We start from the raw sequence: 57671 nt of genomic DNA, 5'->3' as shown, positions 1-57671 counted from the left end.
AGCCGGAGTACCATTGATACAAGCAGGAGATTTAACATCTATTAAAAATGGTAACGGTAAAAACCTATTCGGTTACTCAGCTTTTGTGAGTATTGATAAAGCAATTACTCATGCTTTTGGTATTAATTTACAGTACGACAGAGGAGAAACAAGACAAGGTTGGTTTAATACTAAAGATTCAGCGCCTGCAAATGCTACTTATCAGCAAGTTGGTGCAAGAACACAATATGATGCAATCTCTGTTTTGGGAGACATCAATTTCTCAAATTTATTGAGAAGAGTTGATAACAAATCCACTTACAGATGGGCATTACACGGTTATGCTGGTGTTGGTACTTTAGCATACAGAGCATATCAAAAAGATGCTACAGGACAAAGATTAATGACTGAAATTAAGCCTTTCAAATTTGGTTCTTTCTTCGGTCAAGCTGGAGCAGGTCTTAAATTTAAAGTAAACAGAAGATTAGATCTTGAAACAAGACTAATGTATGTTTACACTGGTGATGATGAATTTGACGGAGGTGGTGCTCAATACAGCGAGATTAACAAAAGAGAAGATCAGATTTCTGATAACTTCTTCAACGCTACAGTTGGTTTATCTTTAAAATTAGGAAAACACGAATCTCACCTAATGTGGCACGATCCTTTGCAAGAAATTTATTACAAGCTTGATGTTTTGGCTAACAAAAACCAAGATATTGAAGTTTGTAAAAAAGGAGATGCTGATAACGACGGAGTTTGTGACGATTGGGACAGACAACTTGATACTCCTGCAGGAGCAAGAGTTGATGGTGCAGGTGTAGCTTTAGACACAGATTTAGATGGAGTAATTGATCTATACGATAAATGCGTAACAGTTCCAGGACCGGTTGAAAACCAAGGTTGTCCTTTAGAACCAACACCAACTGCTCCAGTAGGAAAAATAGACGACATCACTACTAACATGGAAGGAATTGAGTTTGATTTAAATTCTGACAGAATCTTGTCTACAAACACCCCAATTCTTAACAATGCTGTAAACTATATCAACTCTTCAAATGGTACTTATACTGTAATCGGAGCAACTGATACAAGAGCTTCTGACGAATATAACCAAAAGTTATCTGAAAGAAGAGCAAACAGTGTGAAAAACTATTTGATTAAAAATGGTGTAGATTCTTCTAAATTAAACGCTGTAGGTAGAGGTGAAAAAGACCTTAAATACCCTGAGTGTGATCCTGCTACTAAATGTCCTGAATGGAAAAACAGAGCAAACAGAAGAGTTTACTTCGAAGCTAAATAATAAAATTTCTTATTATAAATTTAAAGTCACGCATTGCGTGGCTTTTTTTGTCTCAATACTTTTATTACATTTACTTTATGATTTCTCCGCAAGATTTTACCGAATTAAAAAGTAAAACCCTAAAACATTTTTGGGGTTATAATCATTTTAGAGACTCACAGGAACAAATTATTGATTCTGTAATCAATCGAAAAGACACCCTAGTTTTACTTCCTACAGGAGCCGGAAAATCATTATGCTACCAACTTCCATCTTTGTTGCAGGAAGGAACCTGTCTTGTAATTTCGCCGCTTTTGGCTTTAATGAAAGATCAGGTGAATCAATTAAAATTCAGAGGAATTGAAGCAGAATATTTAAGTTCGGAATTGGATGAATTTGATGCTGAAGTTATCTATAACCGATGCAAAGATGGTTTAACTAAATTATTATATGTTTCTCCCGAAAGACTGACGAATAAACTATTTCTTCAACAAATGGAGGAAATTCAGCTATCATTTATTGCAGTGGATGAAGCGCATTGCATTTCAGAATGGGGACAGGATTTTAGACCAAGTTATCAGAATATTAAAGATTTCAGAAAAAATAATCCTGAAATTCCATGTCTTGCATTAACAGCTACGGCAACGCCAAAAGTTTTAGATGAAATAAAATCTAAACTTGAACTTAAAAATCCTCAGATTTTTCAGAAAAGCTTTAAAAGAGAAAACATTAAAATATTTTCGGAAGAAGTTTCAGATAAGTATCAAAAGGTTTTTAATATCCTTAAATATGCTAAAGAATCTGGAATAATCTATGTAAGAACCCGAAAAGATGCTGAGTTATTGACTGAATTTCTTCACAGAAAAAAGATTGAGAATGTTGATTATTACCATGCCGGATTATCAACCAAAGAAAAAAATGAAAGACAGAATTTCTGGAATAACAGTGATCAAAACGTTTTGATTTCCACAAATGCTTTTGGGATGGGAATTGATAAAGACAATGTACGATTTGTCATACACTTCTCTCCTTCCCAATCGATTGAGAATTATTACCAGGAAATAGGTCGTGCCGGAAGAGACGGCAAAAAAAGTTATGCTTTTATGCTTTGGAATCAGCAGGAAATTTCAAATTTTGATCAAATTTTAAGAAATCAGATTCCAAGCAAAACAGAGTTTTTAAAAATCATAAGTTATCTCTATTCTAAGTTTCAGGTGGCAGAATTTGAGCTTCCAGAAAAGGTTTTTCAGCTAAATACGTCAGGAATACAGAGTTTTACAAAGCTTTCAACTGCAAAAATTAAAAATGTTCTGAATTTTCTTCATACCCAAGAAATTATTTTTCACAACAGCAATAAAAGTCTGTCTTCGCTTGAACTTCTCATTAAACCCGATGAAATTGACCAACTTCCAGCAAAAGATGCTTATTTTATAGAATTAATGCTGAGATCCATTTCAGGAATTACCACTCATAAAGTAATGTTCAGCGAACAAAAAGTCAGCGATAAAATTGGAGTAAGCGTTCATCTCATCAAAGAAAGACTGAAAGAACTTCAACAGAAAAATTATCTGGAATATATTGATGGTGCATTAGCTTCAATAAAATTTTTAAAACCGCGTGACGAAAGATCGAATGGTGGGATTTATTGGAATATTTTTGAGCATATTCAAAAAAACAAAATCCAGAAATGGGAAGAAATGAAATTTTTTATTGAAGACAATCAATATTGCAAAATGAAACTAATTCTCTCTTATTTTGGTGAAAAAAATGCGAAGAATTGTGGACAATGTACCGTGTGCGAAAAAAACAAGCAGTCAATTTTTGGTAAAAATGTTTCTTCAGAAATTATAAAAGTTTTAAATAAAAAACCTGCAACAATTGAAGAAATTTCTATTCAATTACAATTTCAAACAAAAGAAAATATCTTAGAAAATCTGATTTTCTTATTAGATTCAGGCAAGGTGAAAATGCTGAATTTCCGAACGTACGCTTTAACATAAGTAATCAATAATTGATATTAAGTAATGGAAGTTCATAATTCATAACTCTTAATTTTTAACTTATAACTCAAGAGTTTTATCTTTGTACCATGAAATCATTGAAAGTCGTTTTTTTAGGCACTCCGGAGTTTGCAAAGACTTCGTTGGAAGCCATCCATCAATCGCATCACGAAGTTGTAGGGGTTGTCACCGTTGCCGATAAAGCAAGCGGTCGCGGACAAAAAATCAATCAGTCCCCCGTTAAAGTTTTTGCTGTCGAAAATAATATTCCTGTTTTTCAACCTGAAAAATTGAGAAATCCTGAATTTTTAGAGGAATTAAAAAAATTAAATGCTGATGTTTTTGTTGTTGTTGCTTTCAGAATGATGCCTAAAGTTCTTTTTGAAATGCCAAAAATGGGAACTTTCAATCTCCATGCTTCCCTGCTTCCAGATTACAGAGGTGCTGCTCCAATTAATTATGCAGTCATTAATGGTGAAGAAAAAACAGGCGCAACCACATTCTTTATCAATGAAAAAATAGATGAAGGAAATATTTTATTACAGGAAGAGATTCCGGTTTTGGAAAATGAAAATGCAGGAAGTCTTCACGACAGATTGATGGAAATGGGTTCAAAATTGGTGGTAAAAACATTGAATGAATTAGCTGAAAATTCAATCATTGAAAAACCTCAGCCCGAAGTAGAACATCCAAAAAATGCGTATAAAATCTTTAAAGAAGACACCAGAATCAACTGGGCAAGAAACTCAAAAGAAGTTCATCAGTTTATCTTAGGGATGTCACCTTATCCTACAGCTTTTACCACTTTAAAAATTGGAGAAGAGGAAAAAGGATTAAAAATATACAGTGGAAAATTCGAACGATCAGATCACGTAAAGTCTGTTGGAAGTTTAGAGATTTCGAAAAATGATTTTAAAATCTACACCAAAGACGGAATGTATTTTCCTTTAGAATTGCAATTGGAAGGTAAAAAAAGAATGAATATCAAAGATTTTCTAAATGGATTTAGGAATTTCGACGAAATAAAAATGGCTTGATTTACTCAAGCCATTTTTTATCATGAATGGTGAAAAGTCAATTTTGCTTCGCAAGTGAATTGAAAACGCAATCAAAAAATTGACAACGAAGTGAATTCACAATTAACATTTCACTTTTAAAGTTGAACCATCTCTGTCACCTCAACATCATAACCTCCAACCTGAGGTTTTACATTAGGGTTTTGAGTGATTACTTTAAATTTATTGATTCCTAAATTTTTCAGAATCTGAGTACCAATTCCATAATCTCTGTAATTGAATGCAACAGTCGGATGTTTTTGTTGTCCGTCCTGATAATTTAAAAACTGTTGCAATTTTCTCAATGTATTTTCAGAATTTGAAACATTATTGATGAAAATAATTGCTCCTTTTCCAGCTTCATTCACCATTGATGTTACTTTTTCCAATAATGGTTTTTCACCGTTATTTAATCTCGTCAACACATCAAAATAAGAATCAGAAGACTGAACTCTTACCAAGACAGGTTCGTCAACCGTCCAAGATCCTTTTGTTAAAGCAAAGTGAATCTGATCGTTAGACGTTTCTCTGAAAGCACAGAAATCATATTCACCATAAGCTGTTTGTACTTTTCTTTCTTCAATTCTTTCGATTAAGTTTCCTTTTTTAAGCTGATAATGGATCAAATCTTCAATAGAAACGATTTTCATATCATGTTTCTGAGCAAAAATCTGTAAATCCGGCAAACGCGACATAGAACCGTCTTCGTTCATAATCTCACAGATGACCCCACCTTCTTTTAAACCAGCCAAGCTCGTTAAGTCAATTGCAGCTTCAGTATGTCCAGCTCTTTTCAAAACACCACCTTTTCTTGCACGAAGCGGGAAAATGTGACCTGGACGCATAAAATCTGTTGGTTTAGATTTTTCATCCATCAAAGCTAAAATGGTTTTTGCTCTGTCTCCTGCGGAAATTCCTGTAGAAGTTCCGTCACCCAAAAGGTCAACAGAAACGGTAAAAGCAGTTTCTTTAGGATCGCTGCTTCGGCTTACCATTACATCTAATCCTAATTCATCACATCTTTTCTCAGGAAGCGGCATACAGATCAAGCCCCTTCCGTGAACTGCCATAAAATTAATTAATGCAGGTGTCGTTAATTCAGCAGCGCAAAGAAAATCACCTTCATTTTCTCTGTCTTCATCGTCTACCACTATAATTATTTTACCATTTTTAAGGTCTTCAATCGCCTCTGGAATAGTATTTAGTTTAATATCTGACATTTTTACTTTAAATTTTCGCAAAGATACTCAATAAAATAAGCATCAACAATTAATATGAACGGTTTGTTACGCTTCAAATAATGAGTCGGTTGCCTGTTTGATAATCTCATATGATTTCAGTCTTTTCTGATGATCGTATATGTGAGAATTAATCATCAATTCATCCACCTGATATTTTTCCTGAAAGTTTTTAATCTGTTCAGCAATTTCTTCCCGATTTCCAATAAAACTGAATTTCAACTTCTGTAAAACCATCGATTTTTCCATTGCTGACCAAACTGTATCCATATCTTCAATCGGTGCAGGAAAAGGTTTCCTGTCGTTTCTGATAATATTGATGAATGCCTGAAACAAAGTGGTAGAAAGAAAATGTGCTTCCTCAGAAGTTTCTGCAGCTATTCCGTTCACACAAGCCAAAACAAAAGGTTTATCTAAATATTTTGAAGGCTCAAAATGCTCTCTGTAAATTTTAAAAGCCATTTCCATCTGTTCGGGAGCGAAATGTCCCGCAAAAGCATACGGAAGCCCCAATTCTGCAGCTAACCAAGCACTATCTGTACTCGAACCGAGAATATACATCGGAATATCTAAACCTTCACCAGGAATTGCACGAACCAAAGCGTTTGAATTCTCCTTTGAAAAATATTTTTGCAATTCTAAGATCTGTCTCGGAAACTGTTCATTGATGATGGCTGGATTTCTTCCCAAAGCTTGAGCCGTCAAACCATCCGTTCCGGGAGCTCTTCCCAAACCAAGATCAATCCTTCCCGGAAAAAGTGATTCTAAAGTTCCGAATTGTTCAGCAATAACGAGCGAACTGTGATTTGGAAGCATAATTCCTCCTGAACCCACTCTTATTTTTTTTGTTCCGTTGGCGATGAAACCAATCAGAACTGAAGTTGCAGAACTTGCAATACTTTCCATATTGTGATGTTCTGCAAGCCAGAATCTTTTATAATCTAAATTTTCAGTGTAACCTGCTAAAGACAAACTGTCTTGAAAAGTATCGTGAATGGTTTTCCCCTGTTTTACGGGAGCCAAATCAAGCACGGATATATTAAAATTTTTCATTTATTAAATTTAACCAAGCAAAGTTAAGGCTAATAAATTGCATTAGTTACTTTTTGTAATTGATGGAATTGATTGGTGTGTTGTGGGAAAAACTATTGGAAAATGAGTTTTGATATTTTAGCTTTTGTCTATGCGGAATTCTTATTTTATATTTGTTGAAACTTATACTGATGAAAAAATTTCTATTAATTCTTGCTCTTTTAATTCTTACCAATATTTTATTTTCTCAAAATAAAATGAACATTCCAACTGAATTTCCTACGGATTAATGTCATCAAAATAATTTAAGCAATATTTAAATAAAAAAAGGATTCAGTTTTTACCGAACCCTTATATTTTAATTATTTTTTTCTTTCTGATACGTAAAATGGTTAATCAAGATCCTGATTTCATTAAATTCAAAATCATTTGGAAGTGCAGTTTTCCATTCGTTTAAAGTTTCTTTTGGATCGGTTTTAAATGTTTTTTCGAAAGTTTTAATTTTATCGGAAGTAATCACTCTCGCAATATCCAACAAACCCTGTTCTGCAAATTTTGCTAAATGACCGATCACCGTTTCTTTTACCAAACCTCTTTCCATGGCAATTTCTGAAATTGTTTTTCCTTCTTCAAACAACTGAAAAGTAAGAACCTGAGACGGAACTTTTGCAATTTTCATGCTGACTTCTTTATCATTTTTCTCATCCAAAAGTTTGGTTTCCAACAAATGAATTTCCTTTAAACTGTTCAGGTATTCTTCAATATCTTCCAACCAGTTTTTGAGTTCTTCATTATACTGTTTTAAACCTTTTGCGCCTTTTATTTCAGCATAAAAATCTTTCAGCGGATTAAAAACCTTATCTCTGATTTCTGTAAAAAAGAAATTAACAGCTCCTTTTGATTTACCCTCAATTTCTGACCAATCTTCTTTCTTTTCAATAAATAAATTTACTTTTTGAAAAATAATACGCTCCAATTTTTCAAAAATCTTGCCTAAATTTAAAACATCTCGCTTCAACTGAAGATACAGCTGATTAGATTTTGAACGGTCAATACTTTTGGTAACAATCGAAAGGTTATTCCACTGCTCTACTTCTTTTAAAAACCACTGACAATCTAACGTACGAAGCAGTTTTCTGATGCTGTAATCGTATTTTTCCTGATTTAAAATCGTTTCAACGTTGTCATTTGCCTGAGTTTCACCCTGAAATTTAAGAATTCGGTTGTCTTTAAAAATAACTTCGGGCGTAATTTTAGATTTTAAAACAATCCCCTCCAAAGTACGACAACGGGACAAAGCAACATAAACCTGACCTGCCGTAAAACTTTTTCCGGCATCAATAATTACTTTATCAAATGTTAAACCTTGACTTTTGTGAATCGTCACTGCCCAAGCTAATTTTACAGGAAACTGCTCAAAGCTTCCTAAAACTTCTTCCTTAATATTTTTATCAGTGTCGAGAGAATATTTTTTCTGTTCCCAAACTTCTCTTTTTACGGTAATTTCTCTTTCGCTTCCTTCAAGAACGACCTTGATTTCATTTTCATCTAAAGAAGAAATTTCACCCAGTTTACCGTTGAAGTATTTCTTTTCACCCGTAATATCATTTCTGATAAACATGACTTGAGCTCCGATTTTTAATTCTAAAAACTGCTCATTCGGAAACTGATTTTCTTTAAACTCACCAAATAGCTTCGCTTCGTAAGACTTGGGACTTACTTTTATATCCTTCAGTTTTTCCTGGTTGATATCGTCTGCCATTTTGTTGTGCGAACAGAGATAAACGTAAGGTTCTTCTCCGGCTTCAAAGCTTGGATCATATCTTTCGTTCAGATGATTAAAATTGATATTGGCAACATCACCGTCACGAATCGCATTTAGAATTTCTAAAAATTCCTGATCGGTTTGACGGTAAACTTTAGTCAATTCAATTGTCAATAAAGGAATATCTTTAATCGCCAAACTATCAAAAAAGAAAGGCGAATTGTAAAACATTTTCAAGACATGCTCATCTCTCACAACAGGCGGAAGCTGATACAAATCTCCAATAAACAACATCTGAACACCACCAAAACGCTGATTATTTCTACGGATAAACCTCAAAGAAAAATCCATCATATCCAAAACATCAGCACGAAGCATCGAAACCTCATCAATAATCAAAACCTCAACTTCTCTTAAAAGTTTAAGCTTATCTTTTCGGTATTTAAAATGCTGCTGAAGGTCGATAATATTATTGGCAATACTGCTGTCAATACGGTCTGTTGTTGGCAAAAACGTACGCAAAGGCAAACCAAACATTGAGTGAATGGTAACTCCGCCTGCATTGATTGCAGCAATTCCCGTGGGCGCTACAACAATGTGCTTTTTTTTCGTTTTTTTTACAAATTCGTTTAGAAATGTAGTTTTCCCCGTTCCTGCTTTTCCTGTAAGAAAAACGCTTCGGCTCGTATATTCTATTAAGTCAAAAAAATGATTGTTCATCGTTTGCAAATTTACGGAAAATGTTAGTAGGGCATAAACTTTGATGCGTTTTAGAAAAAATAAATTATGAAAAACTCACTTATTAAATCATCAATAATTGCTTTAATCACCGCATTTACAATAAGTTCTTGCGCTTCTTCAAGTTCTGGAGATCCTTCAACTTTACCAAAGGATATTTCGGAAAGACCGGCAGATGAAAACAGTCAAAAATACGAATTAGCTGCTTTAGACAAAATAAAAATTGCCCTTGAGTCTGAAATTGCAAAAGAAAAATGCACAAAAAATGCAGACTGGACTTTCGCTCCAATCGGTTCTAAAGCTTGTGGCGGACCAACCGGTTACATCGCTTATCCTAAAAAAATAGAAACTGAAATTCTTCCTAAAATAGAAAGTTACACTCAAAAAATGTCGGAATACAACAAAAAGTACAATATTACTTCTGATTGTATGATGGCTCCGGAACCAACTTCTGTAAAATGTGAAAACGGAAAAGGAGTTTTGATATTTTAATAATAGCTGAAAGGCTACAAGAAAAAGGTTCTGATTTAAGTTAATCAGAACCTTTTTTTTTAAAATCTGCGAAAAAACAATAATTAAACTTTAGCTAAAGCTTATTACATTTTAAGCCTAGTCCTTATACCAAGAAGAATACTTCACATAATTATCTGCAATTCTATTGACTTCACCTTCCAGAAGCGCTGCAGAAATATCTTTGATTTTCCTTGCAGGAACTCCGCCCCAAACTTCTCCTGATTTTATATGCGTTCCCTGAGTTACTACAGAACCTGCTCCAACAATAGAATTTTCTTCAATTGTGCAGTCATCCATTACGATAGAACCCATTCCGATCAAAACATTATCGTGAATTCTGCAGCCATGAACAATCGCATTGTGACCGATGGAAACATTATTTCCAATCTCTAAAGGAAATTTTTCATACGTACAATGTAGCATTGCATTATCCTGCACATTTACTTTATTTCCCATTTTGATGTAATGTACATCGCCTCTGATTACTGCATTATACCAAATACTACAGTCTTTCCCCATCGTTACATTTCCGATAATCGTTGCCGTTTCTGCCAAAAATGTATTTTCACCAATTTGCGGTGTCTTTCCTAAAAGTTCTTTTATAAGTGCCATTTAAATTAATTTGAAAATTTATAATGAGCCAATTTGAAAATATAAATTATTGAAATCACAAATTGCAAATTACAGTGATAGCAAAAATCTAACTTCCAACACCCAGCTTCTAAGTTCTTATCCGTATTTTTGTACTCTCAAATTTAACGAAAAAATGCGTACAATACTTATAGAGCCAACAGAAAACCCAAAAGTGATGAAATTTGTAGCTGATTACAATTTGATTCCGGGTTCTTTGGAATTGGACAGAGATTCAGATATATCAGAAATTCCTATGGCACAGGAGCTTTTCAATTATCCTTTTGTGGAAAGAATTTTCATTACGGCTAATTTTGTTGCGGTTGCAAAACAAGATACTGTAGAATGGGAACACGTAGCAGAAAGCCTTAAAAATGTAATCGAGGATGAACTTTTAGCCAACCCAAGAATTTATTTACAGAAGAAAAAAGAGATGATTGAGATTTATGCGGAAATGACTCCTAATCCTAATGTGATGAAATTTGTTTCAAGCAAAATGCTAATGGACGGTTTTGTGGAAGTAAAGTCAAGAAATGAAGCAGAAGGTGTTCCTTTAGCACAGGCAGTTTTTACAGAATTTGATTTCGCCAACGAAGTTTTTATTTCTGATAATTTCGTAGCCGTTACAAGAGATAATTCTGTGGAATGGCATCAGGTAATGATGGCAGTTCGTGGATACATTGCAGAATACCTTCAAAGCGGAGGTGAAATTTCGACAATTGAAGCTCAGAAGCACGAAAATCCAGTAGAAAAAATCATCAACAGAGATTATACAGATGACGAGCAGAAAATTTCAGATATTTTAAATGAATATGTTGCTCCTGCGGTAGAGAACGACGGTGGAAAAATTTCTTTATTGGAATATGATGCAGACAACAAAACGGCAAAGATGTTGCTACAAGGTGCTTGTTCAGGCTGTCCAAGTTCAACTGCTACATTAAAGGGCGGAATTGAAAATATTTTAAAACAATTCGTTCCGGAATTGGTGCAAAGAGTGGAAGCCGTAAACGGATAAAAATATAAGCAATAAGTAATGGGTAATAAGTAATTGGCATTCAGATTATTTATTACTCATTATTCATTACCCATTACATATATATGAAAGGAATATTATTAGTCAATCTAGGTTCGCCAAGATCAACCTCTGTACCTGATGTACGAGAATATCTTGATGAATTTTTGATGGACGAGAAAGTGATTGATTACCGATGGTTTTTCCGTGCACTTTTGGTTCAGGGAATTATTCTTAATACAAGACCTGCAAAATCTGCTGAAGCCTACAAAACAGTCTGGACAGATGAAGGTTCGCCTTTGATTGTCATTACTCAGAAAATTCAGAAAAAACTTCAGAAATTGGTTGACGTTCCGGTAGAAATCGGGATGCGATATGCACAACCAAGCATTGAAGCCGGAATTCAGAAATTAGTTGAGCAAGGCGTGACGGAAATTGTTTTATTTCCATTGTACCCGCAATATGCGATGAGCACGACTGAGACGGTGATTGAAAAAGCAGAAGAAGTAAGAAAAAAGAAATTTCCGAGAATTAAAATCAATTACATCCAGCCTTTTTACAACAGAGAAATTTACATCGACTGTCTTGCAGAAAGTATCAGAGAAAAACTTCCTGAAAATTTTGATGCGCTACAATTTTCTTATCACGGAGTTCCGGAGAGACATATATATAAGACAGATCCTACCAATACCTGTAATCTGAATGATTGCTGTTCTCGTGAGAATAACCCGAGTCATCAGTTTTGCTATCGCCACCAGTGCTTTGATGTAACCAATTCTGTGATTAAAAAATTAGGTTTACCAAAAGAAAAAGTGATGGTAACCTTCCAGTCAAGATTAGGGAAAGATAAATGGATGGAACCTTATACTGACGAAACACTAGAAACCATCGGCAAAAAAGGAATTAAAAACCTTGCGATAGTTTGTCCGGCTTTCGTTTCTGACTGTCTTGAAACCTTGGAAGAGATTTCAGTTGAAGGAAAACATCAGTTTGAGCATGGCGGCGGAGAAAATTTCCATTACATTCCTTGCCTTAACGATGAAGACCGATGGATTGATGTTGTAAAAACACTTTGCGAGGAAAAACTGAATGAATTTTATTTAGTTTAAAATAAATTCAATATTATAAAATATAAAGACACTTAATTCAATTTAAGTGTCTTTTTTTATACTTTTCCAAAAACCACCCCATTAAAAAACAGGGGTAAAGTATTTGAAAATATATTTATTTTTAAAATTTATGTAAATTTATTAGGGGGGTTGTTTTGTAATTTAATATTTTTTATTACCTTTACCCTATTAAAAAAAGGGGTTAGATTTAAAAACTTTGGAAATAATGGAAACAAGCATAGAAATTTTAAAAAGAAAGATAGAAAGTTTCACTCCGGATCTTATTGAAGCGTTTACAATGATTGTAGAAAATCTTGAAACTGTTCCGCAATCTGTGATTCCTCAGTTTCATCTTGATGAAGTTTTGTACAGATTGGAATTTCATACCGAAAACCCAAAAACAAAGCTTGATTTTTTTGAAAATATGACTGAGCTTGAAAAAATTTGTGCTTAATGAAAGTTTTACTGTCATCAATCGCAAAAAATGACATCAAAATGCTGATGAGGGTTTTTAATGCAGAAGAACAATATAAAGACAAATATTTTCTAGATGATTTGAAAGAATCTATTTACAAAATACTGCACGATTCTGAAAACACAGATATTAAAAACAAGGAATTACACGTTTGCAAAACAGAAAACTTCCCCGTGCAGATTCATTATTTATTTGAAGACAATGAAAGTCTTTTTATAACGGCGATTTTTAAGGAAAATAATTAAAAACGTCTTTTAGTTTAGAACTTTTTTGACATTATTATATAGTTTAATTTTTCTGTTGTAGTCTTACTTTAAGACAACAAACACTTTTTAACAGAACCTTACAGATGTGCAAGCTGTAAGGTTTTGTATTTTATCTCACCGGAGTTCTGAACTCTCCGTAACCAGCCAAACCATCGTAATTTCTTCCAAAAGGTTTGTAGTATAAAAATGCCTGATAAAGATTTTCGGTTTGCCAGAAATTACCGTTGATTTCGCCTAAATTTAAAGATCCGTTAGCTTCTTTCGTTGCTAAAATATAATTATAGAAACCCTGCTTCATATAAATTTTAGCAATGTACTTCTTTGCTGCTTCATCATATTGCATTTGATATTCTTTACTCGCTTTGAAGTCATTAAAACCGCCGACAACATACAATTCCTTATCCATCAGATCGGAATCTAAAGAAAAATGAACCCAAGCATAATCCCCTTCACGATTCGCATCTCTTTCCAATCCCAAATCATTTCTTCTGAAATACCAAGCTCCGTTTACGTCAGGTTGATATTGATAATTTAGAGGATATGCCCAAACCGGATGAAGATAAGTTTGATTAACTCCATCTAAAACCCCTGTTTCACGAACCATATCTGCAGCCATTCTCATATTTTTATTATCGAAATAATAAAACTCATTATTACCCGGAAAAGCCAAATTCAACTGTTGGAAAAGTAATTTATTTCCCATCGTTGCACTCGGTTTTTGGTTGATAATTTTCATATCCGGATTATTATTCTGCATCACGGTAAGTGTCATAGAATTTACATTGGAAGTTAAATCTCCGGCTTTTGCAACTGCTTGTACTTCTACTCTTTGATTGATATTAGGATTTTTTGCATCCGCAATTCTTGAAATATTTAAAACCAGATTCACATTATCTTCCACAATAGAAAATCTTCTTTTGAAAAGCGGTTGATCTGCAGAACTTTTATAAACAATCAATTCAAAATTACCTGAAATTTTTGGCTGAATTTTATCGTTTGGAAATGTTAATTTGTAATGCGTGTAAGCTTGAAGTGTATTGAATGAATACTGAAACTGATCCAGTATTGCATTCATCGAGCCATTTGCAATTTCGCTAAAAAAAAGATTGTCATCTTCCCAGTTTCTGTCAAAATGCTTTATCGTGTAACGGTAAATTTCGCTTGAATTGGTTAAATCATCAAAACTCAAAATCAATTGTTGGCTCATGGTTATTACAGGCGTTTCGTCGTTAGTTTGAGGATTAAACAACTGTACACTCTGAATATTCTGCCCAAAAGCAAAAGAACCTAAACTTAGTAAAAATATTTGCAACGTTTTCATTATTACGAAGATAACGAAAAATGCCCATTTTCCTATTATTATCGTATTTTTGATGAAAAATTAATCTAAATATGTTTCAAATAAAGCCTTTTGTATTCAATTTTGCGAGTGAAAATACTTACCTTCTTTTTAATGAAAATAAAAATGCTTGGTTAATTGATCCGGGAAATATGAATGAACAGGAAACTAAGATAATTTCAAATTTTATTACTGAAAACGATTTAAAAATAACAAAAATCATTCTGACTCATGCTCATATTGATCATGTTTTAGGTTTACAATGGGCTTTTGACACCTATAAAGTTCCTGTAACAATGCATAAAGATGATAAAGAAGTTTTAGATATGTTTCAAGTGAGTGGAATGAGATTTGGTTTCGAACTTGACCATATCAATGTGGATGTAGAATATGTAAACGAAGGTGACGAACTTGATTTTGACGGTGAAAAATTTAAAATTTATCATGTTCCGGGACATTCTCCGGGAAGTGTGGTTTATCATAATGAAACTCAGAAATTCATAATTTCGGGTGATGTTTTATTTGAAGGAAGCATCGGAAGAACCGATTTATATAAAGGAAATTATGAGCAATTGATTGAAGGAATTAAAACAAAGCTTTTTGTATTGAATGAAGAAACACAGGTTTTTTCAGGACATGGAAATCCTACAAGTATTGGTTTTGAAAAACAGCATAATCCTTTTTTTTAAATTTGAGATTTGAGCAGAAAAGTTTTAGTTTTAGCTAAAGCTAATTTGAATTTTATATTTAAACAGCAGGATTACAGTTCGTTTCTATTGATAAAAAACTCCGAAAATTAATTTTCCGGAGTTTTTTATTTTATGATTTATAGTTAATTTTCAAGAGTTATAGAATTGCAATATCATCAACTAACAACTGAAAACAATCAACAAAATTACTTCCATTTAATGTTACAACCCATACTTGGTCTTTGAATTTCTTCCTGAGGTTCGCCCAGCAAAAGATTTTCGAAAGCAATAATCAAATCTTCGCCAGTTACATCTTTATGATTTCCTGGTCTAGAATCATCCATTTGACCTCTGTAAACAAGATCTAACTTCTCATCAAAGAAAAAGAAATCTGGTGTGCAGGCTGCATCATAAGCTTTTGCAATCGCTTGGCTTTCGTCATATAAATAAGGAAAATCAAAATTTCTTTCGATTTGGAATTCAATCATTTTTTCCGGAGAATCTGCAGGATATTTTTCTACATTATTCGAATTAATAGCGATAAATTCAATCCCTCTTTCATTATAATCTTCGTACAATTCATTTAACTTATCGATTGCGTGAAGAACAAACGGACAATGGTTGCACATAAAGATTACCAAAGTTCCTTTTTCTCCTTTCAAGTCATCAAGCGACTGAATTTCGTTAGTTTTTGACGGGTTTGGAAGTTCAAAAAAAGGTGCTTTTGTACCCAATTCCATCATATTTGAGGGAGTATCCATATTTTTTTATTTATGCACAAAGATAAAAATTTCTTTTAGTATATAGTAAGGAAGGTTAATTTCAATGGAAGAAGTTATATATTTTAGAAAAGCATCATTTCCAATTGAATTACCCTATTGAGAATATTAATTTTTACAATAACTTCAAAATCAAGCATTTTAAATAACATCAATATACCATTCTCACAGCATTTAACTTACTTATGAAACAATTTTTTCATCCTTCACTAAAAGTTAAAAGTAAAAAATTGTTTGGAAAGTATAGTAAAAAGTCAGTAGTTTTGCTAACGCTGTTAGAAAAAAGAAATCATGGGAGTACATGAACGTCGTCAAAGAGAGAAGGAAAATACTCGTGCAAATATTTTGGACGCGGCTTTTACTTTGGCTAAAACAGAAGGTTGGGCGTCTCTTTCGATAAGAAAAATTGCCGATGCTATTGAATACAGTGCTCCTGTAGTTTATGATTATTTTGAAAACAAGGAAGCTATTTTATTTGAAATTTCTTTAAATGGTTTCCACTGTCTTCATATCGAATTATTAAAAGCCCAGAAAAAACATGACACTCCAGAAGAACAAATTGTTGCCATTGTGGATGCGTATTGGAAATTCGCTTTTAAAAATAAAGAATATTACCAACTGATGTTTGGTCTAGGAATGCAGTGCAGCGGAAAAGGAATGATGAAGGAGGAATTTTCATCTTTTCAGGATATGCTTTATGAGTGTACTTATGAGATTATCAAGAAAAAAGGTTCAAATCCTGATAATGCATGTCACTCTTCTCACGCATTATTTTCAGCGGTGCATGGTTTGATTTCGATTATGATGATGCGTAATGACGATATTCCTTCAACGATGAACAAGACGACTTTGGATGAAACAGTTACTGCTTTCATTAAGTCTTTGTGATTTTTTTTGAATCCAAACTTAACACCGTTAGGAAAAGTAACACGTAATTAATTCATCCTTTCCATTTATTTATAAATAAAAATCTAAAAAATGAAATATAACTTTTTATCACTACTGCTGGCAATTTTCTTCACTTCACATTAACACTGTTAGTAAATATTACATGTGTTTTTGTCTACTACTCAATATTCTAAACTAAATTTAACATCATGAAAATAGCAATTTAAACCGCCAATTAGCTCCGATATTTTTTGACATTAAATTAACAGTGTTAGTAAAAATAACGGAATACAAATCAAACAACAACATTAATAAATTTAACACTTCATTAAAAACTTAAATTAAAAATGAAAATACCTGGAAAAATAAGGTTTATCGTACTTATATCAAGTATTATCCTTTTACAAAACTGCACAAAAGCCGCCGAAGGAAGCAATATGGCTCCTCCCACTCCTGAATTGCCCGTTTATACAGTAATTTCGTCTCCTGCTACAACATATCAGGAATTCCCAACCGCTTTGGAAGGAAAAAACAATGTGGAAATCAGATCGCAGGTAGACGGATATTTAGATAGAATTTATGTGGAAGAAGGTGCTTATGTAAGAGCCGGACAACCTTTATTCAAAATAGATTCAAGAGCTTACGGAGAGCAAATGAATATGGCAAATGCTAATTTACAAGTTGCCAACGCAAATATTCAAAAAGCAAAAGTTGAGGTTGACAGACTGGAACCTCTTGTTGCAGCAAAAGTAGTTTCTGATGTACAATTAAGAACGGCAAAAGCAAATTATGCAGCCGCAGTTGCCGCAGCTTCACAGGCGAAAGCTTCTGTTGGTGGTGCTAAAATCAATGTAGGATTTACAACCATCACAGCTCCGGTAAGCGGATACATTGGAAGAATTCCTTACAAAAAAGGAAGTCTGATTTCAAGAACAGATCCTAGTCCATTGACTTTATTATCCGACATCAGCGAAATTTACGCTTACTTTTCTTTAAGTGAACTTGATTTTATTGCTTTTCAAAATAAATATCAGGGAGCAACTTTAGAAGAAAAATTAAAAGATATGCCAATGGTAGAATTGGTAATCGCTGACAACAGTATTTATCCTCAAAAAGGTAAAATGACTATTGTTGACGGACAATTTGATAAAACAACAGGCGCCATCAGTGTTCGTGCAGTTTTCCCAAATTCAAACGGAACATTGAGAACAGGAAATACAGGACGTGTTCGTATGCCTCAATTAATGTCAAATGCAGTGGTAATTCCACAGGAATCTACTTTCGAAATTCAGGATAAAACTTACGTTTACGTAGTCGGAAAAGATCAGAAAGTAACCAGCAAGCCTATCAAAATTTCAGGGAAAACTGAAAACTACTACTTCATTTCTGAAGGTTTACAGCCGGGAGAGAAAATCGTTTATGTAGGATTGGGTAGCTTAAAAGACGGAGTTTCTATCAAAGCAAAACCTATTTCTTCTGACAGTTTGCTTAAAGCAAAACCGTTGTAACTCTTTTCAGAAACAGAAGACATTAAAAAATAAACTTCTTATGTTAAAACAATTTATAGAAAGACCGGTACTTTCAACGGTCATCTCCATAATACTTTTATTATTGGGGGCATTGTCCCTCTTTAATTTACCCATCGCCCTCTTTCCGGATATTGCTCCGCCGAGTGTTCAGGTGACAGCATTTTATCCGGGAGCGAACGCGGAAGTTGTAGCTCGTTCGGTAGCTACACCGATCGAAGAAGCGGTAAACGGAGTTGAGAACATGACGTACATGACATCAAATTCCAGTAATGATGGAACCATGACCTTGAGTGTATTTTTCAAACAGGGATCAGATGCAGATAACGCAGCCGTAAACGTTCAAAACCGTGTATCCAAAGCGATGAGCCAGCTTCCACAGGAGGTTGTACAAGCGGGAATTTCCACGCAGAAAGTTCAGAACAGTATGATTATGTTCATGGGATTATCAAGTGATGACCCAAAACAATATGATGAGCTTTTCCTTCAGAATTATTTGAAAATCAACGTTATTCCACAAATCCAACGTATTCCCGGGGTTGCTCAGGCGCAGGTTTTCGGAACGAGAGATTATTCAATGAGACTTTGGCTGAAACCGGATAGATTAGCGGCTAACAATCTTTCTCCACAGGAAGTTTTGGCAGCAGTAAAAGATCACAACTTAGAAGCTGCTCCAGGTCGTCTTGGACAAGGAAGTAAGGAAACTTACGAATACATTTTAAAGTATAAAGGTAAATTAAATAAAAACGAAGACTACGAAAACATTGCCATCAAAGCGAACAGCGACGGTTCTTTCTTAAGACTGAAAGATGTGGCAAGAGTAGAATTTGGTTCTTACACATACACAGCAGCTAACAGAGTGGATGGTAAGCCCGTTGCCGGATTTGCCATCCTTCAAACTGCAGGTTCAAACGCGAATGAAATCTTAACAGAGATTGAAAAACAGGTTGATCAGATGAAAACCACCCTTCCAAAAGGAGTTGAACCGATCATCATGTACAATTCTAAGGATTTCCTGGATGCGTCTATTCATCAGGTTGTTGAGACTTTAGTAATTGCGTTCGTTTTGGTATTTATTGTTGTATTTATTTTCCTTCAGGATTTCAGATCTACATTAATTCCTGCGATTGCCGTTCCGGTTGCGATTATAGGTACATTCTTCTTCCTTCAGTTATTTGGATTCAGTATTAATATGTTGACGTTGTTCGCATTAGTCCTCGCCATTGGTATTGTAGTAGATGACGCGATTGTTGTAGTGGAAGCTGTCCATTCAAAAATGGAACGTACAGGAATGCCTGTGGAACATGCCACAATGAGCTCAATGAGTGAAATTTCCGGTGCGATTATCTCTATTACATTGGTGATGTGTGCCGTATTTATTCCGGTTGGTTTCATGCAGGGTCCTGCAGGAGTTTTCTACAGACAGTTTGCCTTTACATTGGTAATTGCAATTCTGATTTCTGCGGTTAACGCCTTAACATTAAGTCCGGCTTTATGTGCAATGTTCCTGAATGATCCTCAGGGAGAACACGGTGAACATGGTAAGAAAACAGGTTTTGGAGCAAGATTTTTCAATGCCTTCAATGCAAGTTTTGATAACATGACCAGAAAATACATCTATAGCCTTAAATTTTTAATTAAAAATAAATGGGTTGCAATTGGTGGTTTAGCCCTTCTTATTGCTTCAAGTGTTTTCTTGATTAAAAAAGCTCCTTCAGGATTTATTCCGACAGAAGACCAAGGTTTCATCTTGTATGCTGTGAACACTCCTCCGGGAAGTTCATTAGACAGAACACACAAAGCAACTGAACAGATTGATCACATCATTAACGGTGAAAAAGCTAAAAACCACCTTTGGGTTGCAGATGGTCTGAACTTTATCAGTAACGCAAACGCTTCTCCATATTCTGCAGGTTTCATTAAACTTAAAGATTATGAGCAACGTGGCGAAATGAAAGATCCTGACCAGATTGCAGCAGCATTAACAGGAAAAGTAGCGCAAGTAAAAGATGCGAATGCATTCTTCTTCAACTTCCCTACCATTCAGGGATTTGGTAACGTTTCCGGTTTCGAATTTATGCTTCAGGATAAAACCAACGGTTCTTTTGAACAATTAGGAACAACAACTCAGGCATTTATTGGTGAATTAATGAAACGTCCGGAAATTGCATTTGCCTTTACAACATACGCAGCTGGAAATCCACAATATACGATTGATGTAGATTCAGATAAAGCTAATCAATTGGGAGTTTCTATCACAGAATTGATGCAGACAATGCAGATCTATTACGGAAGTAGCTTCGTTTCAGATTTCAATAGATTCGGAAAATATTATAGAGTAATGGCTCAGGCAGATATTCCTTATCGTACGGATGCAAATTCTTTGGAAGGAATTTATGTTAAAAATAAATCTGGCGAAATGGTTCCCGTAAAAACATTAGTTACTTTAAAAAGAACGTTCGGACCTGAAACAGTAACAAGAAACAACTTATTTAATGCTGTTACAATTAACGGAACTCCAAAACCTGGTTACAGTACCGGAGATGCGATTAAAGCGGTAGAAGAAACTGCTCAAAAATCACTTCCAAGAGGTTTCGGATATGAATGGACAGGAATTACCCGTGAGGAAATCAAAACTGGTGGACAAACAACTTTCATCTTTGCATTAAGTATCTTATTTGTGTATTTCTTACTGGCAGCTCAATATGAAAGTTATATTCTTCCGTTTGCCGTTATTTTAACAATTCCTACAGGGATTTTCGGAGTATTTGCTTTCACAGGATTGGCAGGAATTGATAATAACATTTACGTTCAAGTTGGTTTAATCATGCTCGTCGGATTGTTAGCGAAAAATGCGATTCTGATTGTAGAATTTGCCGTACAAAGAAGAAAAGCAGGAAGAACATTACTTGAATCTGCTCTTCAGGCTTCAAGATTACGTTTAAGACCGATTTTGATGACTTCATTTGCCTTCATCGTAGGTATGCTTCCATTAGTTTGGTCACAAGGTGCGGCTGCAAAAGGTAACCACTCTATCGGTATCAGTACAGTTGGAGGAATGTTCACAGGAGTTGTATTCGGGATTTTCATTATTCCTGTAATGTTTGTGATCTTCCAGTATTTACATGAAAAAATGCCGAGCAGAAAGAACAAAAGACTTCAAAAACAAAAATTGGAGGCAGAACTTTTAGCAACTGCTCATTAATAAAAATGATTTACAAAACTTTGAGATCTGAAATTCGCACAAAAATTTTTCTTCAAATTTAATTTTTAAGATTTTCTAAAATAAGCAAAATATTTTCTCCTACTAAAGACAACTTTGCTTAACACTCAAAGTTTTGTGATCAATTTAAATATATAGACTTATGAAAAGAGTAAAAAATATAATCATCGCTTTTGGGATTGCATTAGGTGCAGTTTCCTGTGTGCCAAAATTGGCCTATCAGGAAACTAAACCCGAACTTCCCGAAACATTCAAATATACCGCAACCGCAGACACTGCAAGCGTTGCTAACTTAGAATGGAAACAGTTTTTCAGCGACCCGATGTTGCAAAATTTAATCGAAAAAGGAATTAAAAACAATTACGATTTACAAATTGCCTTAAAACAGGTCGCTTCTTCACAGGAAAAACTGAAACAGGCAAAATATCTTCAATATCCTGATGTTGGTTTCGGAGTTTCTGCTCAAATTTCAAAGCCTTCAAAGAACAGCATGAACGGGCAGAGCTTAAATTTATTCTTAGGTCAAAGCCATGTTGAAGATTATAATGCAGCATTCAACTTATCTTGGGAAGCAGACATTTGGGGTAAAATAAAAAACCAGCAGGAAGTGTCAAAAATGCAGTATCTGCAGACCTATGAAGCGACAAAAGCAATTCAGACACAAGTTGTTGCAGCGATTGCTCAAGGTTATTATAATTTATTGATGCTTGATAAACAATTACAGATTGCAAAATCAAATTTAGATTTAAGCACCAATACCCTTTCACTTACAGAAAAATTGTGGCAAAGCGGCGATACGACTTCATTGGGAGTTCAACAGGCGACTGCTCAAAAGCAATCGACAGAACTTTTGATCACTCAATTGGAGCAAAATATTGCGATTCAGGAAAATGCATTGAGTATTTTGGTCGGTGAAAATCCGAATAAAGTCAACAGAACGATTGAAATGTCCGACACGTCTTTACCACAGGATATTTCTGCGGGACTTCCTGCAGCGATGGTGAGTCGCCGTCCGGATGTCCGTCAGCAGGAATTGGTTTTATTGGAATCAAATTCAATCGTGGGAATTGCTCAGGCAAATATGTACCCTTCATTGAAAATCACTGCAAACGGAGGTGTAAATTCGTTTAAAATTGATAACTGGTTTTCAATTCCGGCTTCATTGTTCGGTTCTGTTTTAGGTGGATTGACTCAGCCTATTTTTCAGAAAAGACAGTTGAAAACAGATTTGAATGTTGCTAAAATTCAGAGAGAGAAAAATGTTTTGGCGTTCCGTCAGTCTGTTTTGAATGCAGTAGGTGAAGTTTCTGATGCATTGGTTTCTAATGAAAGTCTGAAAGTTCAGGAACAAAAAGCCAGCGAACAGGTTACAACATTGAAAAACGGAATTAAAAGTGCCGAAATGTTGTACAAAGGCGGAATGGCCAATTATTTAGAAGTGATTACCGCTCAGGGAAATTCTCTGCAGGCTGAACTGAATCTTGCGTCTGTAAAAAGACAGAGATTAAGCAGTATTGTAGATTTGTACAGAGCTTTAGGTGGAGGATGGAAGTAGTAAATTTAATTATATTGTTTGAAGTGCGGTCTTTAGGGATCGCATTTTTTATTAATTAAATCATTAAATTCCTTTCAATTCATTTAAAAAAAACAAAGATCCTTGTAGTGCATTTTCATAATTGACCCAATGAATATTCTCTTCCTTTCTATACCAAGTCAATTGCCGTTTTGCAAATCTCCTGGAGTTTTTCTTAATCTCAGAAACCGCAAAATCAAGATTCCATTCGCCGTCAAAATATTTAAAAAGCTCTGAATAACCAACCGTATTCAGTGATGCCAGATTTCTTCCTTCCTGAGATTTTCTTAGTTCATCCACATTTTTCGCCTCATCAAGCAAGCCGTTTTCCATCATTTTATCGACACGCAGATTGATCCTTTCATAAATCGTTTCTCGTGGCGCCTCAATGCCTATTCTAATCGTTTTGAAATTTCTCGGATTTTTGTCATGAGAAATATTTTCAGAATATGTTTTTCCGGTTTGCCAAATGACGTCAATCGCCCGCAGCAACCTTCTTTGATTGTGAATATCCACATTTTCGTAATATTCAGGATCTAAATCTTTCAGCATTTCCTGAAGTTTTTCGATTCCCCCAGTTTTCCAGATGGCTTCCAGTTTTTTCTGATTTTCGTCATTGGCTTCAGGCAAATCGTTTAATCCTTCAATAACTGCTTTTTCATACATCATGCTTCCGCCAACCATAATGACGATGTCGTATTTTTCGAAAAGCTGATCCAGTAATTCCAAAGAATCACGTTCAAACTGACCGATAGAATAATAATCTTTTACAGAAAGCTGACCGATAAAATGATGTTTTGCCTGCGAAAGTTCTTCTTCCGAAGGCGCGGCGGTTCCAATTTTCATTTCGCTGAAAAACTGTCGGGAATCACAGGAAATAATTTCTGTATTGAATTGGCGAGCTAAATCAATGGCGAGTTTTGTTTTTCCAATACCGGTAGTTCCCACTACAGAAATCAATATTTTCATATGCTAACAGTCATTTTAAAAATGAAAAAACATCTCAGTTTCCTCATCATAATTTCACTTTCTATATCACGGATATTTCCAGTTTGCTAAATTAAATGTTTATCTTTGCACGACAATAAAAAACTATGATTTTATCAATGACCGGCTTCGGTAGAGCCGAAGGTGTTTTTGAAGGAAAAAAAATTTCGATCGATATTAAATCACTGAACAGCAAGAGCTTTGATTTAAATATCAAAATTCCTTTACGATATAAAGAAAAAGAATTTGAAGTAAGAAAAATTCTAAACGATAGAATCATCCGTGGAAAGGTAGATTGCTATATCAATATTGAGAATCTTGAAGAAACGAATGATGTAAAAATCAACAGAAGTTTGATCGATTCTTACATGAATGAGCTTAAAAATATCGCTTCAGATGGACCCGACTTTGAGTACCTGAAAATGGCGGTTAGATTACCGGATGCTATAACATCAAGACCAGACGAATTAACTGAAGGAGAATGGGAATCTTTGGCGAAAATCGTAAACAATGCGGTAGATAAATTCCAGGAATTCAGAAAAACTGAAGGTCAAATTCTTCACGAAGAACTGGAAAGAAACATTAGAAATATCGATAAATCTTTGGCAGAAGTTGTTCCTTACGAGCAGGTGAGAATTGATGCCGTGAAAGAACGTTACATGAAAACTTTGAAAGAGTTTGAAAACGTTGACGAAACAAGATTTTACCAAGAAATGGCATATTTTACTGAAAAATTGGACATTCAGGAAGAAAAAGTAAGGCTTTCCCAGCATTTGAAATATTATTCTGAAGTGATGGAAAACGAAGATTTCAACGGAAAAAAACTAGGTTTTATTTCACAGGAAATCGGAAGAGAAATCAATACTTTAGGATCAAAAGCCAATCACGCTGAAATTCAGAAACTAGTCGTGATGATGAAAGATGATTTGGAAAAAATAAAAGAACAGACGTTAAACGTCTTATAAAAGTGATAAATTATTAATGATGAGTTATAAATCGCTTTGCGGATTTCAAAACTCATAATTTAAAACTCATAATTCATAACTAAAAAAATGAATAAGGTTATCATATTTTCAGCGCCGTCGGGCAGCGGGAAAACAACATTGGTAAAACATTCTCTGGAAGCTATTCCTGAATTGGAATTTTCCATTTCATGTACGACGAGACAACCGAGAGGAAGTGAAATTCATGCCATTGATTATCACTTTATCTCGCCGGATGAATTCAGACAGAAAATTACTGAAGAAGCTTTTGTGGAATTTGAAGAAGTGTACACCGATAAATATTACGGAACTCTGAAATCTGAGGTCGAAAAGATCTGGAATCAGGGAAAAGTTGTTATTTTTGATGTAGACGTAAAAGGCGGAATTTCATTAAAAAAATATTTTGGAGAGAAAGCATTGTCGATTTTCATTGAACCACCTTCGATTGCCGAGTTGGAACGGAGATTGATTACTAGAAACACCGATGATGCCGAAACCATCAAAACCCGCGTAGAAAAAGCCGAAGAAGAGCTTACCTACGCAATAGAATTTGACGAAATCGTGATCAACAGCGATTTGAATCAAGCAAAAATAGAAATAGAAAGTTTAATAAAAAAATTTATAGGCGAAATTAGAAGCTAGAGATTAGAAGTTAGTAAAAAACAGCCGTAAATTCGGATTAGCAGCTAACTTCTAATTTCTAAAATCTAACTTCTATAAAAAAAAAATACAGGTCGAAATGAGCACCGAAACATTAGAAAAAGCTAAATCTACACTTCCTGTAAAAGGATTTTTAGATTTAAAAGACATAGATATTCCACAGGGAGAAGAATTGGTAAAGGCCATTCTCCAACTGAAAGAAGAAAAAAATGCCGTGATATTGGCGCATTATTATCAACCGGGAGAAATTCAGGATATCGCCGATTTCTTAGGAGATTCTCTTCAACTGGCAAGACAGGCCAAAGACACCGATGCCGACATGATTGTATTCTGCGGAGTACATTTCATGGCTGAAGCTGCAAAAATTCTGAACCCGACGAAGAAAGTTGTTCTTCCGGATACAATGGCTGGATGTTCTTTGGCAGACGGATGTTCTGGAGAAGGATTGAGAAAAATGCGTGAGCAGCATCCAAACGCTTTGATTGCAACATATATTAACTGTAATGCGGAAACAAAGGCAGAAAGCGACATCATCGTAACCAGTTCAAACGCTGAAACGGTAATTGAAGCTTTACCGACTGACAGATCGATTATTTTCGCTCCGGATAAAAATTTAGGAAGATATTTGTCTAAAAAAACCGGCCGTGATATGATTCTTTGGGACGGAAGCTGTATCGTACACGAAGCTTTCTCAATGGAAAGAATCGCACAGCAGTTAGCAGATAATCCTGACGCAAAAATGATTGCACACCCGGAAAGTGAAGAAGCTGTTTTAAAACTGGCTCATTTCATCGGTTCGACTTCTGCCCTTTTGAATTTTGTGGAACAAGACGACTGTCAGAAATTCATTATCGCGACTGAGGAAGGAATTCTTCACGAAATGAGAAAACGTGCGCCACACAAGGAACTGATTCCTGCTTTGGTTTTTGACGAAAGCTGTAACTGCTCAGAATGTTTTTACATGAAGAGAAACACAATGGAAAAACTGTACTTGTGTATGAAATATGAACTTCCGGAAATCATCATCGAAGAAGAACTTCGACTGAGAGCGCTGAAGCCGATTGAGGCAATGCTTGATCTTTCGAAAAGCATCAAATAAATTTCAAAGCGGGTTTTTACTCGCTTTTTTTACTTTAATGAACTTCTACAATGGAAAAAAGTTATGAAAGCAATTGATATCACTAAAGAAATCTTACCTATAGAATTAGATTCTCTCTTTGATACAGTGGAATACGAAAACTATGGGATTTTTAAAATTGACAAAATTTCATTTGAAAATAACGTTATTGAGTTTTACTTCACAATAAAAATTTTAGAGGGATTACTAGATGAAGGAGAAGAAAATTATCAGTGGAAATTAAGAATAACAAACTATAAAGATTATAATATTGAAGACTCAACAAATGTTGATGCATTTATAACTATTTTTTCAGACCATATTCTTTTGTCTCATTATAAAAAGAATTGGAAGGAATTGTATTTTAAAAATTATGGTGAAAATCTTGAAAAACTCTTTATAGAATTTCATAACCTCCATAGTCTGACATTAGATAATTTTATACAACCAAAAAAATATATAACTAACGAAAATTTAGAACAATTATTAGGACATCAAAATGCATTATTTTCAGAAGGCCCTGAAGATATTTTAGATTTATATTTTAATCTTCTTTTAAAATATGGAAAAGAACCATATTATTTTAAAAACAAAAAAAAATTAAACGATCAAACAAAAGATGAATTTAAAATTATATTTCTAGGAAATAATTATTTTATTGGTGAACATTTAGAATTTCAAAAACTATGAGCAAAATATTTTTAGAAGACGTTAAAATCTACGCTTACCACGGTGTTCTTCCTGAAGAAAACATCATCGGGACATACTATATTTTAAATGCAGAAATTCATACCGATCTGTGGGATGCTGCAGTTTCTGATGATTTGAATGATACGATAAGCTATGCGGACATCAATGAAATCATTCATAACGAAATGAAGATTCAGTCGAAATTGTTGGAACACGTTGCAGGAAGAATTATTACCAAAATCAATGAAAAATTCAATCAGATTTCTTACATCAAATTAAGAATTACCAAAACGAGTCCACCGATGAAAGGTGAGATGAAAGGGGCAAGTATCGAACTTGAAAAAAGTTTTTTGTTGGGTAGTTCAACGGAAAATAACTAATTTTCAATTTTCAAAAACATTTAAGGTGAGAATTTTAAGTTTTCTTTTCGTACTGATTTCATTTAACATTTTTGCTCAGACCGAAAATAATCAAATAGTTTACAGTTTTCCAAAGGTAAAATCGAGCATAACAATGCCGGTAACAATTCCGTTGTCGGAAATCAGCAATATGATCAACGCTTCGGTGAAAGATTTGATTTTTCAGGATGATTCTTACACCGATAACGATAATGATCAATTTAAGGTAAAAGTCTGGAAAACCCGACCGATACGATTAGTAGGAGATGCTAATCAAAACATTGCGATTGAAGTTCCGCTAAAAATTTGGGCAGAAAAAGGAATTGGCACTTTGGGAGTTTACACCTATCAAGAGACAACTTTTGAAACGGTAATGTATTTCAAAACTGCTCTAAATTTTAAAAATAACTGGACGGTGAGTACTTTCACCCAGCCAATGGGTTTTAAATGGATAAAAAAACCTGTTTTAGATTTTGGTAGAATAAAAATTCCCATTACCTCGATCGTCGAATCAAGTTTGAAAGAGCAACAGTATAAATTCTGTAAAACAATTGACGAACAAATGGCTTCGCAGCTTAATTTCCAACAATATGCAGTTTTGGCTTGGAACGCATTTTCTCAGCCTTTCAATATTTCGGAAGAATATAATACCTGGTTGAAAATCACCCCAATTAACGTTAATATTACTCAATTAAAATTCTACGGAAATCAAATCGATACCAATATCGGGATTGATATTTTCTCTGAAACTTTTACCGGAACAAAACCTGAAGCATCGCAACCAGCAAGAGCCATGATGAATTTTAATTTCATTCCGCTTTTGGCAGATAAATTTGTTTTACAGACAACAGCAAACATTCCGTTTTCTGAAGCGACTAATATTGCAAAAAAGTCATTTTTAAATAAAGAATTTGACATCAGAGATTCAAAAGTAAAAATTACTGACATTAAAGTTTATGGAGAAGCAAACCGCATTATGATTGAAGCCGATACGGAAGGCTATGTAAAAGGAACGGCATTTATTTCAGGCATTCCTGTTTACGATGAAATAAAGAAAAAAATCATACTTTCTGATACAAAATTCAAACTTAAAACATCCAACTTTCTTCAAAAATTAGCCACTTCACTTTTCAAAGGTAAAATTGTAAAAATGATTGAAGACGAATATGGAATTCCAACCGATGAAATTGAAGACTCGTCTAAGAAAAGTATTGAAGAAGCTTTTAATAAAGAATATTATAAAGGTTTGAAAATTTCCGGAAAAGTATTTAATTTAAAACCTTCAAAAATTCTTTTAAATGATTTCGGAATCACCGCTGTAATTGACACCAATGCTAATTTGAGATTTACTTTAAAAGGATTCTAATAAAAACTAAAACAACATAACTATGAAAAAACACTTAAAAATTATAGAAGATAACAAAGCTTCAAAAGGAATTAGGTTCGCCAATTTTATTATTGACAGAATTGTTATTTACGTCATATTTTTTCTTTTCGGAGCATTTTCACTATTAGTATACGAAATTTTCAACATTGAGTTTTTTCTAAATATTACAGACAAAATGGCTTCAGCAAGTAGACTTCAAGATATTCTAATAACAACAGCAGTTTATCTTTTGTATATTTTTTTAATGGAATATTTTACAAAAGGAAGAACAGTAGGAAAATATATTACAGGAACAAAAGTAATGAGTTTGGATAGCTCAAATCCTACTTTTCAGGAATATTTAATCAGAACAGTTTCCAGAATTGTTCCTTTCGATGCACTCTCTTTTTTCGGAGAAAACGGATGGCATGATACATGGAGTGACACAAGAGTAGTTAATATTAAAAATTATAAAGCTGAAAGACAGAGTAAAAGCGATATTGACAACATCGGAGTAAAAGAAATCACATAAAAAATTTGGACAAAAAGTAAATTTTAGTATATTTGCACCACTTAAAACGGTGCTTTGGCCGAGCGGCTAGGCAGTGGTCTGCAACACCATCTACAGCGGTTCGAATCCGCTAGGCACCTCACGAAAACTCCAATCCTTTGATTGGAGTTTTTTTTATTTTAAATTTTCTCATAAAAACAATTGCTCAAATTCCCTTATCTATAAACAGTTTGCTAATTTTAACATTTCCTTAACTAAAACTTGGCTTCATAATTGAGATTATCTTTAATATAAGCTTCAAAGCTTAATTATAAATAGAAAAAATTGAGTTATGAAAAAGATAGTTTTAGCAGGTTTAATTTCAGTTTTAACATTGAGTGCCTGTAAGAAGGATGATAATAAAGTTGCCGAAAAGACTTTAGAACAACAAAAACTAGAATTTCAGGTAAGACAACTTGAAATTGAACAACAAAAACTGGCAATCGAAAGAGAGAGATTTTCTTACGAAACCAAAAAGAAAGCCGACAGTGTAGCTGAAGTTGAAAAAGCAAAAGTTGCAGCTGCTTCAAAACCACAGGTAATTAGAGAGACAAAAACTGTTTATAGAGATGCTCCAGCTTCAAACAGCGGAGGTTCTTCTTCCAGTGGTAGTTCTTCACAAGGAACAACTGCAAAGAAAAAAGGAATCAGTGAAGCTGCAAAAGGTACCGCAATCGGTGTAGTGAGTGGTGCTGCTTTAGGAGCAATTGTTAATAAGAAAAACCGTGTTGGTGGTGGCGTTGTAGGTGGCATCATCGGTGGTGCAACAGGATATACTTTGGGTAGAGCACAAGATAGAAAAAGTGGTCGAGTGCAACCAAAATAATTAAATATTTTCAAAAACATGAAAGATTGCTTATTTTTAGGCAATCTTTTTTTTATGCTTTTAATTTTATTTTCCTCAATTCTTCTGATTTCAACTTTAATAGGTTGGGGAAAATTGATGGAAAATTTCTTTGGGAAAAAGCTGAATGGAATCTCAGGGAAAATCCTGACAGGAATACTTTCAATCGGATTAATTTTCACTATTTTAGCATTTTTCATTCCTTTGAATTTATACATCGAAATCCCGATAATATTGATTGGACTTTTTTACTTTTTTAAAGAAAAACTTCATTTAAATTTCCATCAATTTTCAAAAAAGAATTCAACCATTTTTGGAGTTCTCACAATTTCAATTCTATTTTGCGGATCTTTTTATCCTTTTATTCTAGACCATTTCGGTTATTATATTCCTACGATAAAATGGCTTACAGAATACGGTTTGGTAAAAGGAATTTCAAATCTGGATTTAATTTTAGGGCAAATGTCGGTTTGGCATATTTTCCAGGCAGGATTCAGTAATTTTTCTGACCCATTTTTTAAATTTAATACTGTTTTACTAATCATTTACGGGCTTTATATTATTGAAAACAAAAGCTGGATTCAATTGATTTTCATACCCGTCTTATTGATTTTTACACAGTCTCCAAGTCCGGATTTACCAGTTATCGTATTTTCTTTAATTATTTTAAATGAAATTTTATCGGGGAACAAAAATCTGTCTTTCCTATTTGCATTTTCGATTTTCACTTTTGCCATAAAACCTACAGTCATTTGGTTGCCGATTTTCATTCTGCTCTACTCTATTTTCAATTCAAAATTTCAATATAAAAAACTCATTTTCGGGTCGTTCATTTTTATATTATTTATTATTAAAAATCTTTGGACATTCGGATATCCTGTTTTTCCAACCACATTTTTTGATTGTGAAATCCCTTGGAAAGCTAATCCTGAACTATTAAAAGCTTCATCACAATTTGCCTTGGTAAAAACCTACGACGAACAATATACTTATGCAGAAATTTTAAAATTCTCCTGGTTCGATCACATTAAAAACTGGTTATTTTTAAAAGGAATAAAATCAATCATCAACATTTTATTTATTGTGAGTTTAATTGGTTTCATTATATTTTCAATAATTAAAAGAAATAAAATAATTAGTTTAATTTGTATTTCAATTTTAATTAAAAGCTTTTTAATTTTACTTTTTTCTGCGCAATACAGATTTTTTATTGATGTTTTTTTCGTGATGTTTTTTGTTGTTCTTTTTCAACATTTAAACAAGAAAAGTTCAATTTTAATTTCATCATTTCTGATAGTAATTGCTGTTGGAATTTTTTCTTTCCCAAATCTCATTCAGAAGTTTATACCAAGTTTTCGGGTGGGAACATTTATGAGTCAGTTTGAAGTAAAGCAGCTTTTAATACCGTCCAATTACGATTATAATAAATACAATTCTTATAAAGTAGGAGATTTAAAATTCAATATTTCCAAACAATATCCTTTCAATTTTAACACGCTTATTCCCGCAATTTCAGAAAGCTATGTGATGGATTATCAGAAATTAGGGATATTCCCACAACCAATCGACAAAAACAATGTAAGAAAAGGTTTTATCTGGAAAAAGCTCAACGCTGAAGAGAAAAAAGGACTCGACAAAACCATTGAAATCATCAAAAAGAGTTATCAATAACCCGATCATCAAAGACTTTATTATCTGAATAAAAAACGGTAATTTTGTACTATGTTCAATACTTTAGGTAATCTTCTCAGCCTTACTACTTTTGGCGAGAGTCATGGCGTAGCTTATGGCGGAATCATTAATAATTTTCCTGCTGGTTTGGAAGTTGATTTTGAAAAAATTCAATACGAATTAGACCGCAGAAAACCAGGTCAGTCAGCAATCGTTACGCAAAGAAAAGAAAGTGACACTGTACAATTTCTCTCAGGAATTTTCGAAGGGAAAACGACGGGAACTCCGATTGGTTTTATGATTGAGAACGAAAATCAAAAATCAAAAGACTACGACCATATTGCGAATTCTTATCGCCCAAGTCATGCAGATTTTACGTATGATCAAAAATTTGGCATTAGAGATTATCGTGGCGGCGGAAAATCTTCTGCAAGAGAAACCATCAATTGGGTAGTTGCAGGAGCTTTAGCAAAACAATTTTTAAAAGATATTGAAATCAATGCTTATGTTTCTTCGGTTGGCGAAATTTTCTGTGTAAAACCTTATCAGGATTTAGACTTTTCTAAAACGGAAAATAATGAAGTACGATGTCCCGATGCTGAAACTGCCGAAAAAATGATTTCAAAAATTAAAGAAATCAAAAAAGAAGGCAATACGATTGGCGGAACAATTACCTGTGTTATCAAAAATGTTCCCGTAGGAATCGGTGAACCGGTTTTTTCTAAACTTCAGGCTGAATTGGCAAAAGCAATGCTCAACATCAACGCCTGCAAAGGTTTCGAATACGGAAGCGGATTTTGTGGTGCAAAAATGAAAGGAAGTGAACATAATGATGAATTTAATACCGATTTTTCTACAAAATCAAACCTTTCCGGTGGAATTCAAGGTGGAATTTCTAATGGAATGGATATTTATTTCCGTGTTGCTTTCAAACCGGTAGCAACTATTTTAAGACCTCAAAATAGCGTTGACAAAGACGGAAATGCAGTAACTGTAGAAGGAAAAGGAAGACACGACCCTTGTGTAGTTCCGAGAGCTGTTCCGGTTGTTGAAAGTTTGGCGGCATTTGTTTTGGCCGACTTATTTCTGATCAATAAAACGAGAAATATTAATCAATTTTAAATATTTAGTAATGAAAAATTACTGGGATAAAGCAATCTCATTTGAAGAATACTTTCAGATTGCACAAGAAAGACTACAAAATCCTGCGACTCCGCAAGATTCTGAATATAAAATGTATTACGAATTGGGAATCCAGAGAATGGACAGAACGTTGAAAAAATTTGTAATAGATGAAGAACAAATTAATGAATTGAAATCTAAAAATTTCAACGGAAAAATTCTAATTATTTCTGAAGGTTGGTGCGGTGATGCAAGTGCAACAGTTCCCGCTTTAGCGAAGTTTTTTGAAGGTTATAATGAAGTGAAAATCTTTTTAAGAGACAGCGATAAAAGTTTAATCAATCAGTTTTTAACCAACGGAACTGAATCTATTCCGAAAGTTATTATTTTAGATGAAAACTTTGAAGTAAAAAATTCTTGGGGACCTCGTCCAAAATTCGGCCATGAATTATTATTAAAATTTAAAGCTAATCCTGAAGAATATCCAAGAGAAACTTTTTATAACGATTTACAGGTTTATTACTCAAGAAACCGAGGAAAAGATGCCATTCAGGAGATTTTAGAATTATTGTAAAATAGTAAATATGAAAAAACTGGTTACATACGTTATTATTCTTGTCATTTTGGGAGCTGTTTTTTTAGTTCCGGGAATCAGAAATTTTCTTAAAGATCAATTTTTCCCTGTAGCAACAATAGAAAATGCGGTTCACATCAGTCAGGATGATTATGATGTAGATTTGCAGGGAATCAACGTACCAAGTACGAATCTGAAAAACTTTAAAAACAAACCTGTTTTCTTAAATTTTTGGGGAACCTGGTGTCCTCCATGCCGGAAAGAATGGCCGTCAATTCAGAGATTATACGACAGAAGAAAAGGTCACGTAGATTTTGTTTTGATTGCAATGAAGGATGACGAAGAAAAAGTAAGAGCATTCTTGAAAGAGAATAATTATACGGTTCCAGTGTATATTGCACAGAGTCCGATCTCGGAGAAAATACTTCCGAAAGCATTTCCTACAACGTTTCTTTTAGACCAAAACGGAAGGATTTTAATTAAAGAAGATGCCGCAACTGATTGGGACGCAGAATCTATCCATCAATTCATAGATAATATTGTTAAATAAACTTTAACTAAAATTTATATTGATTTGGTATAAATTTTGCGAAATTTACAGAGTTGAAAATTATTTTAAAAAAAGCAAACACAAAAATGAAATATTCAAAACTCAATCTTGCTAAAGAGGCAATAGCCCACAAAGGCTTCGTAAAAAAAATACCTGATATTTTCAGAATGGTAAATATGTGGAGAAAGGGATCTTATCCTGTAAAATCGATAGATTTGATTTTACCCTTGGTAGGTCTTCTATATGTAATTTCCCCAATTGATATCATCCCTGATTTTATTATTGTAGCGGGAGTTTTAGATGATTTGGCAGTTTTATCATTGGCAATTCCGAAACTCATACGGGAAGTAGATAAGTTTTTACTTTGGGAAGCTGAACAAAAATATACAGTAGACGGTACGAAAATAATAGACGCAGATATCGTTTAATAATTTACAAAACATCCTTTCGGGGATGTTTTTTCTTATAAATAAGTATTTTTAATGAAGATGAAATTTTTAAATCATTAAGGAAATTAAATTTTTAAAAATAAAATCAATTCAGATTTTTTAAGTTTAACTAAAGTAAATCATTAAGCTTTATTTTTAAATCAACTATTGATTCTTAATAATTTTTAAACTTTTAATGCTCTTAATGGTAATTTTAAAAAATTTCTTTTCAAGCAAAATTCATAATTCGCAATTGACTTTAAACATCAAATTCTTAAATTTGCACTATCTAATAAAAAATTAATGGAAAGTAAGAAAGAATTCTTTTTGGAATGTTACAAATTGGGCATCATCAAATTTGGAAGATTTACGTTAAAAAGTGGGATTGAAAGTCCGTTTTATGTAGATTTAAGACCATTGGCGTCTGATCCTAAAATTTTAAAAAACCTTGCCAATTATTTATTGGAAATGCTTCCTTTGGATAATTTCGATTTGATCTGCGGAGTTCCTTACGCTGCACTTCCGATGGCAACAGCAATGTCTTTGGAAAGCTATATCCCATTAATTATTAAAAGAAAAGAAGCAAAAAGCTACGGAACAAAAAAATTAATTGAAGGAATTTATCAAAAAGGGCAAAACTGTCTTTTGGTAGAAGATGTGATTACTTCCGGAAAATCTTTGGTAGAAACCATTGCCGAAGTTGAGCAGGAAGATCTAAAAGTTGCAGACATCGTTGTTGTTTTAGATAGAGAACAAGGTGGAAAACAGCTTTTGGAAAGCAAAGGTTACAGAGTTCATACTTTATTTAATATTTCTGAAGTTTGCACAATTCTTCAGGAAAATGGTGAATTGAGCGATGAAGAAGTTAAAAGAATTCAGGATTTTTTGAAGGGAAATCATATTCAATTTGAAGAAAAAACAAGACTTTCTTATCAGCAAAAATTTGAAGCTGCACAACATTCTGTTTCAAAAAAATTATTAGAAACTGCTTTAGCAAAAGAATCAAACCTAATTGCGTCGGCAGATGTAACGACAACTCAGGAGTTACTTGAATTAGCTGAAAATGTTGGTCCACATATTATTGCTTTAAAAACGCACATCGATATTATTTCAGATTTCGATTATCAGAATACGATTATTCCGTTGAAGGAATTGGCTGCAAAACATCAGTTTTTATTAATGGAAGACAGAAAATTTGCCGACATCGGAAACACTCAGGAATTACAGTTTACAAGCGGAGTTTTCAAAATTACAGATTGGGCAGATTTTGTAACTTCTCAGGTAATCGGTGGTTTTGAATCTTTAGATTGCTTCACTAATGTTGGTGTAGTTGCAATCATCGGAATGTCTTCAAAAGGAACTTTAACGACCAATAATTACAGAGAAGAAGCTTTGAAAGTAGCTCTTTCTCACCCAAATGTAATTGGTGGAGTTTCTCAAAATGCACTTCCAGATGAAATTTTATTGTTTACTCCAGGAGTAAATTTAGCAGATTCGGGAGACGGGAAAGGTCAACAATACAATACTCCGGAACACGTTTTTAAAACCCTGCATACCGATTTCATGATTGTTGGAAGAGGAATTTACAAATCTGAAAATCCTGCAGAAGCCGCAATTAATTATAAAAATGAAGGTTGGAAAGCATACTTAGCTTCATTGTAAAATAAATAAATTACCAAAATGCTCTCATTATTTGAGAGCATTTTTCATTTCAGAGAAAAAGGTAAATAATTTTCTTAATTTGAAAAATCTTAACTAAAAATCATAACATTTCCATCTAAAATAAGTTATATTTGATTTTTTATCAATATTTTGAAAAAGTTTAGCATAGGTCTTTTTTTGATTTGGGGAATTGTACAGGTTTCTGCACAAAAAGACAGCATTTATATTCAGGCAAAGTTATCTAATGACCGAAAAACTCTTGAAGTTAATCAGGAAATTGTGTATCATAACCATTCTGATAAAGATTTAAACAGTATAAAACTTCTCAATTGGATTGCCGCTTACAACAAAAGAGGAACTTCTTTGGTTTACAGAAAGTTGGAAGACCGAAATAACAGTCTTCATTTTGCAAAACAGGAAGAACTGGGAAAAATTTTAGAATTAAATATTAAAAATTCTGAAAATCAACCTCTTTCATTGAATACTATTTCTGAGGAAAACTTATTTTTACATTTAAATGAATCTTTACAACCCGGAAAAAGCATCAAACTTCAACTTCAATATAAAATGCAGCTTCCAGACAAAAAGTTTACCGGTTACGGAACTTCTGCACAAGATATTGCACTAAAATATTTCTTTATCGTTCCTGATCATTTTGATTCTGAGAACAGTTTTAAAAGAGATTATCATGACATTGAAGAATCAGTGAATTTCAATACCTATTGGAATGTCGATTTTAAAACACCTGCAAATTCTTTTGTACAAAGCAATCTTCAGCAGATTCAGCCCAATTCATTTAAAGGTTATTTAGATTCTGATCCTGAATTTATTATTACTAATAATAATTTTCCGACGATAAAAATCAATTCCGATGATATTAAAACTGAAATAAAATTTGGTTACAATATCAGTCAACAGGAAATTCAGAATCTTGAGTTTTACCTTCCTTTGCAGTTGAGGTTTATTAAAGATAAAATTGGTTCTATTCCAGAGCAGTTGTTTATTTCTGAAAAATTCAGAGCCAAAGAAGATTTTTTTGGAAATAATGATATTAAATTTTGGAAATTCAGGTTTAAACTTTTCTCAGATGCCGAAAATACAGACCTTGATTATTTTGGAATTATCTCTAAAAAAATTCTTGACGAAAGCATTATTACTGATAAACAGGAGAATCATTGGTTTAAAAATGGTTTAAAATCATATCTTGAAATACAATATTTAAAGAAATTCTACGGAGACAAAAAACTTTTGGGAAATCTTCCTGAAACAGATGTTTTAGGAATTAAACCTTTAAAATGGTTTCACGCTTCAAGAGTAAAGTTATTGGATCGATATGGTTTGGCATATCAATATATTATGTCGCAGAATCTCGATCAGAAAATCGATGAGCCTTTTGCGGTTTTGAGTAATTTCAACGATATGGCAATCAGTAGTTTTGAAACAGGAACTCTTTTCAGCTATTCTGCAGACAAAATGGGTGCAGAAAAATTTAACAGTTTACTAAAAAACTATATTTCCGAAAATACAGACAGACAAGTAAATCCTGAAGATTTTCTCGACAAACTTGCCCAAGAAGAATCTCCAACATCTTATTTAAAAGGATTTTTAAAACAGAAAAACAGAGTCAATTTCAGACTAAAAAACTTCAGAGTGAAAGATGATTCTCTAAATATTAAAATTGTAAAAAATACTGATGAAGCAATCCCTGTAAAGCTGGAAACGCAGACCAAAGACGGAACACGAACTTCTTATTGGATTGAAACCGAAGAAAACGAGAGACTAAAAACCGTCAATCTTCCCTCAGAAGACATTTACAAGATTACATTAAACAACGATTACATCTTCCCGGAATCGAATTACCGTGATAATTTTCTTTATACAAAAGGTTTGTTTTCGAATGCAAAAAAGATTAAACTTAAATTGATTAAAGATATTCCTAATCCTGAGTTTAACGAAATTTATCTGAACCCAAGAATTCGTTTTTCCAATACTTATGATAAATTTTTGATTGGGATGAACTTTAAAAACCAATCGCTTTTTGATCAGAAGTTTTTATATTCTTTCACCCCTTATTACAGTACCGGAACACAGAAAATGACAGGCTCAGGATCTGTTGCTTACTCTTTTTTACCGGCTGAAAGTATTATTCAAAGGTTAACTTTTGGAGTTTCAGGATCGTATTTTCATTATGATTATGATTTGGCTTATCAGAAGAATTCAATTTCTACCAATATTAGTTTCAGAAAAAATCCTAGAAGTACGGTAAGTCGTGGTTTGGGAATTTCTTACACTTATTTTGAACGAGATCTTAATGCAAAAATGATTGCAAAAGATGATTACAGCAAGTATAATCTTTGGACAGTTGGTTATGGTTACACCGATAATCAGATGATTCATGAGAAAAGTTTCAGTTTGAGTACGCAGGGAATGGAAGATTATAATAAAATTACAGCTGAAGGTTTTTACCGTTGGGAATTTGCACCAAGACAGAAACTGAGTTTAAGACTTTTCGCCGGATATTTTGCCAGAAACGAAACCCGAAACAATACTTTTGACTACGGAATTTCAAGAGTTTCCGATTATTCTTTCTCATACAATCTTTTAGGACAAAGTGCAACAAGCGGTGTTTTGTCTCAACAATATATTTTGGCCGATGGTGGTTTTAAATCTTTTATTCCAGGAACGGCTAATCAGTTTATCACATCATTTAATGTAGATTCCAGCGTTTGGAAAATCTTTCATGTTTACGCTGATGCAGGTTTGTATAAAAACAAAAATAACCCGACACAATTTATCTGGGACAGTGGTTTGAAAGTAAGAGTTATTCCGGATTTCTTAGAAATATTTCTTCCTGTACAATCTTCTTTAGGTTTCGAGCCAGCTTTCAAAGATTACGGAAAAAGAATACGATATACTTTAGTTTTAAACCTAAGTACAATTATTAATGCAGCGAGGAGAGGTTGGTATTAAAACAAAAAACAGCTGTCGATTGACAGCTGTTTTTTTGTTTTTCAAATAATATTTATTTTTTAATAAATTTCTGTGTAGAAACACCATCTTTAGTTTCAATGTTTATCATATAAGTTCCGGATGGAAGACTTTTCACATCTACTTTTTCACCGTCTAATCTTACATTTATTTTTCTGCCACTCATATCAACAACAGATACATTGTTAATTTTTGAATCTGATTTAATATTCAAAATATCTGATGTAGGATTAGGAGAAATTAAAATTTTATTTTCAACAATACTCTTTGTTCGTAAATCTAGTGATAATCTCATTGGTTGATCAAATGCGGAATTCTCTGGAGAACTTTCTCTATAGGAGCCAACTCTACACCATTCAATTTTACCTAAAAACTTGCCTTTTATCTCAGTATCCGGAGTAAGCATGATAAAGGAGCCTGCTTTCATTTCAACATTTTGATTTGGAGCCACCGAGTAATTTGTTGTGTTTATTGAATTAGAAGCTCTATATACATAAGCAAAATTAGGTTCTGGTGATGTAAGTGAAATATCTTGAATACATACTCCTATTTTACTGGTAAATTGTACAAATTGCGGAAGATTACGCCCCACTGTTCTTCCATTTAGATATAAACCATAAATATCTACATTCGCATTATTATAAATGCTTTGGTTATTAATTCTTGCTAAATACTGATTATTGTATTCAAACGGCATATAAATCTGTCCATATTTATTTCTTTGCATATCCATTGGGCCTTCAGAAGATGAAGAATAATTGATTGGTAAAGTATAATAATTGATAGAACTTGGTGAAATATTAACCATATTAATACCATGCACAATGGAGCTTCCGTTTGAACCAACATAAAGTATTGAACCATTTTGTGTGAATTCTCCACACGATCCTGCGCCAGGATTTGTTGTAATATCAAGAACGAAATCAGTCGTTATTTTCCCAGTACCATTATTAAATGACAAAACTTTACTACTTGCCCAATCACTTGAGTTCACTCCTCCCCAATATACTACATACATATAGTTAGAAAAATTATTACTTACATTTACTTTTGGAGAGATTTTGAGATATGAAGGGTGTGTAGTTGGCGAATAATTAGGAATATTTGCAGGGATATTACTTACTACTGGAGTATTAATCAAGCCTTGATCATCTATTAAATAGCTGTAAAGTTTCGTCTTATTTGGTATAACTACCCAATACGATTTATTATCAGAATGTTTAACAATATTCACATTATTGGCTGCAAATTGCAAATTATTTTCATCCATTAAAGGTAATGAGTTGTGGTTTGGTACTACATCACCTAGAGGAATACCATTCACAACGTTACCCAATGACATATCAACAACAGTATAGGAGCTTATTCCGTTTGAAATACCACCATTAATATAAATAGGAACCGGAGTAAAAATATAATAAAGATTAGGGTTACCGGGGTGTTTTGAAATAGAAAGTTGGCTACCATACGTCCAAGACCCAAAATTATTAAGAGTTCCATTCGGCATAATCTGATGTTCTCTGTTCCAGATATTTTTACCATCTGTATAAAAAAGCAGATTACCATCACTGTCGCTGATGCTTCCAACCGGTTGCATATACGTTGGCATTTCGCTATCCACTATCGGTGTAGGTAGACCAAAAAAATTAACGCCAGCTTTATTACCAAAATACCAATGGTCATTCTCACCCTGTGAATACCCAAAAAGGGATAAACACAAAAATAATGTTATATAAAATTTTTTCATATTTTTAATTTTATATAAATTATTTAGATTTGTTCTCTAGCGCTTCAATTCTCTTTTGCTGCTCAATTGTATAAAGCGTAAGCTCTTCTATTTTTTTCAGGAGAAGAATGTTCATTTCCTTTAGCTCAATCCCATTTTTGATGGCTTCTTCTGTAGTAGGAACTTCCGGTAAGTGACCATTTTTATTGATAAACTGATCTAATTCTTTTAATGGCATCAATTTGTAATCTTTTGCAAAAACATAATCAGCCCATCCATTATTTGCCGCAATGTCTACTTTTACTTTTTCTGTACGGATACCTTCATTTACGAAAAGCTTGTATTCATTACAATCGGAGCAATCTGCCAAAGTTGAAGATCCTATGACAACTTTCCCTAGTTTTTCCTGTAAATATACAATCTTATTTTTGCCATCAACGCGCATATAATTATACCCATTCATCTCATCTAAAACTCTAAATCCATCTATGGAAATATCATCTATGTAATTTGCGAACCTGCCCATTACATCAGCACCATAAAAAACATTAGACCCATTACCTGTAACTTGAAATCTTATCACATTATTAGTCTTAAATACCAAATTATTAGCATCTGTAGTTCCAATAAAATTATTTTGTGGGTTGGTTCCCGAGTTTCCGGTTAAAGACCAAGAAGATTGTGCACTTGCGTTTAGTCCACAAAGGATACTCAAAAAGATAATTGCTTTTTTCATAGTTAAAAATTTTGTTGATTATTGTGCATCTAAAATAGGTAAAATAATCTTACAAAAATCATACATAGAAGAATTAATATTTTTTTAATCACTTTAAATATAAAACATCGATAGATTAAGATCAAAAAATTTAAAGACTATATTAAAATTAAATAAAACAATTCACACTGTATTTTTTTTAAAAGTTCTCTTCACATCAATGACGATTATTGCGTATTTCCACCTATTTAAAGTCATTTTATCAATATCTAACTTATTAAGGTAAATTTATTAATTCATCAAGGTAAGTTTAAAACTTATAAAGCTTCACTTGAAAACTCAAAAATAAATCACCATCAAAAAAAATTTTCATCACAGCAAGATGATTAAAGATGTACTAAAACTTTCGACATATCAAAAAAATCTTAAACCAAAGATAACAGCTGTCAAATGACAGCTGCTTTTATAAATGTGTAGTAATAAAAAACTAATCTTTCAAAATTTTCTGAGAAACCAATTGATTATTTATAGTTCCTGTAACAATATAATTACCTTCAGCTAGTTCAGCAACATTTAAAGTTCCGTTGGCTTTTATGGAAGAAGTTTTCACTAATTGACCAGATAAAGTATAAACTTTTACATCTTTCACATCAGCTCCGAAAGTAATCTCATCACTTTTCACCAAAGAATTTTTGATAAATTCAGACCGTTTAGCATTATTTACATCATTCACTGCTAAAGTTCCTGATGACTGTGGAGTTGGTAATGTCACTGTAAAATCAACAGAATTATTGTTCGTATCTCCACTTGTTCTTGTGATTGAATTTAAAATAGTTGGTGATGGAGCCGTTCCAGTTCCTTCATATTGATTTGCTGATCCATATCCTACAAAATCGAGAACATTAGAAGCTGTAGGTCCCGTAACCTGTGTTGTATTACTTGCCAAAGCAACTTTTCCAGATGTAAGCGCAAGACCTACTCCTACTCCAACAGCAGGAGACCCGTCTAAATTAAGCAAAACGCTAACTATGAGATTAGGATTTATCAGATTAATCAATCCTCCAAATCCATCAGTTCCATGCTGAACAAGGAAAGTTTGTCCGGGAGCAAGAGTGACATTGGGTAAGGTATTGTACTGTGTAAAAGCTCCTGTTGAAGAGGCATATTGAAGAGTTGCCCCGTTAAGAGAAGCCGAGGAAGCACCAATGTTTTTCAGTTCTATAAAATCATTGGTAATAGCGGCTCCTAAGATTCCACCACCAGAATAGATTTCATTAATTACAATCTGAGCATTAGAAAATGCTGCTATCGAGACTAGCCCGATAAAAGTAAATACTTTTTTCATAACGTGATATTTTGATTGGTTTAATGTAATTTAAGCAAAATTAATACCAAATAAACAACAATATACCACATCTATTAAATTATCAATAAATAAAAATATGCAATACATACAAAAAAACCGCCCTGAATAGGCGGCTTTATATTGATATAAAAGTTAAAACTTTATTTTTTAATAAATTTCTGAGAAGAAAGAGAACCGTTTGCTAATCCTTTTACAAAATAAACTCCTGCAGCTAAATCACTAACATTAAGAGTAGTATTGTCATTAACATCAGCTTTTCTTACTATTTTACCATTAACATCGTAAATCTCAACTGCAGATTTAGTAGCAAAAGTTAAGCTAGAATCTACTACAGAAAACTTAATTAATCTGTGTTTTGAATGAGGAATTTCTGCAGTTCCCAATGTAGCACCAACTTGTAAATTCACATCATCATAATAAACTGTTCCTAAACCAGAACCAACAGAATAAGTTCTTAGGTCAAATCTTAATATTTCTGTATTAGCAGGAGTTGTAGCGGTAGCAGTTACAAATGTCCAAGCTGTATTATCTGTACTATATGCGCTAGGCTGAAAATTTCCCACTCCAGTCCAAGTAAGGTTCGCAGTTGCTGTTCTTGCTTGAACCCAAACTCTTCCTCTTGCATTAGCATCATTGTCTAAAACCCAGTAGCCAAGCGTGTAGGTTGTATTTGCAGTTGCAGGAACGTCAATATAAGAACTAAGACTTCCTGTAGCTTCCGTTACAGCTTTTAATGAACTATTACCACCATGAACAAAAGCAGCTCCTGTACCTTGCTCTACTGTGTTACTTACGAAAGTCCAACCTGTAGGTTTTGCTGGGGTAGTAGTTGCATCCCAAGATTCAAAACCTGGATTTGTAATTAAGTTTTGTGCATTTGCAAATGTAGCAACTGCAACAATTCCTAAAACTGTAAAGATCTTTTTCATAACTTAATTTTTAATTATTAATAATTTACATAGCAAAAATAAGGCTATTTTTTCATTTGAGACAATAATAAGGTTAATTTTCTGTTAATAATGCTAATAGCCGTGTCACTCACATTTTTTAGCTATTTTTACAAATTATTTTTAAAGGATTGCGGAATTCTATACTGATATTCTTCGTATTTCTCATGGGCTTATCATCGAATAATGCCCAAATATTTACATGGAAAAATCCCAATATTCCAAAAGATTCCGCCTCAGCTAAGAATGACAGTATATTTACAAAGAAGAAAGACAGTATTCTTGCTTTAAAATTCGGACAGGATATTTTTGCGAAAGACACGATGGATTTTGTAAAAACCAGCAACCGAATTATTGTTGATGAAGCTGTTTTAGCTAAAAATGATTCCAAAAGATTTTTAGGAGAGCTAAATTCTAAAGGTTCCATCATTCGAGGAATTACTTTTGGTAACAATCAGGGACAATCGGTTCAAAGCTCAATGGATCTTCAGATTTCCGGAAAATTATCGAAAGATGTTACTGTTTTAGCCAGTATTTCAGATCATAACCTACCGATTCAGGCAGATGGTTACACGCAGACTTTGGAGGAATTTGACAAAATTTATATGCAGCTTAATATTAAGGATAAATCTATTCTTAGAGCGGGACATTTAGATCTTGTAGATGACAAGAATTATTTCGCCAAATACCAACGTCGAAGTATGGGAATTCAGTTTCAGACCCAGTTTGGAACCGACAACAAGACTTTTGTAGATATTTCAGCGGGTGTTGCCCGAAGTGAATTTCACAGAATCCGTTTTCAGGGGATTGAAGGAAATCAGGGACCTTATCGTTTAACAGGGAAAAATGGCGAACAGTTTATTACTTTGATTTCAGGCTCGGAGCAGGTTTTTATCGACGGTATTTTGATGAAACGTGGAGAAAATCAGGATTACATTATTAATTATAATACGGGAGAGGTTACATTTACCAGTTTCCGACCGATATTTCAGCAGAATTTCATTACGATTTCATTTAATTATGCAAATAGAAATTATTCCAGATATTTATTTACCGGAAAACTTCAGCATCAAAGAGAAAAACTAAGAATCGGATTGAATTGGTTCATGGAAAATGACAATAAAAATGCTCCGCTAGCTTTAAATTTATCAAAAGAAGACGAGCAGATTTTAGCAGATGCGGGAAATGATTCCAATTTAATGTATGCGCCTTCCGGAGTCGTTGCCGAATTTGATGTAAATAAAATCTTATACAGTCTTGTTCCAGGAGTTAATGGAAACTACTACCAATTTTCAACAGATGCCACACAAACCTTATATCAGGTTTCATTTACTTATTTTGGAGCAAATTTGGGAGATTATAAGTTAACTCAAACTACCAATAACGGGCGAGTTTTCGAATACGTTGGTCCAAATCAGGGAGACTATAGAGCAGTAAGAAAACTTCCTTCCCCACAAAAAGCTCAGGTTTATACTTTTAATTCTGAATATCTGTTGAAGGATGGAAAAATCGGTGCGGATGTTTCGATGAGTAACTATGACATCAATTTATTTTCTTCAAAAGATTCAGACCAAAATTTAGGGTACGCTGCAAGAATTTTCGGAAATAAAACATTTACAAAGAATAGTTGGAAAGGAACTCCGAGTTTTGAATATCAATATATCGATAAACAGTTCCATATTTTAGATCGAATCAATGATGTAGAATTCTCACGTGACTTCAACTTGGCCAAAGAATTTAATGGTTTAACGCAAAACCGTTTTATTTTTAGCTTTTTAAACAAATGGAATAACAAATCAACTTTAAACTACAGAATCAATTATCTTGACGAACAGGATTCTTATAAAGGAACAAAAAATGATCTTGATTTTGGATGGATTAAAGGAAAATTCAACACAAAAGGAAATTTATCTTACCTGAATACCAATGCTATTCTTCAGGACACAAAATTCATTCGTGGAGGAGCAGGAACTGAATATACCGGCAAAAAAGGAAGTTGGGCAGTCGGCGGAAGCATGGAACATAATGAGAAAAAGTACAACGACACCGGCTTGATGGATGTAACGAGTTTCAGCTGGAAAGAATTATTCGTACAAAAGAAAATCGGTGACAGCGCAAGAACAAAACTTTTATCTAAAGTTTATGTAAGAGATAATGACTCGGTGCGTGACAACCGACTTCAAAACATGAACAGGATTTTAGGTTTTATGGCAGAAAGCCAGATTATTAAAACTGAAAAAACAACTTTAAACGCACTACTCCACTACAGAAAATTCTTCTATAAAAATGATGATGTAGATATCAATCAGAATAAAGATTTTGTGGTTGGAAATATTTTATACAATCAACAGCTTTTCAAAAACGGGATGCGACTTCAGGCATTTTACGAGTTAGGAAACGGACAGGAAGCGCAAAGAGAATTTCAGTACATTAAAGTTACTGATGGACAGGGAATTTATAAATGGACGGATTATAATGGTGACGGAGTACAACAACTTGACGAATTTGAAATTGCAGAGTATTCGGATTTGGCGCAATACATCAGAGTTTATACCAATTCAGTACGCTATATTCCGTCTAATAAAAACAAATTACAGCTGGCTTTATTCGTAAATCCTGCGGTGATTTTCAGTTCTGAAAATAAGTTTTTAAAACGTTGGAATTTCAATATTTCACTAAATTCTCAAAATTCATTCTATAAAAAAGATAAAGTTTTGGTTTTGAATCCTTTTGAAAAAGGTGAAAATCAAATTCTTAAAAACCAGAATATTTTGATGTCGATGCAGTTTAATCCTACCGAAAAATCTGGTTGGAACGGAAATTACCGCTTCATACAAAATGACAACCTTATCAATGCCAATTTCAGTAACGAAGAGCGTAATCAGACTTCTCACTTCGTGAATATCGGATATTGGTTTAATAAAGAATTCAGGGTTGATTGGGAAAATTCCGTTCACGATTTGAAAAATTCATCCCAATTATTTACGACAAGAGATTACAGACTTAATAATTTCGAGACAAAACCAAAAGCGACTTATAAATTCACAGACGCCATTCAGGCAGAATTCTCATCGGCTTACCGCGAAAAACAGAGAAAAGACGGTGAAGAACTTTTAAAAGCGTTTGATATTACAGGAACCATTCAATGGGAGCGAAAGAAAACATCCATCAGAGGAAACTTCTCATTTATCAATAATGACTTTACTGGAAACAGCTTCAGTATTGTCGGAAACCAAATGCTCGATGGATTAAAACCAGGGAAAAACCAGGTTTGGAGCGTGTTTATTCAACAGGCAATCAACTCTTTCTTACAGTTGAATTTAAATTATGAAGGAAGAAATTCCGGTGAAAGAACAATTCACATTGGAAGTATGCAGGTAAAAGCAAGTTTTTAGGAGCTATTTCACTACATCGAAAAGATTTTTTTTATTTGAAGCTTTTTCCAGCTCTCCACTATATCTTTTTTATCCAACCCTATTTTCTTTTCAATAAAAAAAAGGATACCGTTTCGATCTGGGCTAGTTTTACGAAACTAGGATGATTGCTTTTTCGAACCAAAATTTCATTATTATAAAAAAACAAAAACCACTCTTTAAAAAGAGTGGTTTGTAGACCCACAGGGATTCGAACCCCAACTGATGGTACCAAAAACCAGAGTGCTACCGTTACACCATGGGTCTGTTTTATTTAGTGGTGCAAATCTATTAAATATTTCTAAAACTGCAAAAAAAATATGTACTTTTTTCAAATATTTCAGAGATCAATCAAAATCCCAATCTGTCTTTTGCATATTTAATATTAAGAATGTGATTTAATTATCGTATTTTTATAAAAATGTCTATTAATACTTTATAAAATAAGTTGTAAGCATTCATAATTTTTAAATTATATAAAATGAAAAATGTTTGCATCAGCGAAAGCGGCATTGTTGATATGCCGATACAATCTGTAAGTATCGCATACCTTATTTTGGTACACCGTCTACCCAATCAATTCAAAAAACTTTTCAAGGCTATTTATGATTCTTCTAATTTCTATCTTATCCATATTGACAAAAAAGCAAGTCAGCAAATTGGTGAAGATGTAAAGAACTTTCTAAAGGATTATCTTAACGTACATATTCTTGATAGCGAAAATGTGATTTGGGGTGGCTACAGTATGGTTCAGGCAGAGTTGGATGGAATGAAATATCTGCTGGAAATGAATAAAAAATGGGATTATTTCATCAATTTAAGCGGTCAGGATTTCCCACTTAAATCACAGGAAATCATAAAAAACTTTTTATCAAAAAATAATGGTAAAAACTATATAAAAATTGCTGATCAGGAAAAAAGCAGACCTGAAACAATGAATAGGATTGAGAATTATTTTGAAGAATTAGAGGATAAAATTTCAGATAAGACTCATAAAAGAGATTTTATGAAAGGGGTGATTCCTTACATTGGCGGACAGTGGATGATTTTGACCAGAAATTGCTGTGAATTTATCACCAACAATGTAGAGGTGAAAAAGTTTGAAGATTATTATTTAAATACATTAATTGCTGATGAATCATTTTTTCAAACTGTATTAATGAATACATCTTTCGCAGGAACATTGATAAATGATGATAAAAGAGCAATTATCTGGATTCCGGATGGAGATATCAAATTGCGTCCTAAAACTTTCACTCAAACTGATTTAGGTTTTCTATTGGAAGGAAATCATCTTTTTGCAAGGAAGTTTGATAACAATGTGGATAATACAATAATTGAAAGTTTAAAAACTTATTATGATAGTCCTTTTAAAGAATTTGTTGAAATAAAAAATATTAAAAACAATATCTTAAATGTGAATCATATGAATTGATAATGTAGCAGAAATTCAGAGTATACTGCGTCAATATTTATATTCCTTATGATATATTCAAAATAAAAAAAAGCAATCAACTGGTGTTCAGAAGATTGCTTTTTTGTAGACCCACAGGGATTCGAACCCCAACTGATGGTACCAAAAACCAGAGTGCTACCGTTACACCATGGGTCTGTTTCTTTAGTGATGCAAATTTAAAGCTTTTTTCTTTAATTGCAAATCATTTTTTAATTTTTGTTTAAATTTACATAACAAAATAACTGCCTGAATTATGCTGGTCGAATTCAATAATCTCGAAATTAATAATTTACATCCTAAATCCGAATTTGAAAAAAAAGTATTTTTTTTCGTTGAAGAATGGTTATCAGATTCAAAAACGGTGAAAGTTCAGACTTCGGGATCAACCGGTGCTCCTAAGATTTTTGAAATTGAAAAAGAAAAGATGCTGAACTCAGCAGAAATGACGTGCAATTTTTTGGAATTGAAAAATAATGACACGGCATTATTATGTCTTCCGGTAGAATATATCTCTGGGAAAATGATGATTGTACGTTCTTTTGAGAGAAAATTAAAGTTATTTATATCTGACTCATCTTTAAAACCTTTAGAAAATCTTGATCAAGAAATAGATTTTTGTGCGATGACACCTTTGCAGGTTGAAAATTCTTTAGATAAAATTCATTTTATTAAAAAACTAATTATTGGAGGTGCAGCAGTTTCGGAATCTTTAAAAAAGAAAATTACTCAAACTCTCCTACTATTCCACTCGTCAACCAAAATTTACGAAACCTACGGAATGTCTGAAACACTTTCCCATATTGCTTTAAAGGAAATTTATCCTAAATATGATGATTATTTTACTGTTTTTGAAAAAATTAATATTTCTGTGGATGAAAAAGGTTGTCTCAAAATTCATGCTCCAAAACTTAATTCCGAAATTCTGCAGACAAATGATTTGGTTGAGATCACTAATGGAAATCAATTTAAATATTTAGGAAGAATTGATAATGTGATTAATTCCGGAGGTGCAAAAATATTTCCCGAGCAGCTTGAAGCTTTAGTAAAAAAAGAAATTCCGAATGAAGCTGTATTTTTAGGGATGAAAGATGAAAGTCTGGGACAAAGGTTGATTTTAGTTATTGAAGGTAAAGAATCTGAATTAATTAACCAAAAACTATCAATAATTAACTATCAACAAAAATTTCATAAGCCTAAAGAAATTATTTTTGTAGAAAAAATTCCAAGAACTCCTAATGGAAAGGTAAATAGGTCGGAGCTAAAAAGTATTTTTGAGAAAAAGTAAATTATTAAAACAATATGATGAGAGATTTTAGTAAAGAGCTTAATTTTAAAACTTCCCGAAGCAGTGGCGCAGGCGGACAAAACGTAAATAAAGTAGAAACTTCTGTCACGGTCATGTGGAAGGTAGAAGATTCTGATTTTTTTAATGGTTTTCAGAAAAATTTAATTTTTACTAAACTTAAAAACAGGATCAACTTAGATGGAATTCTACAGCTTACAGTTTCAGAATCGAGGACGCAATTGCAGAATAAAAAAATTGCTACCGATAAAATTTTAGAAATTGTAAATGATTCTATCATTGTTCCTAAAATTAGATATAAAACAAAACCTTCGAAGGCAAAAGTTCAGAAAAGATTAGATTCCAAAAAGAAAATTTCAGACAAAAAAGAAAACAGACGATTTAAATTTTAACTAGTATTTAATTCTCTATTGATAGAAAAATATTATTTTTGCCATTATAAGTAAAAATAATGATCAAAAAACTATTCGCAATAAGCTTGCTTTCAGTTTCAGCAGCTGCATTTTCTCAGAAAATATCACTTACACCATCATTTGGTTACGCATGGAGAGTCAACAAAATCTCATCGGCTTTATCTCCACAAGAGCGCAACTACATTAAAGGTCTTAAAAGCGGAACCAATTTCGATATCGCACTTCGCTATGAAATTAAAAACGGAGTGCAGATTGGTTTTAAATATTCCAATTACAGCGCTTCTCATACAGGAAGATTGAGTGTAGTCGACAATATGGGAACAACAACCAGTGCAGTAGTAAGTACAAAAGATGCAATCAATTTTTACGGTCCATCTTTTACAGTGACAAACTTTGATCAACCGACAAAGCATAAATTCCTTTTAGATGCATCATTAGGAGCAATGAGCTATACGACAAAGACTGGAAATATAAAAGGAAAGGGAAATACGCTTGGTGCAGAAGTTGATTTCGCTTACCAATATGAAATCAACAAGCACATTTTGATTGGTCCTAAAATTGGGCTTTCGGGAGGATCACTCCGAAAAATTTCATACAACGGACAGGTTCTGGATTTGGGTGAAGAAAACAGAGAAGGTTTAAGCAGAGTTTCTTTAGCAGCATCCGCTACATTCCGTTTTTAAATTTTATCTTTGTGAAAATTTTAAAATAATGAGCAAACCGATTACCGAGTTCATAGAAAAATATTATCTGCACTTCAACGCTGCAGCTTTGGTAGATGCATCAAAAGGGTATGTTGCACACCTTAAAGACGGTGGGAAAATGATGATTACGCTTGCAGGAGCGATGTCAACAGCAGAATTAGGGAAAATTTTGGCTGAAATGATCCGTCAGGGAAAAGTAGATTTCATTTCTTGTACAGGTGCAAACCTTGAAGAGGATTTAATGAACCTTGTAGCGCATTCTCACTACGAAAGAGTTCCTCACTACAGAGATTTGACAGCTCAGGATGAGTGGGATCTTTTGGAAAGAGGTTTGAACAGAGTTACAGATACTTGTATTCCTGAAGAAGAGGCTTTCAGAAGATTACAGAAACATATTGTTGAAATCTGGAAAGATGCTGAAGCAAAAGGTGAAAGATATTTCCCGCATGAATTCATGTACAAAATGATTCTTTCGGGAGTTTTGGAGCAGTATTACGAAATTCCTAGAGAAAATTCTTGGATGATTGCTGCTGCAGAAGCTAATTTGCCAATCGTTGTTCCGGGATGGGAAGATTCTACCATGGGTAACATTTTCGCTTCATACTGCATCAAAGGTGAATTAACGGCTACAACAATGAAATCTGGTATCGAATACATGACATATTTGGCAGATTGGTACACGAAGAACTCAGCAGGAAAAGGAGTTGGTTTCTTCCAGATTGGTGGAGGTATCGCAGGTGATTTCCCGATCTGTGTGGTTCCGATGCTGTATCAGGATATGGAAATGCATGATATTCCGTTCTGGTCTTATTTCTGTCAGATTTCAGATTCTACGACTTCTTACGGTTCGTATTCAGGAGCAGTTCCGAATGAGAAAATTACTTGGGGTAAACTGGATATCACAACTCCGAAATTTATCGTTGAAAGTGATGCTACAATCTGTGCACCGTTGATGTTCTCTTACATTTTGGAAAACTAATTTTTAGAATTAAAAATTTATTATACTTAAAAGGCTTATTTATTAAGCCTTTTTGCTTTTTATTAGAATATAGTACTCACAAAGCTTATTAAACTTCGTGTTCAAAAAGACTATTACACTTTATATTTTATCCTAATTGGAAACCCTTCAGAAAAATAAATTCGATGCTTTAACCGGAATGCGCGCCATTGCCGCTATGATGGTTTTTGTCTATCACAACCGAAAATACTGGCGCAACGATTTACCTTTTGAAATAATGCGTTTCATCAGCGAATGGCATATCGGAGTGACTGTATTTTTTGTTCTGAGCGGATTTTTGTTAGCTTACCGATATGAAGAAAAACCTTTAGAATCTAAAAAATCTTATCTCAAATATATTCTGCTTCGTATTGCCAGAATTTTTCCTTTGTACTGGATTTTGCTGAGTTTATATTTTCTCGATACTTCATATTCAAAAGGAGTTGATACTTATTTTCTACAATATTCTTTGTTTTACTCACTATTTGAAAAATATTCAGTTTCCGGGATTGTTCAGGCATGGTCATTAACTGTTGAGTTTTTCTTTTACATTTTGGCTCCGTTTTTATTTTTGTTATTAAAGAAAAGCTGGAAATATTGCATTCTCTTTTTAATCGGATTTTTCCTTTTAGGATGGGCTGTTGGAGTTGGTTTAAAAGAATTTAACGGTAATCCAAAAGGATTTTTATATCCTTTACAATTTATGATTGGAAGCACTTTTTTCGGACGAAGCCTTGAGTTTTTCTTCGGAATGTTGCTCGCTTATTTAATGAAGCAAGAAAAAGGAATTCAATTTTTAAACAAGATTAAAAAACCAACACTTTGGGGCGGAATTTCTATCTTAATTTTAATTTTTTGTATTCGATTTTTTGCCAGAAACAATTTCGTACACGGTGTTGAACGTTGGGAAGGAAGAGTAATTCATGAATTATTTTTACCCATCGGAATTATCATTTTCTTTTGGGGATTGATGAAGGAAAAAACGTGGGTATCAAATGTTCTTTCGACGAAGTTTTTTATTTTGCTTGGAAATGCTTCTTTTGTTTTCTATCTGATTCATTTGAGCTATTTCAATATGAAACTCAAATCTTACATTTATCTTCCTGACAAAAATTTTGTACTGCTTTGGATTTGTTCAATTATTATTTATCTGTTAATTGAAAAACCTTTGTACGAGGTTTGCAGGAGGTTGATTGCAAAAATTAAATAGTTTGCTACTCGCTAATTTTTTAAACATTAAGTTTTTTTAAAATTAAAGCAAGATTCTACATCATTTAAGAATCAATAGATTGATTTTTGATTAAGTTTATTAAGCTGATTATTTTAAAATCGATGAGAATCCGTGCAATCTATGGGAATAATTCAATCCAAAGAATTAATTAGCACAAAATACTTGTAAGCCATAATTCCTTTCTGAAATTTTGTCAATTTCAACGGATCTTTATCACTTAACTTCGGTAATATCTTCTTGTTGATTTTATTTAAAAATCTAAATACGGACTTTTTCATAACTCAAATCTTTAATATTTAAATTCAAAAATTGTGCAGTTTTTGGAAAGCTGGAAAATGGATGTTAAAGCAGGAAGTTTAGAGCAGTCAGAAAAAACAGAAATTGCCTACATTTCAGCAGGCAATTATTACTTATTAATCATTACTGATTACCTATGATTATGGGTTTCCGTACATATTCGATTCACCACCGTCAATGGCAATTACCTGTCCTGAAACATATCCGTTTTCGTCACTCAATAAATAAGCGACCAAATTTCCTACATCTTTCGGATCTCCCAATTTTCTGGTAGGATTTCTTGAAGCATATTCTTTTTCAGCCGCTTTCGGATCTGCAGGATTTACCTGATTAAAAGCTTCGGCAACCATTGGCGTTAAAATCGCTCCGGGAGCAATTGCATTCGTGAGAATATTGTCTTTTCCGTATTCTAAAGCTGCATTTTTGGTCATACCCGCAACAGCATGTTTGGTGGCAACATAAGCGGTTTGATTTAAAACCCCTCTGATTCCTCCAACAGAAGCTACATTCACAATTCTTCCGCCACCGTTTTTCTGCATTTCAGGGATTACATACTTCATTCCGTAATACACTCCTAAAAGATTGATGTCGATTACTTTTTTGAAAACATCGATATCGTAATCGATTAATGGCGCCTGTTTTCCTTCAATTCCTGCGTTGTTGTATAATCCGTCTACCTTTCCGAACTCTTTTACTGTTGCGTCAACATAGTTTTTTACATTTTCCTCAACAGAAACATCTGCAGTAACTGTTAAATATTTACTCTCAGGATATTTTGATGATAATTCTGCCTTAGCTTTTTCTAAAGCTTCTGTGTTATAATCAACCAAAGTTAAATCAGCTCCTTTTGATGCTAAAGAATCTGCTGCTGCTAATCCTAATCCCATCGCTGCTCCTGTAACTATAATTACTTTACCTTTAAAATTTGACATAATATTTATATTTTATTTCATTGCTTCAATTTACAACAATAATGCCTTTTGGATTTTAATCTATGATAAAATTGTGTTAAACTTCTTTGCGTGATTTCTCTGAACTTTAAAATTACTTGGTTCACTTTAGCTTTTTTACCTTGTTAAGATTAAGCCGCGAAACGATAATAACCTCGGCAAAGTTTACCGGAGTAAATCATATTTTCTTACATTTGATTATTACTTAAATAAAATGAATGAAATTTTCAAACAGCAAGTCTGGGAAATCACAAAATTAGTTCCGAAAGGCAGAGTGACAAGCTACGGTGCCATTGCAAAAGCTGTTGGTTTTCCGAACCATTCCCGTCATGTGGGAAAAGCAATGGGCGGTTGCCCGAAAGATGTTCCGGCTCATCGTGTCATATCGAGTTCGGGAACTTTATCTGTTCCAGAATTTCAGTCAAGATTAGAAGCAGAAGGAATTGTAGTTGACAATTTCAAAGTGAAAAATTTTAAAACTCTATTTTGGAATCCGCTTATTGAAATCAAATGATTTGATTGGCTTTTTTTTCGGTTTTTTAAGATAAGTTTTAAGTTTTCCAAAGCGATTTGCAATATACCCAAGAAATAAAGTTACAAGTATAATTAAAAATACACCGCTTATCAGTAATGCCAAAATTGAAACATCATTTTTTTCGCTGTAGAAATACGTCCAAATTACCTGAGATAGGATTACGATAAATAATAGCAAAAAAACAGGAAATACTACATAAACTAATATAATTGATACAAGCCGCCATATTACAAATAAATTTTTGCCGAATGCATTCATAACAACCGCAACAAATGCAATACTGAATATTCCGAAAAAAAATATAATGAAAAATACCATCAGTTTCATTTCGCTGAAAGTTAAATTCCTTACATATTTATCCCCTTCATTATAAGATATTTGTATTGTTTTTCCTATTGCGATAGGATGGCTCGTTCCGTAACCTGTTGATTTTTGCAGGATTTTATTTTTATCATTTTTAAATTCTACAATGGCAATCGGTACCGGACCGGAATCTGAATCTCCTTCTGTGTACTCATATTTTACAACTTTAGCCTCATACTTTTTAGCAAAAAAATAGTCATACGTATATGTTACGATTATTTCGGATAGATAAATAAAAATTCCTGTTACACAAAGCGTCACTACTGTTCTTAAAACAATTGAATTGAAAGAAATATTTTCATTTTTCTTTTTCAAAACAAACAAGATTAATATAATAGCTGTAAAGATTGCTGTGTACATGGTTTAGTTTTTAAAAGTTTTATCATGATTTCCAAAGCAAGGATAATATCTTATTAAGATTTTAAATATTAGTCGTACTATATACAAATATAAATTTTTCAGAATTAAATGATTGAGTTGTAGTTTCGATGACAGTTCAGTGATAAAAAGTAACACTTCAGTGATTTAATTTTGCGTGAAACGGCCATCGTACCTATATTTGCTTCATAATTAAAAACAATATTATGAAAGCTAAAGCTATTATCACATTTCTATTTGTAATTTTTACTCAATTATTTCAAGCTCAAATTGATGACAAATTTTATCAGCCAAGCAAAACTTTAAAGCCAATTGAACTAAAATATGAAAACTTTTCTATTCCAGTTGAAAAAGATACGATTACCGGGATTTTTCTAAAACCAGCCTCAGCAAAACCTAAAGCAACAATTCTGTTTTTTCATGGAGCAGGTGGAAATGTCGCAACGTATGTTTTTATGATTAAGCCTTTGGTTGAAGCAGGATTTCAGGTTGCAATGGTCGATTTCAGAGGTTATGGAAAATCAACAGGAATTCCGACGCATATCAATGTTGCTGCAGACGGACAAAAGTTTTTTGATACCATGCTTAACCGTAAGGAAATTAAAAACACTAAAATTTTGATTTATGGAGCTTCTCTTGGCTCTCAGATTTCAGCTCATTTAGCGAAAAACAATAAAGATAAAATCTCAGGATTGATTATCGCATGGCGGAATGTCTTCGTTTGCAGATATTGCGGCTGTTTTTGCGCCTCAGTTTAAAGATGCTCTTGCTAAAATGTTAGCATCGGTTTACTCGGCGAAAGAAGATATTAAAGCTACAGAAGGACTTCCTAAACTTTTTATCTATAGCAAAAATGATAAAACTGTTCCTTTTTCTCAAGGCGAAGAAGTTTATAAAAATGCTCCTGAACCCAAACAGTTTTTAGAGTTTACCGCAGATCATTTGGGAGCAGTAACTGAAAAACCGGCTGAGGTTATGAAAGCGATTGAAAATTTGATTCAATAAATGCCCTTAGTATATGAAAAAGTTTCGGCGGCACCTGCGGTGCCGCCGAAACTTTTAAAATTTAGAAAAATATTATTCATTCATTTCATTTTCAATTTTCAAAAGCATCTGTTTACCATTCTCATTCTTCGGATTTAGCTCAACCGATTTTTTATACATTTTTATCGCTTC

The 57671-nt window shown here is 33.4% G+C and carries 52 protein-coding genes and 3 tRNA genes (1 of these 55 running past the window's edge); 40 read left to right on the top strand and 15 right to left on the bottom strand.

Going from position 1 to position 57671, the window contains the following annotated elements:
- From OEA66_RS10410 to fmt, 3 genes are all read left to right on the top strand, one after another.
- Window positions 1-1282 carry the 3' portion of an OmpA family protein gene (locus tag OEA66_RS10410; RefSeq protein ID WP_267281312.1) on the top strand. 182 nt of this gene lie to the left of the window's left edge, so only the last 1282 of its 1464 coding nucleotides appear in the window; its start codon lies off the left edge, out of view; its stop codon occupies window positions 1280-1282.
- Window positions 1283-1359: 77 nt separating this feature from the next.
- Window positions 1360-3261, top strand: a complete 1902-nt coding sequence (locus OEA66_RS10405) for a RecQ family ATP-dependent DNA helicase (protein WP_267281311.1) — start codon at window positions 1360-1362, stop codon at window positions 3259-3261.
- 89 nt (window positions 3262-3350) lie between these two features.
- Entirely contained in the window at window positions 3351-4298 is a 948-nt protein-coding gene (gene fmt, locus OEA66_RS10400) for a methionyl-tRNA formyltransferase (protein WP_267281310.1), read from the top strand.
- A gap of 116 nt (window positions 4299-4414) precedes the next feature.
- Here the strand turns inward: fmt and ribB are convergent, their stop codons facing one another.
- The 3 genes from ribB to OEA66_RS10385 all read right to left on the bottom strand — a co-directional run bounded on the left by ribB (window position 4415) and on the right by OEA66_RS10385 (window position 9071).
- Window positions 4415-5536, bottom strand: coding sequence for a 3,4-dihydroxy-2-butanone-4-phosphate synthase (gene ribB, locus OEA66_RS10395; protein WP_267281309.1), 1122 nt, complete (start codon window positions 5534-5536; stop codon window positions 4415-4417).
- Window positions 5537-5602: 66 nt separating this feature from the next.
- Window positions 5603-6607: an LLM class flavin-dependent oxidoreductase gene (locus tag OEA66_RS10390; protein WP_267281308.1), complete on the bottom strand. Its 1005-nt coding sequence runs from the start codon at window positions 6605-6607 to the stop codon at window positions 5603-5605.
- 337 nt (window positions 6608-6944) lie between these two features.
- The gene (locus OEA66_RS10385) at window positions 6945-9071 is read right to left on the bottom strand and encodes a helix-turn-helix domain-containing protein (protein ID WP_267281307.1); all 2127 of its coding nucleotides are present in this window, start codon (window positions 9069-9071) and stop codon (window positions 6945-6947) included.
- Between the two features lie 66 nt (window positions 9072-9137).
- Here OEA66_RS10385 and OEA66_RS10380 point away from each other — a divergent pair, with 66 nt between their 5' ends.
- Entirely contained in the window at window positions 9138-9581 is a 444-nt protein-coding gene (locus tag OEA66_RS10380) for a hypothetical protein (RefSeq protein ID WP_267281306.1), read from the top strand.
- A gap of 117 nt (window positions 9582-9698) precedes the next feature.
- Here OEA66_RS10380 and OEA66_RS10375 read toward each other — a convergent pair whose 3' ends face one another.
- Window positions 9699-10214, bottom strand: coding sequence for a gamma carbonic anhydrase family protein (locus OEA66_RS10375; protein ID WP_267267286.1), 516 nt, complete (start codon window positions 10212-10214; stop codon window positions 9699-9701).
- A gap of 154 nt (window positions 10215-10368) precedes the next feature.
- Between OEA66_RS10375 and OEA66_RS10370 the strand changes: the two genes are divergently transcribed.
- The 4 genes from OEA66_RS10370 (at window position 10369) to OEA66_RS10355 (ending at window position 13073) form a co-directional block, all read left to right on the top strand.
- Entirely contained in the window at window positions 10369-11247 is an 879-nt protein-coding gene (locus OEA66_RS10370) for a NifU family protein (protein ID WP_267281305.1), read from the top strand.
- An 83-nt stretch (window positions 11248-11330) separates the two neighbouring features.
- Entirely contained in the window at window positions 11331-12353 is a 1023-nt protein-coding gene (gene hemH / locus OEA66_RS10365; protein WP_375379296.1) for a ferrochelatase, read from the top strand.
- A gap of 226 nt (window positions 12354-12579) precedes the next feature.
- Window positions 12580-12807, top strand: coding sequence for a hypothetical protein (locus OEA66_RS10360; RefSeq protein ID WP_267281304.1), 228 nt, complete (start codon window positions 12580-12582; stop codon window positions 12805-12807).
- On the top strand, window positions 12807-13073 hold the full coding sequence (locus OEA66_RS10355) for a hypothetical protein (protein ID WP_267281303.1): 267 nt from the start codon (window positions 12807-12809) through the stop codon (window positions 13071-13073). Before OEA66_RS10360 ends, OEA66_RS10355 begins: the two co-directional genes overlap by 1 nt.
- A 130-nt stretch (window positions 13074-13203) precedes the next feature.
- Here OEA66_RS10355 and OEA66_RS10350 read toward each other — a convergent pair whose 3' ends face one another.
- Window positions 13204-14415 carry a type IX secretion system plug protein gene (locus OEA66_RS10350; RefSeq protein WP_267281302.1) on the bottom strand — a complete coding sequence of 404 codons (1212 nt, stop codon included), beginning with the start codon at window positions 14413-14415 and terminating at the stop codon, window positions 13204-13206.
- A gap of 71 nt (window positions 14416-14486) precedes the next feature.
- Between OEA66_RS10350 and OEA66_RS10345 the strand changes: the two genes are divergently transcribed.
- Complete coding sequence (locus tag OEA66_RS10345) at window positions 14487-15122, top strand: MBL fold metallo-hydrolase (RefSeq protein ID WP_267281301.1); 636 nt, start codon at window positions 14487-14489, stop codon at window positions 15120-15122.
- Between the two features lie 206 nt (window positions 15123-15328).
- Here the strand turns inward: OEA66_RS10345 and OEA66_RS10340 are convergent, their stop codons facing one another.
- On the bottom strand, window positions 15329-15883 hold the full coding sequence (locus tag OEA66_RS10340; protein WP_267281300.1) for a thioredoxin family protein: 555 nt from the start codon (window positions 15881-15883) through the stop codon (window positions 15329-15331).
- Between the two features lie 309 nt (window positions 15884-16192).
- On the opposite strand from OEA66_RS10340, the gene OEA66_RS10335 reads away from it, so the two are divergent.
- The 4 genes from OEA66_RS10335 (at window position 16193) to OEA66_RS10320 (ending at window position 23093) form a co-directional block, all read left to right on the top strand.
- Window positions 16193-16789: a TetR/AcrR family transcriptional regulator gene (locus OEA66_RS10335; RefSeq protein ID WP_267267294.1), complete on the top strand. Its 597-nt coding sequence runs from the start codon at window positions 16193-16195 to the stop codon at window positions 16787-16789.
- A gap of 347 nt (window positions 16790-17136) precedes the next feature.
- Complete coding sequence (locus OEA66_RS10330) at window positions 17137-18297, top strand: efflux RND transporter periplasmic adaptor subunit (protein ID WP_267281299.1); 1161 nt, start codon at window positions 17137-17139, stop codon at window positions 18295-18297.
- A 40-nt stretch (window positions 18298-18337) separates the two neighbouring features.
- The gene (locus OEA66_RS10325; RefSeq protein WP_267281298.1) at window positions 18338-21520 is read left to right on the top strand and encodes an efflux RND transporter permease subunit; all 3183 of its coding nucleotides are present in this window, start codon (window positions 18338-18340) and stop codon (window positions 21518-21520) included.
- Between the two features lie 160 nt (window positions 21521-21680).
- Complete coding sequence (locus OEA66_RS10320; protein WP_267281297.1) at window positions 21681-23093, top strand: efflux transporter outer membrane subunit; 1413 nt, start codon at window positions 21681-21683, stop codon at window positions 23091-23093.
- 63 nt (window positions 23094-23156) lie between these two features.
- On the opposite strand, the gene miaA is transcribed toward OEA66_RS10320, so the two are convergent.
- Complete coding sequence (gene miaA, locus OEA66_RS10315; RefSeq protein WP_267281296.1) at window positions 23157-24080, bottom strand: tRNA (adenosine(37)-N6)-dimethylallyltransferase MiaA; 924 nt, start codon at window positions 24078-24080, stop codon at window positions 23157-23159.
- 125 nt (window positions 24081-24205) lie between these two features.
- On the opposite strand from miaA, the gene OEA66_RS10310 reads away from it, so the two are divergent.
- The 16 genes from OEA66_RS10310 to OEA66_RS10235 all read left to right on the top strand — a co-directional run bounded on the left by OEA66_RS10310 (window position 24206) and on the right by OEA66_RS10235 (window position 39683).
- On the top strand, window positions 24206-25063 hold the full coding sequence (locus OEA66_RS10310) for a YicC family protein (protein ID WP_267281295.1): 858 nt from the start codon (window positions 24206-24208) through the stop codon (window positions 25061-25063).
- A gap of 87 nt (window positions 25064-25150) precedes the next feature.
- The gene (gmk, locus tag OEA66_RS10305; RefSeq protein WP_267281294.1) at window positions 25151-25723 is read left to right on the top strand and encodes a guanylate kinase; all 573 of its coding nucleotides are present in this window, start codon (window positions 25151-25153) and stop codon (window positions 25721-25723) included.
- Window positions 25724-25820: 97 nt separating this feature from the next.
- Complete coding sequence (nadA, locus tag OEA66_RS10300; RefSeq protein ID WP_267281293.1) at window positions 25821-26840, top strand: quinolinate synthase NadA; 1020 nt, start codon at window positions 25821-25823, stop codon at window positions 26838-26840.
- Window positions 26841-26903: 63 nt separating this feature from the next.
- The gene (locus OEA66_RS10295; protein ID WP_267281292.1) at window positions 26904-27548 is read left to right on the top strand and encodes a hypothetical protein; all 645 of its coding nucleotides are present in this window, start codon (window positions 26904-26906) and stop codon (window positions 27546-27548) included.
- Entirely contained in the window at window positions 27545-27928 is a 384-nt protein-coding gene (folB, locus tag OEA66_RS10290; protein WP_267281291.1) for a dihydroneopterin aldolase, read from the top strand. Before OEA66_RS10295 ends, folB begins: the two co-directional genes overlap by 4 nt.
- 25 nt (window positions 27929-27953) lie before the next feature.
- Window positions 27954-29312, top strand: coding sequence for a DUF4403 family protein (locus tag OEA66_RS10285; RefSeq protein WP_267281290.1), 1359 nt, complete (start codon window positions 27954-27956; stop codon window positions 29310-29312).
- Between the two features lie 22 nt (window positions 29313-29334).
- On the top strand, window positions 29335-29844 hold the full coding sequence (locus OEA66_RS10280; RefSeq protein ID WP_267281289.1) for an RDD family protein: 510 nt from the start codon (window positions 29335-29337) through the stop codon (window positions 29842-29844).
- 48 nt (window positions 29845-29892) lie between these two features.
- Window positions 29893-29963: transfer RNA gene (locus tag OEA66_RS10275), tRNA-Cys, on the top strand.
- A gap of 191 nt (window positions 29964-30154) precedes the next feature.
- Entirely contained in the window at window positions 30155-30688 is a 534-nt protein-coding gene (locus tag OEA66_RS10270; protein ID WP_267281288.1) for a glycine zipper domain-containing protein, read from the top strand.
- 54 nt (window positions 30689-30742) lie between these two features.
- Window positions 30743-32377 carry an LIC_10190 family membrane protein gene (locus OEA66_RS10265; protein WP_267281287.1) on the top strand — a complete coding sequence of 545 codons (1635 nt, stop codon included), beginning with the start codon at window positions 30743-30745 and terminating at the stop codon, window positions 32375-32377.
- A 51-nt stretch (window positions 32378-32428) separates the two neighbouring features.
- On the top strand, window positions 32429-33499 hold the full coding sequence (aroC, locus tag OEA66_RS10260; protein ID WP_267281286.1) for a chorismate synthase: 1071 nt from the start codon (window positions 32429-32431) through the stop codon (window positions 33497-33499).
- 10 nt (window positions 33500-33509) lie between these two features.
- On the top strand, window positions 33510-34073 hold the full coding sequence (locus OEA66_RS10255; protein WP_267281285.1) for a thioredoxin family protein: 564 nt from the start codon (window positions 33510-33512) through the stop codon (window positions 34071-34073).
- A 10-nt stretch (window positions 34074-34083) separates the two neighbouring features.
- Window positions 34084-34623 carry a TlpA family protein disulfide reductase gene (locus tag OEA66_RS10250; RefSeq protein ID WP_267281284.1) on the top strand — a complete coding sequence of 180 codons (540 nt, stop codon included), beginning with the start codon at window positions 34084-34086 and terminating at the stop codon, window positions 34621-34623.
- A gap of 86 nt (window positions 34624-34709) precedes the next feature.
- Window positions 34710-35051 (top strand): DUF1232 domain-containing protein, encoded by a 342-nt coding sequence (locus OEA66_RS10245; RefSeq protein WP_267267310.1) that lies wholly within the window; start codon window positions 34710-34712, stop codon window positions 35049-35051.
- A gap of 303 nt (window positions 35052-35354) precedes the next feature.
- A complete protein-coding gene (gene pyrF, locus OEA66_RS10240) occupies window positions 35355-36713 on the top strand; it encodes an orotidine-5'-phosphate decarboxylase (RefSeq protein WP_267281283.1) in 1359 nt (452 codons plus the stop codon).
- 150 nt (window positions 36714-36863) lie between these two features.
- The gene (locus tag OEA66_RS10235; protein WP_267281282.1) at window positions 36864-39683 is read left to right on the top strand and encodes a gluzincin family metallopeptidase; all 2820 of its coding nucleotides are present in this window, start codon (window positions 36864-36866) and stop codon (window positions 39681-39683) included.
- Between the two features lie 52 nt (window positions 39684-39735).
- Here the strand turns inward: OEA66_RS10235 and OEA66_RS10230 are convergent, their stop codons facing one another.
- The 4 genes from OEA66_RS10230 to OEA66_RS10215 form a co-directional block, all read right to left on the bottom strand.
- Window positions 39736-41448: a T9SS type A sorting domain-containing protein gene (locus tag OEA66_RS10230; RefSeq protein ID WP_267281281.1), complete on the bottom strand. Its 1713-nt coding sequence runs from the start codon at window positions 41446-41448 to the stop codon at window positions 39736-39738.
- A gap of 19 nt (window positions 41449-41467) precedes the next feature.
- A complete protein-coding gene (locus OEA66_RS10225) occupies window positions 41468-42163 on the bottom strand; it encodes a hypothetical protein (RefSeq protein WP_267281280.1) in 696 nt (231 codons plus the stop codon).
- A gap of 466 nt (window positions 42164-42629) precedes the next feature.
- Window positions 42630-43487 carry a lamin tail domain-containing protein gene (locus tag OEA66_RS10220; RefSeq protein WP_267281279.1) on the bottom strand — a complete coding sequence of 286 codons (858 nt, stop codon included), beginning with the start codon at window positions 43485-43487 and terminating at the stop codon, window positions 42630-42632.
- Window positions 43488-43648: 161 nt separating this feature from the next.
- Window positions 43649-44437, bottom strand: a complete 789-nt coding sequence (locus OEA66_RS10215) for a T9SS type A sorting domain-containing protein (RefSeq protein ID WP_267281278.1) — start codon at window positions 44435-44437, stop codon at window positions 43649-43651.
- Between the two features lie 185 nt (window positions 44438-44622).
- Between OEA66_RS10215 and OEA66_RS10210 the strand changes: the two genes are divergently transcribed.
- Window positions 44623-47850: a DUF8818 domain-containing protein gene (locus tag OEA66_RS10210; protein WP_267281277.1), complete on the top strand. Its 3228-nt coding sequence runs from the start codon at window positions 44623-44625 to the stop codon at window positions 47848-47850.
- Window positions 47851-48064: 214 nt separating this feature from the next.
- Here OEA66_RS10210 and OEA66_RS10205 read toward each other — a convergent pair.
- Window positions 48065-48135 (bottom strand) — tRNA-Gln (locus OEA66_RS10205).
- A gap of 214 nt (window positions 48136-48349) precedes the next feature.
- On the opposite strand from OEA66_RS10205, the gene OEA66_RS10200 reads away from it, so the two are divergent.
- A complete protein-coding gene (locus OEA66_RS10200; RefSeq protein ID WP_267281276.1) occupies window positions 48350-49303 on the top strand; it encodes a beta-1,6-N-acetylglucosaminyltransferase in 954 nt (317 codons plus the stop codon).
- Window positions 49304-49409: 106 nt separating this feature from the next.
- Here OEA66_RS10200 and OEA66_RS10195 read toward each other — a convergent pair.
- A tRNA-Gln gene (locus OEA66_RS10195) sits at window positions 49410-49480 on the bottom strand.
- Window positions 49481-49577: 97 nt separating this feature from the next.
- On the opposite strand from OEA66_RS10195, the gene OEA66_RS10190 reads away from it, so the two are divergent.
- From OEA66_RS10190 to OEA66_RS10165, 6 genes are all read left to right on the top strand, one after another.
- Window positions 49578-50609, top strand: coding sequence for an AMP-binding protein (locus tag OEA66_RS10190; protein ID WP_267281275.1), 1032 nt, complete (start codon window positions 49578-49580; stop codon window positions 50607-50609).
- Window positions 50610-50626: 17 nt separating this feature from the next.
- Window positions 50627-51019, top strand: a complete 393-nt coding sequence (arfB, locus tag OEA66_RS10185) for an alternative ribosome rescue aminoacyl-tRNA hydrolase ArfB (RefSeq protein WP_267281547.1) — start codon at window positions 50627-50629, stop codon at window positions 51017-51019.
- Window positions 51020-51078: 59 nt separating this feature from the next.
- Entirely contained in the window at window positions 51079-51723 is a 645-nt protein-coding gene (locus OEA66_RS10180) for a hypothetical protein (protein WP_267281274.1), read from the top strand.
- Between the two features lie 28 nt (window positions 51724-51751).
- Window positions 51752-52723 carry a deoxyhypusine synthase family protein gene (locus OEA66_RS10175; RefSeq protein WP_236853006.1) on the top strand — a complete coding sequence of 324 codons (972 nt, stop codon included), beginning with the start codon at window positions 51752-51754 and terminating at the stop codon, window positions 52721-52723.
- 136 nt (window positions 52724-52859) lie between these two features.
- The gene (locus OEA66_RS10170; protein WP_267281273.1) at window positions 52860-53951 is read left to right on the top strand and encodes an acyltransferase family protein; all 1092 of its coding nucleotides are present in this window, start codon (window positions 52860-52862) and stop codon (window positions 53949-53951) included.
- Window positions 53952-54283: 332 nt separating this feature from the next.
- Window positions 54284-54409, top strand: coding sequence for a hypothetical protein (locus tag OEA66_RS10165; RefSeq protein WP_267281272.1), 126 nt, complete (start codon window positions 54284-54286; stop codon window positions 54407-54409).
- Here OEA66_RS10165 and OEA66_RS10160 read toward each other — a convergent pair whose 3' ends face one another.
- Entirely contained in the window at window positions 54410-55201 is a 792-nt protein-coding gene (locus tag OEA66_RS10160) for a glucose 1-dehydrogenase (protein WP_267281271.1), read from the bottom strand. It lies immediately after the preceding gene.
- Between the two features lie 232 nt (window positions 55202-55433).
- On the opposite strand from OEA66_RS10160, the gene OEA66_RS10155 reads away from it, so the two are divergent.
- Window positions 55434-55733 carry an MGMT family protein gene (locus tag OEA66_RS10155; RefSeq protein ID WP_267281270.1) on the top strand — a complete coding sequence of 100 codons (300 nt, stop codon included), beginning with the start codon at window positions 55434-55436 and terminating at the stop codon, window positions 55731-55733.
- On the opposite strand, the gene OEA66_RS10150 is transcribed toward OEA66_RS10155, so the two are convergent.
- Window positions 55701-56477 carry a hypothetical protein gene (locus OEA66_RS10150; RefSeq protein WP_267281269.1) on the bottom strand — a complete coding sequence of 259 codons (777 nt, stop codon included), beginning with the start codon at window positions 56475-56477 and terminating at the stop codon, window positions 55701-55703. The two genes, OEA66_RS10155 and OEA66_RS10150, sit on opposite strands and share 33 nt — an antisense overlap.
- Before the next feature lie 224 nt (window positions 56478-56701).
- Between OEA66_RS10150 and OEA66_RS10145 the strand changes: the two genes are divergently transcribed.
- Both OEA66_RS10145 and OEA66_RS10140 read left to right on the top strand, forming a co-directional pair.
- The gene (locus OEA66_RS10145) at window positions 56702-57253 is read left to right on the top strand and encodes an alpha/beta hydrolase family protein (RefSeq protein ID WP_267281268.1); all 552 of its coding nucleotides are present in this window, start codon (window positions 56702-56704) and stop codon (window positions 57251-57253) included.
- Window positions 57207-57500 carry an alpha/beta hydrolase family protein gene (locus tag OEA66_RS10140; RefSeq protein ID WP_267281267.1) on the top strand — a complete coding sequence of 98 codons (294 nt, stop codon included), beginning with the start codon at window positions 57207-57209 and terminating at the stop codon, window positions 57498-57500. The genes OEA66_RS10145 and OEA66_RS10140 overlap by 47 nt, the downstream gene beginning before the upstream one ends.
- Window positions 57501-57671 lie beyond the last annotated feature (171 nt).

The organism is Chryseobacterium luquanense, assembly GCF_026460945.1.
GTDB lineage: Bacteria > Bacteroidota > Bacteroidia > Flavobacteriales > Weeksellaceae > Chryseobacterium > Chryseobacterium luquanense.
This window is presented reverse-complemented; position numbering and strand designations above follow the sequence as displayed.

What these genes read in the sequence shown, in the direction of transcription:
- OEA66_RS10405 (WP_267281311.1), top strand. Translation starts at nt 1,360, where the DNA reads ATGATTTCTCCGCAAGATTTTACCGAATTAAAAAGTAAAACCCTAAAA.
- fmt (WP_267281310.1), top strand. Translation starts at nt 3,351, where the DNA reads ATGAAATCATTGAAAGTCGTTTTTTTAGGCACTCCGGAGTTTGCAAAG.
- ribB (WP_267281309.1), bottom strand. Translation starts at nt 5,536, where the DNA reads ATGTCAGATATTAAACTAAATACTATTCCAGAGGCGATTGAAGACCTT.
- OEA66_RS10390 (WP_267281308.1), bottom strand. Translation starts at nt 6,607, where the DNA reads ATGAAAAATTTTAATATATCCGTGCTTGATTTGGCTCCCGTAAAACAG.
- OEA66_RS10385 (WP_267281307.1), bottom strand. Translation starts at nt 9,071, where the DNA reads ATGAACAATCATTTTTTTGACTTAATAGAATATACGAGCCGAAGCGTT.
- OEA66_RS10380 (WP_267281306.1), top strand. Translation starts at nt 9,138, where the DNA reads ATGAAAAACTCACTTATTAAATCATCAATAATTGCTTTAATCACCGCA.
- OEA66_RS10375 (WP_267267286.1), bottom strand. Translation starts at nt 10,214, where the DNA reads ATGGCACTTATAAAAGAACTTTTAGGAAAGACACCGCAAATTGGTGAA.
- OEA66_RS10370 (WP_267281305.1), top strand. Translation starts at nt 10,369, where the DNA reads ATGCGTACAATACTTATAGAGCCAACAGAAAACCCAAAAGTGATGAAA.
- hemH (WP_375379296.1), top strand. Translation starts at nt 11,331, where the DNA reads ATGAAAGGAATATTATTAGTCAATCTAGGTTCGCCAAGATCAACCTCT.
- OEA66_RS10360 (WP_267281304.1), top strand. Translation starts at nt 12,580, where the DNA reads ATGGAAACAAGCATAGAAATTTTAAAAAGAAAGATAGAAAGTTTCACT.
- OEA66_RS10355 (WP_267281303.1), top strand. Translation starts at nt 12,807, where the DNA reads ATGAAAGTTTTACTGTCATCAATCGCAAAAAATGACATCAAAATGCTG.
- OEA66_RS10350 (WP_267281302.1), bottom strand. Translation starts at nt 14,415, where the DNA reads ATGAAAACGTTGCAAATATTTTTACTAAGTTTAGGTTCTTTTGCTTTT.
- OEA66_RS10345 (WP_267281301.1), top strand. Translation starts at nt 14,487, where the DNA reads ATGTTTCAAATAAAGCCTTTTGTATTCAATTTTGCGAGTGAAAATACT.
- OEA66_RS10340 (WP_267281300.1), bottom strand. Translation starts at nt 15,883, where the DNA reads ATGGATACTCCCTCAAATATGATGGAATTGGGTACAAAAGCACCTTTT.
- OEA66_RS10335 (WP_267267294.1), top strand. Translation starts at nt 16,193, where the DNA reads ATGGGAGTACATGAACGTCGTCAAAGAGAGAAGGAAAATACTCGTGCA.
- OEA66_RS10330 (WP_267281299.1), top strand. Translation starts at nt 17,137, where the DNA reads ATGAAAATACCTGGAAAAATAAGGTTTATCGTACTTATATCAAGTATT.
- OEA66_RS10325 (WP_267281298.1), top strand. Translation starts at nt 18,338, where the DNA reads ATGTTAAAACAATTTATAGAAAGACCGGTACTTTCAACGGTCATCTCC.
- OEA66_RS10320 (WP_267281297.1), top strand. Translation starts at nt 21,681, where the DNA reads ATGAAAAGAGTAAAAAATATAATCATCGCTTTTGGGATTGCATTAGGT.
- miaA (WP_267281296.1), bottom strand. Translation starts at nt 24,080, where the DNA reads ATGAAAATATTGATTTCTGTAGTGGGAACTACCGGTATTGGAAAAACA.
- OEA66_RS10310 (WP_267281295.1), top strand. Translation starts at nt 24,206, where the DNA reads ATGATTTTATCAATGACCGGCTTCGGTAGAGCCGAAGGTGTTTTTGAA.
- gmk (WP_267281294.1), top strand. Translation starts at nt 25,151, where the DNA reads ATGAATAAGGTTATCATATTTTCAGCGCCGTCGGGCAGCGGGAAAACA.
- nadA (WP_267281293.1), top strand. Translation starts at nt 25,821, where the DNA reads ATGAGCACCGAAACATTAGAAAAAGCTAAATCTACACTTCCTGTAAAA.
- OEA66_RS10295 (WP_267281292.1), top strand. Translation starts at nt 26,904, where the DNA reads ATGAAAGCAATTGATATCACTAAAGAAATCTTACCTATAGAATTAGAT.
- folB (WP_267281291.1), top strand. Translation starts at nt 27,545, where the DNA reads ATGAGCAAAATATTTTTAGAAGACGTTAAAATCTACGCTTACCACGGT.
- OEA66_RS10280 (WP_267281289.1), top strand. Translation starts at nt 29,335, where the DNA reads ATGAAAAAACACTTAAAAATTATAGAAGATAACAAAGCTTCAAAAGGA.
- OEA66_RS10270 (WP_267281288.1), top strand. Translation starts at nt 30,155, where the DNA reads ATGAAAAAGATAGTTTTAGCAGGTTTAATTTCAGTTTTAACATTGAGT.
- OEA66_RS10265 (WP_267281287.1), top strand. Translation starts at nt 30,743, where the DNA reads ATGCTTTTAATTTTATTTTCCTCAATTCTTCTGATTTCAACTTTAATA.
- aroC (WP_267281286.1), top strand. Translation starts at nt 32,429, where the DNA reads ATGTTCAATACTTTAGGTAATCTTCTCAGCCTTACTACTTTTGGCGAG.
- OEA66_RS10255 (WP_267281285.1), top strand. Translation starts at nt 33,510, where the DNA reads ATGAAAAATTACTGGGATAAAGCAATCTCATTTGAAGAATACTTTCAG.
- OEA66_RS10250 (WP_267281284.1), top strand. Translation starts at nt 34,084, where the DNA reads ATGAAAAAACTGGTTACATACGTTATTATTCTTGTCATTTTGGGAGCT.
- OEA66_RS10245 (WP_267267310.1), top strand. Translation starts at nt 34,710, where the DNA reads ATGAAATATTCAAAACTCAATCTTGCTAAAGAGGCAATAGCCCACAAA.
- pyrF (WP_267281283.1), top strand. Translation starts at nt 35,355, where the DNA reads ATGGAAAGTAAGAAAGAATTCTTTTTGGAATGTTACAAATTGGGCATC.
- OEA66_RS10230 (WP_267281281.1), bottom strand. Translation starts at nt 41,448, where the DNA reads ATGAAAAAATTTTATATAACATTATTTTTGTGTTTATCCCTTTTTGGG.
- OEA66_RS10225 (WP_267281280.1), bottom strand. Translation starts at nt 42,163, where the DNA reads ATGAAAAAAGCAATTATCTTTTTGAGTATCCTTTGTGGACTAAACGCA.
- OEA66_RS10220 (WP_267281279.1), bottom strand. Translation starts at nt 43,487, where the DNA reads ATGAAAAAAGTATTTACTTTTATCGGGCTAGTCTCGATAGCAGCATTT.
- OEA66_RS10215 (WP_267281278.1), bottom strand. Translation starts at nt 44,437, where the DNA reads ATGAAAAAGATCTTTACAGTTTTAGGAATTGTTGCAGTTGCTACATTT.
- OEA66_RS10210 (WP_267281277.1), top strand. Translation starts at nt 44,623, where the DNA reads ATGGGCTTATCATCGAATAATGCCCAAATATTTACATGGAAAAATCCC.
- OEA66_RS10200 (WP_267281276.1), top strand. Translation starts at nt 48,350, where the DNA reads ATGAAAAATGTTTGCATCAGCGAAAGCGGCATTGTTGATATGCCGATA.
- OEA66_RS10190 (WP_267281275.1), top strand. Translation starts at nt 49,578, where the DNA reads ATGCTGGTCGAATTCAATAATCTCGAAATTAATAATTTACATCCTAAA.
- arfB (WP_267281547.1), top strand. Translation starts at nt 50,627, where the DNA reads ATGAGAGATTTTAGTAAAGAGCTTAATTTTAAAACTTCCCGAAGCAGT.
- OEA66_RS10180 (WP_267281274.1), top strand. Translation starts at nt 51,079, where the DNA reads ATGATCAAAAAACTATTCGCAATAAGCTTGCTTTCAGTTTCAGCAGCT.
- OEA66_RS10175 (WP_236853006.1), top strand. Translation starts at nt 51,752, where the DNA reads ATGAGCAAACCGATTACCGAGTTCATAGAAAAATATTATCTGCACTTC.
- OEA66_RS10160 (WP_267281271.1), bottom strand. Translation starts at nt 55,201, where the DNA reads ATGTCAAATTTTAAAGGTAAAGTAATTATAGTTACAGGAGCAGCGATG.
- OEA66_RS10155 (WP_267281270.1), top strand. Translation starts at nt 55,434, where the DNA reads ATGAATGAAATTTTCAAACAGCAAGTCTGGGAAATCACAAAATTAGTT.
- OEA66_RS10150 (WP_267281269.1), bottom strand. Translation starts at nt 56,477, where the DNA reads ATGTACACAGCAATCTTTACAGCTATTATATTAATCTTGTTTGTTTTG.
- OEA66_RS10145 (WP_267281268.1), top strand. Translation starts at nt 56,702, where the DNA reads ATGAAAGCTAAAGCTATTATCACATTTCTATTTGTAATTTTTACTCAA.
- OEA66_RS10140 (WP_267281267.1), top strand. Translation starts at nt 57,207, where the DNA reads ATGTCTTCGTTTGCAGATATTGCGGCTGTTTTTGCGCCTCAGTTTAAA.